The sequence below is a fragment of the Streptomyces armeniacus genome (genome assembly GCF_003355155.1).
Classification (GTDB): Bacteria; Actinomycetota; Actinomycetes; order Streptomycetales; family Streptomycetaceae; genus Streptomyces; species Streptomyces armeniacus.
This window is the reverse complement of record NZ_CP031320.1, coordinates 6623861-6680015: the sequence shown is the minus strand read 5'-3', so window position 1 is coordinate 6680015 and position 56155 is coordinate 6623861. Positions and strand designations below refer to the sequence as shown.

General features: G+C 71.0%; 50 protein-coding genes, 2 tRNA genes and 3 pseudogenes (1 of these 55 only partly in view). 18 read left to right on the top strand and 37 right to left on the bottom strand.

Going from position 1 to position 56155, the window contains the following annotated elements; translation table 11 throughout:
* Positions 1–299, top strand: partial view of a hypothetical protein gene (locus DVA86_RS29170; RefSeq protein ID WP_208882796.1) — the 3' portion only. It extends 49 nt beyond the left edge of the window; the window shows 299 of its 348 coding nt (coding positions 50–348); its start codon lies off the left edge, out of view; the stop codon is at positions 297–299.
* A gap of 879 nt (positions 300–1178) precedes the next feature.
* Here DVA86_RS29170 and DVA86_RS35035 read toward each other — a convergent pair.
* The 9 genes from DVA86_RS35035 to DVA86_RS29125 all read right to left on the bottom strand — a co-directional run bounded on the left by DVA86_RS35035 (position 1179) and on the right by DVA86_RS29125 (position 9257).
* Positions 1179–2300, bottom strand: coding sequence for a proline racemase family protein (locus DVA86_RS35035; RefSeq protein WP_222623380.1), 1122 nt, complete (start codon positions 2298–2300; stop codon positions 1179–1181).
* A 1-nt stretch (position 2301) separates the two neighbouring features.
* On the bottom strand, positions 2302–3228 hold the full coding sequence (locus DVA86_RS29155) for a dihydrodipicolinate synthase family protein (protein ID WP_208882794.1): 927 nt from the start codon (positions 3226–3228) through the stop codon (positions 2302–2304).
* The gene (locus tag DVA86_RS36175; protein WP_342776381.1) at positions 3225–4277 is read right to left on the bottom strand and encodes a (2Fe-2S)-binding protein; all 1053 of its coding nucleotides are present in this window, start codon (positions 4275–4277) and stop codon (positions 3225–3227) included. Before DVA86_RS36175 ends, DVA86_RS29155 begins: the two co-directional genes overlap by 4 nt.
* Positions 4274–4972 (bottom strand): FAD-dependent oxidoreductase, encoded by a 699-nt coding sequence (locus tag DVA86_RS36170; protein WP_342776380.1) that lies wholly within the window; start codon positions 4970–4972, stop codon positions 4274–4276. The genes DVA86_RS36175 and DVA86_RS36170 overlap by 4 nt, the downstream gene beginning before the upstream one ends.
* Positions 4969–5253 carry a (2Fe-2S)-binding protein gene (locus DVA86_RS29145; RefSeq protein WP_208882793.1) on the bottom strand — a complete coding sequence of 95 codons (285 nt, stop codon included), beginning with the start codon at positions 5251–5253 and terminating at the stop codon, positions 4969–4971. The genes DVA86_RS36170 and DVA86_RS29145 overlap by 4 nt, the downstream gene beginning before the upstream one ends.
* Complete coding sequence (locus DVA86_RS29140) at positions 5253–6437, bottom strand: NAD(P)/FAD-dependent oxidoreductase (protein ID WP_245997319.1); 1185 nt, start codon at positions 6435–6437, stop codon at positions 5253–5255. The genes DVA86_RS29145 and DVA86_RS29140 overlap by 1 nt, the downstream gene beginning before the upstream one ends.
* 72 nt (positions 6438–6509) lie before the next feature.
* Positions 6510–7148, bottom strand: coding sequence for a helix-turn-helix domain-containing protein (locus DVA86_RS29135; protein WP_208882791.1), 639 nt, complete (start codon positions 7146–7148; stop codon positions 6510–6512).
* A gap of 607 nt (positions 7149–7755) precedes the next feature.
* Entirely contained in the window at positions 7756–8280 is a 525-nt protein-coding gene (locus DVA86_RS29130) for a hypothetical protein (protein ID WP_208882790.1), read from the bottom strand.
* A gap of 110 nt (positions 8281–8390) precedes the next feature.
* Positions 8391–9257 (bottom strand): putative RNA methyltransferase, encoded by an 867-nt coding sequence (locus DVA86_RS29125; RefSeq protein ID WP_208882788.1) that lies wholly within the window; start codon positions 9255–9257, stop codon positions 8391–8393.
* 348 nt (positions 9258–9605) lie between these two features.
* On the opposite strand from DVA86_RS29125, the gene DVA86_RS29120 reads away from it, so the two are divergent.
* Positions 9606–10517 carry a MerR family transcriptional regulator gene (locus tag DVA86_RS29120; protein WP_208882786.1) on the top strand — a complete coding sequence of 304 codons (912 nt, stop codon included), beginning with the start codon at positions 9606–9608 and terminating at the stop codon, positions 10515–10517.
* An 8-nt stretch (positions 10518–10525) separates the two neighbouring features.
* Here DVA86_RS29120 and DVA86_RS36345 read toward each other — a convergent pair.
* The 5 genes and pseudogenes from DVA86_RS36345 to DVA86_RS29100 form a co-directional block, all read right to left on the bottom strand.
* A pseudogene (locus DVA86_RS36345) lies at positions 10526–10657 on the bottom strand (IS481 family transposase); the annotation flags it as partial.
* A pseudogene (locus DVA86_RS29115) lies at positions 10632–10862 on the bottom strand (ATP-binding protein); the annotation flags it as partial. The pseudogenes DVA86_RS29115 and DVA86_RS36345, both read right to left, overlap by 26 nt.
* A complete protein-coding gene (locus tag DVA86_RS29110) occupies positions 10843–11256 on the bottom strand; it encodes a DUF742 domain-containing protein (protein WP_208882784.1) in 414 nt (137 codons plus the stop codon). The gene DVA86_RS29110 and the pseudogene DVA86_RS29115, both read right to left, overlap by 20 nt.
* 64 nt (positions 11257–11320) lie before the next feature.
* Positions 11321–11734, bottom strand: a complete 414-nt coding sequence (locus tag DVA86_RS29105; RefSeq protein WP_208885319.1) for a roadblock/LC7 domain-containing protein — start codon at positions 11732–11734, stop codon at positions 11321–11323.
* Between the two features lie 9 nt (positions 11735–11743).
* On the bottom strand, positions 11744–15391 hold the full coding sequence (locus tag DVA86_RS29100) for a sensor histidine kinase (RefSeq protein WP_208882782.1): 3648 nt from the start codon (positions 15389–15391) through the stop codon (positions 11744–11746).
* A 551-nt stretch (positions 15392–15942) separates the two neighbouring features.
* Here DVA86_RS29100 and DVA86_RS29095 point away from each other — a divergent pair.
* Positions 15943–16137 carry a hypothetical protein gene (locus DVA86_RS29095; protein WP_208882780.1) on the top strand — a complete coding sequence of 65 codons (195 nt, stop codon included), beginning with the start codon at positions 15943–15945 and terminating at the stop codon, positions 16135–16137.
* A gap of 118 nt (positions 16138–16255) precedes the next feature.
* Here the strand turns inward: DVA86_RS29095 and DVA86_RS29090 are convergent, their stop codons facing one another.
* The 3 genes from DVA86_RS29090 to cimA form a co-directional block, all read right to left on the bottom strand.
* On the bottom strand, positions 16256–16459 hold the full coding sequence (locus DVA86_RS29090; protein WP_208882778.1) for an acyl-CoA carboxylase subunit epsilon: 204 nt from the start codon (positions 16457–16459) through the stop codon (positions 16256–16258).
* A gap of 125 nt (positions 16460–16584) precedes the next feature.
* Entirely contained in the window at positions 16585–18150 is a 1566-nt protein-coding gene (locus tag DVA86_RS29085; protein WP_208882776.1) for an acyl-CoA carboxylase subunit beta, read from the bottom strand.
* Positions 18151–18479: 329 nt separating this feature from the next.
* Positions 18480–20084, bottom strand: coding sequence for a citramalate synthase (gene cimA / locus DVA86_RS29080; RefSeq protein ID WP_208882774.1), 1605 nt, complete (start codon positions 20082–20084; stop codon positions 18480–18482).
* A 493-nt stretch (positions 20085–20577) separates the two neighbouring features.
* On the opposite strand from cimA, the gene DVA86_RS29075 reads away from it, so the two are divergent.
* The 4 genes from DVA86_RS29075 (at position 20578) to DVA86_RS29060 (ending at position 24070) form a co-directional block, all read left to right on the top strand.
* The gene (locus tag DVA86_RS29075; RefSeq protein ID WP_208882772.1) at positions 20578–20922 is read left to right on the top strand and encodes a hypothetical protein; all 345 of its coding nucleotides are present in this window, start codon (positions 20578–20580) and stop codon (positions 20920–20922) included.
* Between the two features lie 237 nt (positions 20923–21159).
* The gene (locus DVA86_RS29070) at positions 21160–21678 is read left to right on the top strand and encodes a hypothetical protein (protein ID WP_208882770.1); all 519 of its coding nucleotides are present in this window, start codon (positions 21160–21162) and stop codon (positions 21676–21678) included.
* Between the two features lie 6 nt (positions 21679–21684).
* Positions 21685–23493 carry an alpha/beta hydrolase gene (locus DVA86_RS29065; protein ID WP_208882768.1) on the top strand — a complete coding sequence of 603 codons (1809 nt, stop codon included), beginning with the start codon at positions 21685–21687 and terminating at the stop codon, positions 23491–23493.
* 88 nt (positions 23494–23581) lie between these two features.
* Entirely contained in the window at positions 23582–24070 is a 489-nt protein-coding gene (locus DVA86_RS29060; RefSeq protein ID WP_208882766.1) for a hypothetical protein, read from the top strand.
* Positions 24071–24140: 70 nt separating this feature from the next.
* On the opposite strand, the gene DVA86_RS29055 is transcribed toward DVA86_RS29060, so the two are convergent.
* Both DVA86_RS29055 and DVA86_RS29050 read right to left on the bottom strand, forming a co-directional pair.
* Positions 24141–25244, bottom strand: coding sequence for a branched-chain amino acid aminotransferase (locus tag DVA86_RS29055; RefSeq protein WP_208882765.1), 1104 nt, complete (start codon positions 25242–25244; stop codon positions 24141–24143).
* 260 nt (positions 25245–25504) lie between these two features.
* Positions 25505–26542 (bottom strand): 3-isopropylmalate dehydrogenase, encoded by a 1038-nt coding sequence (locus DVA86_RS29050; protein WP_208882763.1) that lies wholly within the window; start codon positions 26540–26542, stop codon positions 25505–25507.
* Between the two features lie 141 nt (positions 26543–26683).
* Between DVA86_RS29050 and DVA86_RS29045 the strand changes: the two genes are divergently transcribed.
* Positions 26684–28309 (top strand): purple acid phosphatase family protein, encoded by a 1626-nt coding sequence (locus tag DVA86_RS29045; protein WP_208882762.1) that lies wholly within the window; start codon positions 26684–26686, stop codon positions 28307–28309.
* 45 nt (positions 28310–28354) lie between these two features.
* Here the strand turns inward: DVA86_RS29045 and DVA86_RS29040 are convergent, their stop codons facing one another.
* From DVA86_RS29040 to DVA86_RS29025, 4 genes are all read right to left on the bottom strand, one after another.
* Positions 28355–28504, bottom strand: a complete 150-nt coding sequence (locus DVA86_RS29040) for a hypothetical protein (protein WP_208882759.1) — start codon at positions 28502–28504, stop codon at positions 28355–28357.
* A 250-nt stretch (positions 28505–28754) separates the two neighbouring features.
* Positions 28755–29531, bottom strand: coding sequence for an HAD family hydrolase (locus DVA86_RS29035; RefSeq protein ID WP_208882757.1), 777 nt, complete (start codon positions 29529–29531; stop codon positions 28755–28757).
* A 135-nt stretch (positions 29532–29666) separates the two neighbouring features.
* A complete protein-coding gene (gene pruA / locus DVA86_RS29030) occupies positions 29667–31298 on the bottom strand; it encodes an L-glutamate gamma-semialdehyde dehydrogenase (protein WP_208882755.1) in 1632 nt (543 codons plus the stop codon).
* A 117-nt stretch (positions 31299–31415) separates the two neighbouring features.
* Positions 31416–32342, bottom strand: a complete 927-nt coding sequence (locus tag DVA86_RS29025) for a proline dehydrogenase family protein (protein WP_208882754.1) — start codon at positions 32340–32342, stop codon at positions 31416–31418.
* A 209-nt stretch (positions 32343–32551) separates the two neighbouring features.
* Between DVA86_RS29025 and DVA86_RS29020 the strand changes: the two genes are divergently transcribed.
* Positions 32552–33265 carry a hypothetical protein gene (locus tag DVA86_RS29020; RefSeq protein WP_425470941.1) on the top strand — a complete coding sequence of 238 codons (714 nt, stop codon included), beginning with the start codon at positions 32552–32554 and terminating at the stop codon, positions 33263–33265.
* A 324-nt stretch (positions 33266–33589) separates the two neighbouring features.
* Here the strand turns inward: DVA86_RS29020 and DVA86_RS29015 are convergent, their stop codons facing one another.
* From DVA86_RS29015 to DVA86_RS29005, 3 genes are read right to left on the bottom strand one after another with little or no spacing between them, the layout of a single operon-like run.
* A complete protein-coding gene (locus DVA86_RS29015) occupies positions 33590–34459 on the bottom strand; it encodes an ABC transporter ATP-binding protein (RefSeq protein WP_208882752.1) in 870 nt (289 codons plus the stop codon).
* On the bottom strand, positions 34456–35301 hold the full coding sequence (locus DVA86_RS29010; protein WP_208882750.1) for a zf-HC2 domain-containing protein: 846 nt from the start codon (positions 35299–35301) through the stop codon (positions 34456–34458). Before DVA86_RS29010 ends, DVA86_RS29015 begins: the two co-directional genes overlap by 4 nt.
* A complete protein-coding gene (locus DVA86_RS29005; RefSeq protein WP_425471003.1) occupies positions 35298–35849 on the bottom strand; it encodes an RNA polymerase sigma factor in 552 nt (183 codons plus the stop codon). Before DVA86_RS29005 ends, DVA86_RS29010 begins: the two co-directional genes overlap by 4 nt.
* Before the next feature lie 211 nt (positions 35850–36060).
* On the opposite strand from DVA86_RS29005, the gene DVA86_RS29000 reads away from it, so the two are divergent.
* Both DVA86_RS29000 and DVA86_RS28995 read left to right on the top strand, forming a co-directional pair.
* On the top strand, positions 36061–36540 hold the full coding sequence (locus DVA86_RS29000) for a hypothetical protein (protein WP_208882747.1): 480 nt from the start codon (positions 36061–36063) through the stop codon (positions 36538–36540).
* Between the two features lie 5 nt (positions 36541–36545).
* Complete coding sequence (locus tag DVA86_RS28995; protein ID WP_208882745.1) at positions 36546–39074, top strand: tetratricopeptide repeat protein; 2529 nt, start codon at positions 36546–36548, stop codon at positions 39072–39074.
* A 169-nt stretch (positions 39075–39243) separates the two neighbouring features.
* Here DVA86_RS28995 and DVA86_RS28990 read toward each other — a convergent pair whose 3' ends face one another.
* The 4 genes from DVA86_RS28990 to DVA86_RS28975 are packed head-to-tail and all read right to left on the bottom strand — an operon-like array spanning position 39244 to position 42906.
* Complete coding sequence (locus DVA86_RS28990) at positions 39244–40512, bottom strand: ABC transporter permease (RefSeq protein WP_208885318.1); 1269 nt, start codon at positions 40510–40512, stop codon at positions 39244–39246.
* Positions 40512–41258 (bottom strand): ABC transporter ATP-binding protein, encoded by a 747-nt coding sequence (locus DVA86_RS28985; RefSeq protein ID WP_208882744.1) that lies wholly within the window; start codon positions 41256–41258, stop codon positions 40512–40514. Before DVA86_RS28985 ends, DVA86_RS28990 begins: the two co-directional genes overlap by 1 nt.
* On the bottom strand, positions 41255–42334 hold the full coding sequence (locus tag DVA86_RS28980; protein WP_245997317.1) for a peptidoglycan-binding protein: 1080 nt from the start codon (positions 42332–42334) through the stop codon (positions 41255–41257). Before DVA86_RS28980 ends, DVA86_RS28985 begins: the two co-directional genes overlap by 4 nt.
* Positions 42313–42906, bottom strand: a complete 594-nt coding sequence (locus DVA86_RS28975; RefSeq protein ID WP_245997314.1) for a hypothetical protein — start codon at positions 42904–42906, stop codon at positions 42313–42315. The genes DVA86_RS28980 and DVA86_RS28975 overlap by 22 nt, the downstream gene beginning before the upstream one ends.
* A 146-nt stretch (positions 42907–43052) precedes the next feature.
* Here DVA86_RS28975 and DVA86_RS28970 point away from each other — a divergent pair, with 146 nt between their 5' ends.
* From DVA86_RS28970 to DVA86_RS28960, 3 genes are all read left to right on the top strand, one after another.
* Positions 43053–43817, top strand: a complete 765-nt coding sequence (locus DVA86_RS28970) for a response regulator transcription factor (RefSeq protein WP_208882742.1) — start codon at positions 43053–43055, stop codon at positions 43815–43817.
* Positions 43814–45028: a sensor histidine kinase gene (locus DVA86_RS28965; protein WP_208882740.1), complete on the top strand. Its 1215-nt coding sequence runs from the start codon at positions 43814–43816 to the stop codon at positions 45026–45028. The genes DVA86_RS28970 and DVA86_RS28965 overlap by 4 nt, the downstream gene beginning before the upstream one ends.
* A gap of 73 nt (positions 45029–45101) precedes the next feature.
* Positions 45102–45530 carry a hypothetical protein gene (locus DVA86_RS28960; protein WP_208882739.1) on the top strand — a complete coding sequence of 143 codons (429 nt, stop codon included), beginning with the start codon at positions 45102–45104 and terminating at the stop codon, positions 45528–45530.
* Positions 45531–45648: 118 nt separating this feature from the next.
* Here DVA86_RS28960 and DVA86_RS28955 read toward each other — a convergent pair whose 3' ends face one another.
* Positions 45649–46389: a hypothetical protein gene (locus DVA86_RS28955; RefSeq protein ID WP_208882738.1), complete on the bottom strand. Its 741-nt coding sequence runs from the start codon at positions 46387–46389 to the stop codon at positions 45649–45651.
* A 356-nt stretch (positions 46390–46745) separates the two neighbouring features.
* On the opposite strand from DVA86_RS28955, the gene DVA86_RS28950 reads away from it, so the two are divergent.
* Entirely contained in the window at positions 46746–46898 is a 153-nt protein-coding gene (locus tag DVA86_RS28950) for a hypothetical protein (RefSeq protein ID WP_208882736.1), read from the top strand.
* A 260-nt stretch (positions 46899–47158) separates the two neighbouring features.
* Positions 47159–48955 (top strand): ABC transporter ATP-binding protein, encoded by a 1797-nt coding sequence (locus DVA86_RS28945; RefSeq protein ID WP_208885314.1) that lies wholly within the window; start codon positions 47159–47161, stop codon positions 48953–48955.
* Here the strand turns inward: DVA86_RS28945 and DVA86_RS28940 are convergent.
* The 4 genes from DVA86_RS28940 to DVA86_RS28925 form a co-directional block, all read right to left on the bottom strand.
* Positions 48916–49512: a winged helix-turn-helix domain-containing protein gene (locus tag DVA86_RS28940; protein ID WP_208882735.1), complete on the bottom strand. Its 597-nt coding sequence runs from the start codon at positions 49510–49512 to the stop codon at positions 48916–48918. The two genes, DVA86_RS28945 and DVA86_RS28940, sit on opposite strands and share 40 nt — an antisense overlap.
* Before the next feature lie 81 nt (positions 49513–49593).
* On the bottom strand, positions 49594–50274 hold the full coding sequence (locus DVA86_RS28935; RefSeq protein WP_208882734.1) for a response regulator: 681 nt from the start codon (positions 50272–50274) through the stop codon (positions 49594–49596).
* Between the two features lie 116 nt (positions 50275–50390).
* A complete protein-coding gene (locus tag DVA86_RS28930; protein ID WP_208882732.1) occupies positions 50391–51620 on the bottom strand; it encodes a hypothetical protein in 1230 nt (409 codons plus the stop codon).
* Between the two features lie 353 nt (positions 51621–51973).
* A complete protein-coding gene (locus DVA86_RS28925; protein WP_208882730.1) occupies positions 51974–53221 on the bottom strand; it encodes a sensor histidine kinase in 1248 nt (415 codons plus the stop codon).
* Between the two features lie 992 nt (positions 53222–54213).
* On the opposite strand from DVA86_RS28925, the gene DVA86_RS28920 reads away from it, so the two are divergent.
* The gene (locus DVA86_RS28920; protein WP_208882728.1) at positions 54214–54801 is read left to right on the top strand and encodes a hypothetical protein; all 588 of its coding nucleotides are present in this window, start codon (positions 54214–54216) and stop codon (positions 54799–54801) included.
* Between the two features lie 455 nt (positions 54802–55256).
* Positions 55257–55493 (top strand): annotated as a pseudogene (locus DVA86_RS35620) (site-specific integrase); the annotation flags it as partial.
* 100 nt (positions 55494–55593) lie between these two features.
* On the opposite strand, the gene DVA86_RS28915 reads toward DVA86_RS35620, so the two are convergent.
* Together DVA86_RS28915 and DVA86_RS28910 are read right to left on the bottom strand one after the other, a co-directional pair.
* Positions 55594–55666, bottom strand: a tRNA-Arg gene (locus DVA86_RS28915).
* 216 nt (positions 55667–55882) lie between these two features.
* Positions 55883–55973 (bottom strand) — tRNA-Ser (locus DVA86_RS28910).
* Between the last annotated feature and the right edge of the window lie 182 nt (positions 55974–56155).

Genomic DNA, 56155 nt, shown 5'->3' with positions numbered 1-56155 from the left:
CGGTGTTCGTGCTCCCGGCCGGGAGTACACAGGCGCAGCCTGCGCAGGCGGCTGTGTGCAGGGGTGAGACGATCAAGATCGACGGTGGCAAGCTGGAGTACGGGGAGTGTTCGCAAAACGGGATGCGTGAGGTGAAGGGCACGCTGAACGACACCAAGGGCAACGGCCGTTGCGTCTACGCCAAGGTCGTCTTCAAGCCGTCCGGCGAGACCAGGGACTACAAGGACTGCGGCGGCGAGGTCACCAAGATCACGACGGGCTGGGAGAAGGCCTCCGACGCCGAGGTGACCTTGCGCTGAAACGGTCCGGCCCGCGCGGCGGTGGCACCCCGCGGCGGGGATGAAGCCGTACCCGCGGCCGGGGCCCGGAGCGCCGCTCGTGGGCGGCCCGCATCGTCCGCCGGGCCCGGCCCGTACCCGGGCCGGGCCGTCCTCACCCGCCGGACGGGTTCGCCGCGGCGGAAGTTGCGCTGAGTGGCCGGCGGTGAAGGCCGCGAACCCGGCACGGGCATCAGGCCCGGCGCCCGCGTCGGGAAAAAGCGCCCTCGCCGAGAGCGTTCCGAAGTCCCCCGCTCGCTCGCCGGGCGGGCGGTGAGGGTACGGCCGTACGTGTGGCGGAGGGGGTGGAGCAGTGTGCCGCCCCGGGAGTGCCCGTGCCCGGACGGCCGGGCCGCCGGAGACCCTGCGGAGGCGAGGCCGCGCAGCACGCCGGCCCGGCCACGGTGCACCGTAGCGTCCGGCCCGGCCACGGTGACGCACCCAGCGCTTCCCGTACGAGGACCGAGACGGACCGTTCAACCGGAGCCCCGGGCACGGAATGCGGCCCGGGAGTGAGGGAGCCGGCGCCGGTCAGTCCGAGACCGCTGTCCCCCGCGGCCTGAAGCCGCGAGGTGTCGGCAAGCACCACGGCGGGCCGCCGGCGTACGCGCGCAGCGCCTCCTCCGTGATGTACGGGAGCGGTGCGCCCGCTCTCTCCGGGCGGGCCCGGCAGCCGGCGGCGGTGACACGCCCGCGGAACCGGACCCCGCTCCTCGCGCGGTTCACCGACGGCCTGCACGGTCACCGCACACGGGTACCCCGCGAATGTGCGGACACCCGACTCGCGAGGCACGGCCGGCACCGGCCCGGACCCCGCGGCCCCCTCCCGAGGCCCACCAAGGCGCCCGCGACGGATGCGGGTCAGAGGGTGAAGCCGCGGGGGAAAGGGTCCGAGGGGTCCAGCAGGTACTGGCCCATGCCCGTGATCCACGCGCTGCCCGTCACCGTCGGCACCACCGCCGGCACACCCGCCACCTCCGTCTCGGCCACCAGCCTCCCGGTGAACCGCGTGCCCAGCAGCGACTCGTTCACGAAGTCGCGCCCCAGCGGGAGTTCACCGCGGGCGTGGAGCTGCGCCATCCGCGCGCTGGTGCCCGTACCGCACGGGGAGCGGTCGAACCAGCCCGGGTGGATCACCATCGCATTCCGCGCGTCGCTGCCCCCGCCGCGCGCAGCGGCGGCAGCCCCCGGCCTGCCCGCCCCGGCCCCCGACGCGCCCGGCGCGGCCCGGGGGGTGCCCGCCGCCGCGGCCTCCGGTGTGCCCGCAGCAGCGGCGGCCCCGGGTGTGCCGGGGGCGGTGAACTGCACGTGTTTGCAGCCCCCGATGCCCGGGTCGGCCGGATGGACCGGCCGGGTTTGGTCGTTGATCGCGGCCATCACCGCCAGTCCGGCCTGGAGCATGCGGTCCTTCGCCGTCTTCTCGAACGGGATGCCCAGCTCCTCCAGCGGCACCATCGCGTAGAAGTTCCCGCCGTACGCCATGTCGTAGCCCACCCGGCCCCAGCCCGGCACCTCGAGGGCCGCGCCCGTCTCCAGGGCGAACGCGGGCACGTTCTCGATCGTCACCGCCCGCGCCCGCCCCTCCTGGACGGCGACGTCGGCGGTGACCAGCCCCGCCGGGGTGTCCAGGCGTACGCGGGTGACCGGCTCGACGACATCCACCATGCCGGTCTCCACCAGCACCGTGGCCACCCCGATCGTGCCGTGCCCGCACATCGGCAGGCAGCCCGAGACCTCGATGAACAGCACGCCCCAGTCCGCCTCCGGGAGCACCGGTGGCTGAAGGATCGCCCCGCTCATCGCGCCGTGGCCGCGGGGCTCGTTGACCAGCAGTTCGCGCAGGTGGTCGAGGTGGGTGAGGAAGTAGGTGCGGCGCTCGGCCATCGTCGCGCCCGGGATGACGCCGAGGCCGCCGGTGACCACCCGTGTCGGCATGCCTTCGGTGTGGGAGTCGACGGCGGAGAAGTACCGTGCCGCGCGCATCTCACGCCCCCGCCGGGCAGTGCGCGTGGAGGTGGTCCACGGCGCGGCGCATGTCCGCTTCCAGCCGGGCCCGTTCGGCCTCGGGGAGGGGGCCGCGTGGAGGGCGGCACGGGCCGCCGTACCGGCCGACGGTGTCCATGCCGTACTTGATGGCCTGCACGAACTCCGTGCGTGAGTCCCAGCGGAAGGCGGCCACCAGCGGCTCGTACAGTGCCCGCGCTTCCGCCAGGCGGCCCTGGCGGGCCAGGGTGAACAGGCGGGCGGACGCGGCGGGGAACACATTCGGGAACCCCGCGAACCAGCCCGTCGCGCCCATCAACACAGCTTCCAGGGCCACGTCGTCCGCACCCGCCACCACCGTCAGGCCGGGGGCCTGTTCACGGATGTGTAGCACGCGCCGTACATCGCCGGAGAACTCCTTGACCGCGACCACGCCGTCCAGCTGCGCGATCTCGGCGACGGCCTCGGGGGTGAGGTCGACGCGGGTGTCGAAGGGGTTGTTGTAGACCATCACCGGCAGTCCCGCCGCGGCCACTTCCTGGAAGTGGTGGACCACCTCCGCGGTATTCGCCCGGTACATCGTCGGGGGCAAGCACAGCACCCCGTCGGCGCCGTCCTCCGCCGCCCGCTCCGCCCAGGCGCGGGCCTGGTGCGCGCCCGGGCCGTGGACGCCGACGACCACGATGCCGTCCTCCCCCACCGCCTCGATCGCCGTACGCGCGACCGCGCGCCGCTCGCTGGAGGTCAGCGAGGAGTACTCGCCCAGCGACCCGTTCGGCCCCACGCCCCGGCAGCCGTTGTCGACCAGCCACCGGCAGTGCTCCGCGTAGCGGTCCAGATCCACGCGGAGTCCCGCGGGGGCTCCCGCGTCCTGGGCGTAGGGCAGCGCGGTCGCCACGATCACTCCGTCGAGTTTCTCCTGCGTCATTCCTGCTCCTCCTCGGCTGGCCCGGCACACCCGGCTGGCCCGGCGCACTCGGCTGACCCGGCTGGCCCGGCGCGCTCGGCTGACTCGGATACGGGGCGATCCGGCGGCGGCTGCACGGACGGACGGTCCACCGGCGGCGGCTGCACGGGCGGACGGTCCACCGGCGGCGGTTGCCCCTGCCGCGGCTGCGCCTGCGATGGGTCCACCGGCGGCGGGTCCGCCTGCCGCGGCTGCACGGACGGAGGGTGGACAGGCGGTGGGTCCGCCGGCGGTGGTTGCGCCTGCCGCAGCTGTACGGGCGGCGGCTGCGCCTGCCGGGGGTGCGCCTGCGGTGGGTCCGCCTGCGGTGGGTCCGCCTGCCGGGGCTGCACGGGCGGTGGTTGCGCCTGCCGCAGCTGTACGGGGGTTGAGGGCTCGGCCAGTTCGCCCAGCCGCAGCGGCGCCGCCAGCGGGCGGCCCGCGAAAGCCGTGCCGGGGTCGGGGAGTCCGGTCAGTTCCGCGACGCTCCGCCCGCACACCCGGCCCTGGCACAGCCCGAGCCCCGCCCGGCTGACCAGCTTCACCGCCCGTACGCCGGCCGCACCGCGCTCCCGGACCGCCCGGCGCAGCTGGCCGAAGGTCACTTCCTCGCAGCGGCACACCACCGTGTCCTCATCCAGCCAGCCCCGCCAGCCCTCCCGTACCGGATGGGCCCGCTCCAGCGCCGCGGCGAACCGGCGCCCCGCCCGCACCCCCCGCATGGCGCGTACGGGGGCGCGCACCGTAACCCCGGCCGCGCGCGCGGCCGCGGTCCCGGCGACCGTGCCCTCCTTCGCGGCGAGGAGGGCTCCCCCGATGCCGGTCACCTCACCGGCGGCGAACACGCCGGGCACCGAGGTGGCCTGCGCGGCGTCGACGGTGACGAAGCCGCCGGATGTCGCGCAGCCCGCGGACAGCGCGAGTTCCAGCTGCGGGGTGAAGCCGTAGCCGACGCACACCGCGTCCGCCTCGATGCGCCGCCGGGTGCCCGGCAGCAGGTTCCAGTCGTGGTCCAGCCGGGCCACCGTCACCGCCTCCACCCGGTCCCGGCCGTGCGCTGCGATGACCGTGCTGCGCTGCCGGCAGGGGATGCGCCGGCGAGCCAGCAGGGCGGCATGCCGGGCCAGTTCACCCGCCTTCCCGCGGCCCGCCCACACCCCGCCAAATCGGCGAGCCAGCCGCCGGGGACGGCGTTGGCCTCCCACACCCCCGCCACCCGCGCGCCCACCTGTGCCAGTGACGCGGCCACCGGCAGCAGGAACGGGCCGGTGCCGGCCACCACCACCCGCCGGCCCACCGGTACGCCCTGGCCCTTCGCCAGCGCCTGCCCGGCGCCCGCCGTGCACACCCCGGGCAGGTCCCAGCCCGGGAACGGCAGCACACGGTCGTACGCCCCCGTCGCCAGCACCAGCGCCGGGGTGTCCACGGTGCGGCCGTGGCGGCCCGGCCCGTCCGCCGGACCGCAGCGCAGGTGCACCCGGTGGCCCCCGCCGTCGTCGTCGGGGAGGTGCTCCAGCGCCCACACCTCCGCCTCCGGCACATGCTCCACACCCTCCGGCAACGCCAGCCGGGCGCCGGGGTGCAGCGTGTTCTGCCGGTGGTACTGGCCGCCCAGCAGCGGCCCGGAATCGGCCAGCACCACGCCCGCACCCGCCCCGGCGGCGGCGCGCGCCGCCGCCATCCCGGCCGGACCGCCCCCGACCACCACCACCGGGCCGGGGCTCATGAGGGCAGCTCCGCGCCGTGCTGCGTTCGTACCTCGTCCCCCTCGGCCAGCAGCCGCCGGCAGGCGCGGACATCGGGCACGCCGTTGACCACCACCAGGCAGTCGAAACACACCCCGATACCGCAGAAGACCCCCCGCGGGCGGCCCTCGCCCCGCGTCGTACGCCACGACACGCGGCCCTCCGCCAGCAGCAGCCCGGCCACCGTCTGGCCCGGAAAGGCGTGCCGTTCCTCGCCGTCCACGCGTACCCGCAGCAGGCTCCCGTTCCCGTTTCCGTTCATCACGCCTCCTGCATGAGTGCGGGCCGGCCGACCCGGAACGGTTCCGGATCCACCGCGGGCCGTTCGCCCGTGCACAGATCCGCCAGCAGCCGCCCCGTGCCCGCCGCGAGGCCGATCCCCGCCCCCTCGTGCCCGGTGGCGTGCCACAGACCGGGCAGCCGCGGGTCCTCACCGATCACCGGCAGATGGTCCGGGGCGTACGGGCGGAAGCCGCCGTAGGCGCGCATCACCGGCACACCCTCCAGCACCGGGAACAGCCCCAGCGCCTTCCGTGCCAGCACGCCCAGCACCTCCGTGCGCAGCCGGTCGTCGAACCCGACACGTTCCCGGCTGGAACCGATGAGCACCGTCCCCGCCCGCGTCGACTCCACGACCGTGGAGGTCTGCAGGTCGGCGTCACCGCTGGCGACCGCCCCCACGTAGTCCGCGTCGTATACCTTCCGCCGTACGACACCCGCCGGGAGCGGCCCGGTGACCAGCACCATGCCCCGCCGCGGCAGCACCGCCAGCGGTACGCCCGCCGCCGCGGCGAAGCGGCCCGACCACGGACCGCACGCGTTCACCACCACAGGGCACGGGATGACGCCCCGCGCCGTACGCACCCCGCGTACCGCGCCCGCCCCATCCCGCAACACTCCCCGCACCGGCACCCCGGAACACACCTCACCACCCCGGGCACGGACCGCGGCCAGCAGCGCGGTCGCCGCCAGCACCGGCTGCAACTGGGCGTCCTCGGGATAGTGCACCGCCGCCGTCAGATCCCTGGTCAGGTACGGCTCCAACTCCCGCGCCTGCCCGGAGCTCACCGGGTCGGCCCGTACGCCCACGGCGCGCTGTGCATCCGCGAACGCGGCCAGCGGCGCGACCGCCTCCCGCGTGGTGGCGACCACGAGGCCACCCTTGGCCTCCCACTCCGCTTCCGCTCCACACGGGCCGAGTTCCTCACCCAGAGCGGCCAGGAGCCCGGGCCAGCGGCGGCGGGAATCACGGGCCAAGTCCAGTTCCGGGCCGGGGGCCTTGTCGGAGACCAGTACGTTGCCCTCGCCGGCGGCCGTCGTCCCACACGCCACCGGCCCCCGATCCAGCACGTGCACACACAGCCCGGCCGCACTGAGCGCCTCCGCACACGCGGCACCGACCACGCCCGCACCCACCACCACGACATCCGCCGCGCGTGCCGCCACACCCACACACCACCCCACCAGCCGTTCATTTAAATGAACGCTTTTGAGGCTAGGGACCCGCCGCGGACACCGTCAACCCCCCACCCCGTCCCCCGTCTTCCCCTCCGACTCCCCCGCCGCCGCCGCCGCGCACGTCCCGGCGGGCGCCGGCGGCCCCGCGTCGGCCGGATACTCCAGCATCAGCACCGAGGTCACCGGCCCGCCCGCCGTCTCGTAGACGTGCGGCGCCCGCGCCGCGAAACACACGTAATCGCCCGGACCCAGCTCGTACGGCGACTCCGGCGGACCCACCCTCAACCGGCCCGAGGTCACCACCACATGCTCCCGCCCCGGATGCCCGCCGGAATACTGCCTCTCCCCCGGACGGACCCGCTGGTCGTACAGCTCCAGCACCCGGCCGGTCACATCCAGCCGCCGCAGCATCCGCAGATCCACCGCATTGCTGCTGAGCACCTCCAGACCACCGGAGCGCACCAACACCACATCGGGCACGGCCTGTTCGGTCAACAGAGACGACACCGGAACACCCAGCGCGTTCGACAAACTGAACACCGTCTCGATCGTCGGATTCCCCGACCCCGACTCGAGCTGGGACAGCGTGCCCTTCGCGATACCCGACCGCCGCGCCAACTCCGACAGCGTGATACCGGCCCTCTCCCGCAACGCCCGCAGATTCACCGCCAGCACCCGGCCGGCCTGTTCCTGGACCACGCGCCCTCCTCCCGTACGCCAGGAGGCTACCCGCGCAGCCGACACACGACAGACACACCACCGCACCCCGACCACCCACAGAACAACCAGAACACGACGGCACACGGCAATACACAGCGGTGGTGGTACACGGCGGTACACACTCACCGGCACACGTACAACCGGGAACGGTGATACACGGCGGGGCACGCTCACCGGCACGCGTACAACCGGGAACGGTGGTACACGGCGGGGCACGGCGGGACACGCTCACCGGGCACGCGTACAACCGGGAACGGTGGTACACGGCGGGGCACGGCGGGACACGCTCACCGGGCACGCGTACAACCGGGAACGGTGGTACACGGCGGGGCACGGCGGGACACGCTCACCGGGCACGCGCCCAGCAGGCCGCCCCGTGCCTGCCGCACACGACGGTGCACAGCGGGGCGCGCTCACCGGGCACGCGCCCAGCAGGCCGCCCCGTGCCTGCCGCACACGACGGTGCACAGCGGGGCGCGCTCACCGGGCACGCGCCCAGCAGGCCGCCCCGTGCGTGCCGCACACGCCGTACCAGCCGTCCGCGGCACGCGCGCGGCAGACACCCGCCCGCGCTACGCGTACGCGATCAGCAACGCTTCGAACTCGCCGCCTGATACGCCAGCGGCGACCCCGCCGGACGGACCGCGCCCACGGCGGCGGTGCAGTCCCTGACCGTGTCGGTGGGATACGACCAGTACTCCTGGCCGTTGCTGTCCGTCCAGGCCCGGGCACCGAGAACCTCGTCCTGCGAGTAGCTGTAGACCGCGGAGTTGACGTCGTAGTCGCCGTGCTTGTCACGGAAGCCCTGCCACACCCACAGGTAGCCGTAGTTCTCCTGGCACGTGGGCGAATAGAACTGCTTCACCGAGGCGATCGTCTCGCTCCCGCGCTTGACGTAACCGGTGGTGCCGATCTGATACGCATCCGGACAGACCCCGACAGCCTCGGCCTTCAGGCTTCGCGGGTTGCCCTGGGCCGACGGCGCCGTCGATTTCGCCGGGGCGCGCTTGGAGGAATCAGGAACGGGACCGCTGCCGGCCGACGCCGTCGCGGCCGGGACCAGGACGAAGGCACACGCGGCCGCCGCCACCGCGAACTTACGTGAACGCATGAATGGTTCCCCCCCTGCTGTCTGTGTGTGATGTCCTCCGAAAAAAGCCCGGGCCCGAGCGTTCGGCTGCCAGATAAGACACACGAGACCGGCAAATGGTTGTGGTTGCCTCACAACGGCCGGTAAACGGACAAGCGGAATGAGGCGGTCACCCGCACCGGCCCGTCGAGTCCCGCGGCACGGCCCGCCGCCTCCCCCTCCCGCAGATGATGATGCGTCGGCCCCATCGACACCAGATCCGCCACCTCACCAGGCGTCAACGTCACGGCGTACTCCCGCAGCCGAGTCTCCACGTGCCGGAAGAACGCCGACAGAGTGCGGCCGAGCCGTTCCTCCTTGGCCCCGTCGACCGCCAGCATGCCGAACGCATCGCGCAGCTCGGCCATGTGCCGGGACGTCGGCGTCACCACCAGCAACACGCCACCGGGCCGCAGAACACGACGGAACTCCCGCCCGTTACGCGGCGCAAAAACATTCACCAGCAGATCCACCGAGTCCGTACCGACCGGCAACGCCTCCCACACATCCCAGGTCGCGGCAGCGGCCCGGGGATGCACCCGCGCGGCACGGCGCACCGCGTACTTGGAGACGTCCAGACCCAGACCCACGGCCCCGGGCAGGGCCTCGAGCACAGCGGCCAGATAGTAACCGGTGCCCACACCCGCATCCAGAACAGCCGCGCCAGGCCGGCACAACGAGACAGCCCACCCGGCAAGCGCACCGGCAAGCGGCGCGTAATGACCCCCACGCAGAAACGCCTCACGCGCCCCCACCATCACGGCCGTATCCGCACTCGCCGCCCGCACACCCCCGCCCAGCAAACCCACATAACCCTGCCGGGCGATGTCGAACGAGTGCCCCACCGGACACACGAACGCGCTGCCGGACCGAGCAAGACGCGCCCCACACAAAGGACAGCGCAACAGGTCAAGGGCAGTACGAGCAGGGCGCGGAGAGCCGCCGGGAGTAATGTGCATCCCCCACATCATGCCGCGCAGAACGGGCGGGACGTACGGCGCGGGGCAAGGCCCGAACGGCGGTCGCGCTCGTACACGCGCGTGGCCGAACACGCGCGGGTGACCGTACAGCGGGCGTGCGTACGCGTGGCCGTACGACACGCACGCGTGACCATACGACACGAGACGCGGCACACGGCACACGGCACGCGACCGAACAACAGGCGACAGACGGCAGACGGCAGACGGCAGACGACGAGCGGTGCGTGGGCGCACACACACGGGCCGAGTGTTTGGGGTTGCACCTTCCGTAGCGGCATGTGGTCCGGTGGACTTACGTCCCGATCCCTTGAGGAAAGGTCCCTGCTCATGCGTACGTCCTTCATGCCACCCCGCCAGGTCAAGATCGGTGACGCGGCGGCCTTCGCAGGCAGCACGCCACGGGCGATTCGCCATTACCACCAGATCGGCCTGCTCCCCGAGCCTGAGCGGGGCGGCGATGACCGCCGCCGCTACGGGTACGAGGACATGATCCGCCTGCTGTGGATCCGCAAGATGGCCGACGCCGGGATCGCCCTGGACGACATCCGTGACGCCTTCACCACCGGCACGGCTTCCGCCGGTGCGGACAGCGGAGACAGTATCGCGGGCATCCTGGAGCGGTTGGAGGAAACCCTCGCCGAGCAGGAGGCGGAATTGCGGCGGCAGCGGACCGCCGTGCAGCGGATGCGCACCGAAGGGAGCCGGATGGGCCTGCTCTCCGACCTCGTCACCGAACGCCTCAAGAACCTGCCCGAGGGCTCTCTGCGTCAGGCGGACCTGGACAGTCTGCTGGTCACTGAGCGGATCTTCGGCCCGCTCGGCGCGGCCGTCCAGGCCACCCGCTTCGTGGTCCTGGCCACGCATCCCACGCTGCGGGAGGATTCCGACCGCATCGATGACGCCGAGGAGGCACTTGATGACAGTGTCGCCGTCGATGATCCACGAGTGGCTCAAGTGGCCGTCGAGCGGCACGCCTTCGAAAGCGCCCTGCACGCCGTCATCGAGGAGTCCGGCCTGGATAAGGACGACGATGACCTCTTCGACGCCTGGGACGCTTTGCACCCTGCCACCACCGATGACGGCGACGGCGAGGCCGACCTCAACTCTGGCAGGCGGGAGGCTGACTCCATGAGCGTGTTCGAAGCCACCGGCAAGATGCCCTACGACTTCTCCCCAGCCCGCCTGCGCTGTATGGAACTGGCCCTAGAACTCTCCCTCCAAGACTCACCCGCTACCTAAAACACGGCCTAGGTGTATTGACCCGCAGGGTTGTTGACGCGGGTGATGGGCGGGTGTCCGTCGAGTGCGGTGTGGCAGCGGTGGTGGTTGTAGGTGTGGAGGAAGTTTGCCAGGGCTGCGGTTCGCTCGGTGTTCGAGGTCATCGATCCCCGCCGAAGCCGACGTCATCACAGCCTCGGTACGCAGCGGATTGATCTCCGAAACCGCGCCGACGAAGGTCGTCTTACCCACGCCGAACCCACCAGCCACCACGATCTTGGCCGAGGTGGCGGCACGCGGCGTCGGCGCCCCGTACCCCATCTGACTCGTCTGCCCCATCTGAGGGCTAGAGCTTGCGAAGTCCACTGAGCACCCTTTCCAGCAAGGTCACATCGGGGGCGCCGCCCGGTTCGGAGCCGCCGCCAGGCTGGTGAATGGCCACCATGCCGGCCTCGGCCAGGTCGGCGACGAGGATCCTGGCCACGCCCAGCGGAATGGCCAGCAGTGCCGAGACCTCCGCGACCGACTTGACCTCCCGGCACAGGTGGCATATCCGCTGGTGCTCGGGGAGCAGACCCTGCAGATGCATCGGATCGGCGCTGGTGCTCACCAGGGCCTCGATGGCCAGCTGGTAGCGCGGCCGGGTCCGGCCACCGGTCATGGCGTACGGCCGCACCAGCGGTTGGTCGCCTTCACCCCCGTACGACGCTTGATAGTTCGAGGCACCGTACGGGCCGGGCGAGGCGGGCGGCGGGGTCATGGCTCCTCCGGGCGAGGCATGAGGTCTAAGCGGACTGTGGTGCTCATGTGGGGGGAGCTGTCAGTCAGTTGAGGATGCTTCCTTGGAGCTCGGCACGGACATCGGGGGTGAGGACGGTGCCCGCACGGTCGACGAGCAGCGCCATCTCGTACCCGACAAGACCGATATCGGCCTCCGGATGCGCGAGCACCGCCAGCGACGAACCGTCCGAGATGGACATGATGAAGAGGAACCCCCGCTCCATCTCCACCACCGTCTGGTTCACGAGGCCGCCCTCGAAGATCCGGGACGCGCCCGCGGTGAGCGAGGTCAGACCCGACGCGACAGCCGCCAGCTGGTCGGCCCGGTCGCGCGGGAAGCCCTCGGACAACGCAAGGAGCAGCCCGTCGGCGGAGACCACCACCGTGTGCGACACACCCGGGGTGTTGTCCACGAAGTTGGTGATCAACCAGTTCAGGTTCTGCGCCGCCTGGCTCATCGGACTCAACTAACGCTCCTGCTGGTAGGTGGGGCCAATGCCATGGCCGTCAGTGGCCTGTCGGCCCTGCCGGATGCCACGACGGAGATTGGTCAGCCGCCCGCGCACATCATCGGGCGCACGCGAGACCTGTGGACCGGACTGGGCCGTCGACTGCTGCTGCGCGGTGCCCGCCACCAGGTTGGCGCGGGGCACACGGCGCGGCAGACCCGACGTGGTGACACCTCCGGCGGCGGGCTGGCGGAGCTGCTCCGCCTGGCGCCAGCGTTCGTCGTTCGGAGCTGCTCCCCAGTTGGCCCCCGCCGGTTCGCGGGTGCCTCCGGTGCCGGAGCCGCCGCCGTCCTCGGCGCTGCCGCGCGCGGACTGGCGCTGCGGCATCGGAGGCGTGGCGGAGGCCGAGCCGGGACGCGGTGTGGGCGCCTGCGGCTGCTGCGAGTCGTCGCCGCCCTGGTCCTGCTGCTGTGCCGGCTGCGACGAGCGGGTGCCGCGGAACCAGTTCGATTCCATCGACTCGAATATGGGGGTGGGCGTGTCGGCCGAGGCCGGCGGGCCCGCGGGTATGCCGAAGTCCGGGTCGTTCCGGGGGGCTTGGGGCAGCGGGAACTCGCCGGTTCCCTGGGCGTTCTGACCGCTCCCGGCGGGCAGGCCCGGCTGGGCGTACTCGCCGGTGTCCTGCGGGCCCTGGCCCTGACCCTGACCCGGGTGACCGGGGCGGGCGTACTCGCCGCCGGTCTCCGTGTCGTCGTGGCCGCGCGGCGCCTCGTCGGCACTGGCCCAGCTGGGGCGCTGCTCGCCCGTGCCCGTGCCGGACTGGCCGCCCGGAACGCCCGCGGGCGGCGGGCCGTTGAAGTCGGGCCGGTCGAACTGCGCGGTGTCGCCCGGTCCTCCGGACTGCTGCGGCGCCTGCGCCGGCTGCTGCGGGAACGGCGCCTGGGGGAACGGGGGTTGCGGGAACTCACCCGTGTCACCCGGACCGCCGGACTGGGGCTGCTGCGGCACGGGGTACTCACCCGTGTCACCCGGGCCGCCCTGCGGCCGCTGCGGCATCGGGAACTCACCGGTGTCACCGGGACCGCCCTGCGGCCGCGGCGGCAGCTCGCCGGCGGGCCCGCCCCGTACGGGCAGCGCGGTCGGGCGCTGCGGCGACGGGGCGCCGTTGCCGCCGGCGGGCGGGCCGGGCGGCGAGCCCAGCGGGCGCTGCGGGGCCGGAGCGCCGTTGCCGAAGAAGTCGGTGGGAGTGGCGCCGCTGTCGGCGCCGACGGGCGTGCCGCCCCGCGGCCGTACGGGCAGCCCCGTGCCGGGCGCCTGCTGCGGCTCGTCGCCGCCGTCCCCGCCGCTGCCGGGCAGCGCGGGGCGCGAGGAGGCGCCGCCCACCTGGCCGCGCGGGGGCACCGCACCCAGCCGCGTCGTCTGGCCGACGCCGCCGCGCGGCTCGCGCTGGAGCGCGGCGGCCAGCCCGGTGCCCTTGGGGGCGCCGGCACCGCCGGGGGCGCCGGGACCGCCGGGAGCGGCGCCCGGCTTGCCCTTGGCGCCCTGCGCGCCGCCCTGGGCGACGTCGACGGGCAGCATGACGAGCGCGGTCGTGCCGCCGGAGTCGGAGGGCCGCAGCTGTATCCGGATGCCGTGCCGCAGGGACAGGCGGCCGACCACGAAGAGGCCCATGCGGCGGGAGACGGAGACGTCCACCGTCGGCGGGTTCGCCAGCCGCTCGTTGATCGCGGAGAGGTCCTCGGGCGACAGCCCGATGCCGGTGTCGTGGATCTCGACCAGCACCCGCCCGTCGGGCAGGGCGTGACCGGTGACCTTCACCTTCGTCTGGGGCGAGGAGAACGAGGTGGCGTTCTCCAGCAGCTCGGCCAGCAGGTGCACGAGGTCGTTGACGACGCGGCCCGCGACCTCGGTGGTCGGAACGGAGCTCAGCTCGATGCGCTCGTACTGCTCCACCTCGGACGCGGCGGCACGCAGCACGTCGACGAGCGGCACCGGCCGGGTCCAGCGGCGGCCCGGCTCCTCGCCCGCGAGGACGAGGAGGTTCTCGCCGTTCCGGCGCATACGGGTCGCGAGGTGGTCCAGCTTGAACAGCGACGACAGCTGGTCGGGGTCGGCCTCGCGGGACTCCAGCTCGGAGATGAGCGACAGCTGGCGCTGGATGAGGCCCTGGCTGCGGCGGGAGAGGTTGGTGAACATCGCGTTGACGTTCCCCCGCAGCAGCGCCTGCTCACCGGCGAGCCGGACGGCCTCGCGGTGGACGTCGTCGAACGCGGAGGCCACCTTGCCGATCTCGTCCCGGCTGTGCACACCGACGGACTCGACCGAGGTGTCCACGTCCTGCGGCTCGGCCTCGGACATCTGGCGGACCAGCTCGGGCAGCCGCTGCCGGGCGACCTCCTGCGCGGTGTCCTGCAGCCTGCGCAGCGACCGGACCATGGAGCGGGCCACGACGAACGCGCCGACCAGGGAGATGCCGAGGACGAGGAAGATGATGGCGCCGTTGATGATCGCGTCGCGCTGCGCCTCGGAGCGGAGCTTGCGGGCCTGCTGCTCCATCTCGGAGAGCAGCGTGGCCTCGATCTTGCCCATCTCTTCGATCTTGCTCTTGTCCTGGTCGTACCAGTCCATGTACGAGCGCTGCTCGCGCTTGATCCCGTCCGCGGACTTCAGCACCCGGTCGCGGTACGTGTCCGCCGCGGTGATGTTGACGATGCCGCCCTCGAGCGGCTTGAGCAGCTCGGCCGCGCCCTCGCCGTTGATCTGCCCGAACGTCGTGAGCTTGGCGTCCTCACTGGCCATCGCCGTACTCGCGTAGAGCCGGTCGGTCTGGGACAGCTCGGGGCCGTCCTTGCGGGCCAGACCGGCGCTGATGATCGCCCGCTGGACCGACGCGAACTCCTTCGCCGACGAGAACGCCGACAGCGCACGCGTGCTCTGGATCATCTCGCTGTTGCTCGTGGCCTGGGCCATGTCGAGGGAGAGTCCGAGCAGCGACTCGATCAGCCGGCTGTACCGGTCGACGGTCTGCGACGTGTACTCAGGGGTGTCGTACGCGTCCTCGCGGATGTCCTTGATGTTGTTCAGCTGGCGGGTGATGTCGACCACGGTGGTCTGGACACCGGACATCACCTCGTCGTCGGCGTTGATGTCGCCGGTGGCCTCGTTGAACGCCTGGCGGGCCCGGTCCGTGTCCTCACGGCTGGCGACGACCGAGTCGTCCTTCTCGTTGCCCGTGCTGACCAGCGGGCCGGCCGACTTGTCCCGCTCCTCCTGGAGAGCGGCGGCCAGCTCGGTGGCGTGCTCCGTCATCTCGGTGAGGAGCTTCATGTTGTCGAGCTGCTTGACGTCGTCCAGCGAGTCGTTGATGCGCAGGCCACCCAGGGCGGTCGCGGCGACTACGGGCAGCGTGAGCAGGGACACCAGGCGGGTACTGATACGCCAGTTGCGCAGGGCGAGGCGTGACCCCGGGCCGGTCGAGCCCTTGGCCTTCCCTGCACCCTTGCCGTCTCCTTCGCCCTGTGGAGCGCCCGCGGCGCCGCCGGAGTCCGCGGCGGCAGCGGTGGTCCCGCTCCCCTGGGCGCGCTGAGGTGAGGAGGCGCGGTCGGTCGAACCACGCAGCTCCGGGTCCCCCACCGTGCTGCCATCCCTCTTGAAACGTCCCTGCACTAGCGTCGCAACCTCTGGACCAGGCGTCCCGCCGCTTGGGACGGTGGGACGGTATCGAGTCATGGGGGTTCCAGGGCCCCCTGGGCGTTCGTGAGTGACCGGCGCGTCCCCTTTAACCGCCGCGCGGCGCTTCTCTGCGCCCCCTGCGCGCCGGCTGATGTTCCCGCGGCGGTCCGTGGAATTCCAGCACAGTGCCGGATCTCCAACAAGACCTGTGGATAACCCTGTGACATGCGTGACGCTATGGAGACGCCGCGTTACGTGCTGTAGAAATCATTGCCCGCGATACCGGACTTATCCGTACGAGCATCTCGCCCCGTCACACTGCCCCGGTAGCACTCCGAGCACACGGAAGCTTCCCTTCCGTCCTAATTGCCCGATTACCCATAGGGTGGCGACTGTGCCTTATGTCGGCTTTGCTCACAAGTAAGTGAGAAAACTCACACGCGGGGAGTTGCCTAGGTCACATGATCACTGGGAATAGCGCGCCTACTCTTGAGGTTTACACGCTATACGGAAACGACAAGCGACTCGCTGGGGAATCCTTACTCGTGAAGACCACCATGATCATGCGCAACATAGCCAACCCGCAGCGCACCACGCTGGCGCATCTCGAGGACGCAGACGATCTTACCGGGCTCTCCGCCGAATCGGCCGCCCACACCGACGACGACACCGAGGCCCAACTTCCCCCGCAGACCGCGAATCCGCGCCGTACCGTCCTCGTGGACGCCCCCGGCGCCTGAGGCACAGCGAACGACGAAGGGCCCGCACGCATCGCGTACGGGCCCCTTTTCTTGTGTGTGCCGCCGCGCGCCGTGCGCGCCACGCACGCCGTGCGCCGTGCGCCGCGTGGCCCGTGGCTCAGTGCTGCCAGCTGTGCGGTGCGTGGAAGCCCGCCGTACGCTCCAGGCGCCGCCAACCCGCCTTGCTGCGCCCCCTGTTCACACCCGCGTGCGCGGGCGGCGTGGCGGCGCGGGCGAGCAGGATCGCGGTGACGGCGGCCAGTTCCTCGGGGCTGGCCTGCCCCTTCTCCACCCGTACGAGGTGCGGTGCCGGAGCGCTCATTTCGGATTCCCCGTTCGTTGTGCGGTCAGTTGGTGCCGGTCGTGCGTGTGGTGCGGTGTGCAGGTGCCCGTTGGTACGTGCCCGTTGTGTACGTACTCGGCGTACGTGCTCGCTGTGCGCGCTCGTCACTGCGGCGGGTTGCCGTGCTTGCGGGACGGCAGGTCCGCGTGCTTGGTGGCGAGCATGGCCAGCGCGGAGATGAGCGCCTGCCGGGTCTCGGCCGGATCGATGACGTCCTCCACCAGCCCGCGTTCGGCGGCGTAGTAGGGGTGCATCAGCTCGGCCTTGTACTCCTTGACCATGTGCGTCCGCATCGCCTCGGGGTCGTCGGCCGCCGCGATCTGCCTGCGGAAGATGACGTTCGCCGCGCCCTCGGCGCCCATCACGGCGATCTCGTTCGTCGGCCACGCGAAGGTGACGTCGGCGCCGATGGACTGCGAGTCCATGACGATGTATGCGCCCCCGTACGCCTTCCGCAGCACCAGCGAGATGCGCGGCACCGTCGCGTTGCAGTACGCGTACAGCAGCTTCGCGCCGTGCCGGATGATCCCGCCGTGCTCCTGGTCGACGCCCGGCAGGAAGCCCGGCACGTCCAGCAGCGTCAGGATCGGGATGTTGAACGCGTCGCACATCTGCACAAAACGCGCGGCCTTCTCGGATGCCTCGATGTCCAGCACGCCGGCCAGCGACTGCGGCTGGCTGGCGACGAAGCCCACGACCTGGCCGTCCATCCGGGCCAGCGCGCACACGATGTTGGTGGCCCAGCGTTCGTGGACCTCGAGCATCTCGCCGTCGTCGACGATCTCCTCGATGACCTTGTGCATGTCGTACGGCTGGTTGCCGTCCACCGGCACCAGGTCGAGCAGCGAGTCGTTGGTGCGGTCCGCGGGGTCGGCGGTGGGCGCCACCGGCGGGTTCTCGCGGTTGTTGGCGGGCAGCAGCGACAGCAGGTACCGCACCTCCTCGAGGCACGACTCCTCGTCGTCGTAGGCGAAGTGCGCCACTCCGGAGGTCCCGGCGTGCACGTCGGCGCCGCCGAGCCCGTTCTGCGTCACCTCGGCGCCGGTCACCGCCTGCACGACGTCCGGCCCGGTGATGAACATCTGGGAGGTCTCCCGGACCATGAACACGAAGTCGGTCAGCGCCGGCGAGTACGCCGCGCCGCCCGCGCACGGGCCGAGCATCACGGAAATCTGCGGGATGACGCCGGACGCGCGGGTGTTGCGCTGGAAGATCCCGCCGTAGCCGGCGAGGGCGGCGACGCCCTCCTGAATACGCGCGCCCGCACCGTCGTTGAGCGAGATGAGGGGTGCGCCGGCCGCGATGGCCATGTCCATGATCTTGTGGATCTTCGCCGCGTGCGCCTCCCCCAGGGCGCCGCCGAAGATGCGGAAGTCGTGCGCGTAGACGAACACCGTCCGCCCGTGCACCTTGCCCCAGCCGGTCACCACGCCGTCGGTGTACGGCCGCTTCTCCTCCAGCCCGAAGCCGGTGGCGCGGTGCCGCCGCAGCCCGCCGACCTCACGGAAGGTCCCCTCGTCCAGAAGCACGTCGATCCGCTCCCGGACCGACAGCTTCCCCTTGGCGTGCTGCGCCTCGGTGGCCTTCTCACTCGGCCCGCGACGGGCCTGCGCACGGATGGCGTGCAGCTCGGCCACACGGCCGCGGGAGTCCTGAGACAGATCGGTCATGTATAGACCCTACGAAACGGCCGGGCGCCCTGCCCTCGTCAGATCCGAACAGTCTCCGCGCCGGTTTCATGGCTGCGCTGGACAGAACCGCACCCTTTTGGAGGGTCCATGCAGGGAACTCTCCCACCTCGGGGGCCCGGGGCTGTTGGGTCTCCACAGCGTAAACACCACGGGCAACAGGTTCCTGCAACGGCAGGTTCCTGCAAACGACGCCGTCCCCGCCGCCCCTCTGCCGTACGGGCCGGAGCCGGGGCACGCGGGCACAGTACCGCTCGGCCGCGCGAGGCCGTACGGCACACCCGGTGCCGTACGGCCTTCCGCGTACGCCGCTACTCCCCCGGCGTCAGCCCGGCCCGCAGCAGCCCGAAGGTGTAGGCGTCGTCCAGCGCCTGCCACGAGGCGGCGATCACGTTGTCCGCGACGCCCACCGTGGACCACTCCGTGCTGCCGTCGCTGGTGGAGATCAGCACCCGGGTCGTGGACTCCGTACCGTGCTTGCCCTCCAGGATGCGCACCTTGTAGTCGACGAGCTCCATCCGGGCCAACTCCGGGAAGACCGGCTCGAGTCCGACCCGCAGCGCCCGGTCCAGCGCGTTGACCGGGCCGTTCCCCTCGCCGGTGGCGACGGCCCGCTCGCCCTTCGCCCAGAGCCGTACGGTCGCCTCGTTCGCGTGCGTGCCGTCCGGCCGGTCCTCGACGATCGCCCGCCACGACTCCATCCGGAAGAACCGCGGCGCGCCGCCGCCGTGCACCTCGTCGCGGAGCAGCAGTTCGAAGGAGGCGTCGGCCGCCTCGTACGAATAGCCGCGCAGCTCCTGCCTCTTGACCCGCTCGACGATGCGGCCGACGAGCTCGCGGTCGCCGGTCAGGTCGTAGCCGAGCTCCTTGCCCTTGAGCTCGACGGAGGCGCGGCCTGCCATGTCGGAGACGAGCATCCGCATGGAGTTGCCGACCTGTTCGGGGTCGATGTGCTGGTACAGGTCGGGATCGACCTTGATGGCGGAGGCGTGCAGTCCGGCCTTGTGCGCGAAGGCGGAGGTGCCGACGTACGGCTCGTGGGTGGAGGGGGTGAGGTTGACGACCTCGGCGATGGCGTGCGAGATGCGGGTCATCTCGGCCAGCGCGCCCTCGGGGACCACCTTGCGGCCGTACTTGAGCTGGAGGGCGGCGACCACGGGAAAGAGGTTCGCGTTGCCGACGCGCTCGCCGTAGCCGTTCGCCGTGCACTGGACGTGGGTGGCGCCCGCGTCGACGGCCGCGAGCGTGTTGGCGACGGCGCAGCCGGTGTCGTCCTGCGCGTGGATGCCGAGCCGGGCACCGGTGTCACCGGCGACGGTCCGTACGACGGCCTGCACCTGGGCGGGCAGCATGCCGCCGTTGGTGTCGCAGAGGACGACGACCTCCGCGCCCGCCTCGTGCGCGGTGCGGACGACGTCCTTGGCGTAGCCGGGGTTGGCCTGGTAGCCGTCGAAGAAGTGCTCGCAGTCGACGAACACCCTGCGGCCGCGCTCCCGCAGATACGCGACGGTGTCGCGCACCATCAGGAGGTTCTCCTCCAGGGTGGTGCGCAGGGCGAGCTCGACGTGTCGGTCATGGGACTTCGCGACGATCGTCACCACGGGCGCCCCGGCGTCGGCGAGCGCGACGACCTGCGGGTCGTCGGCAGCCCGTACGCCCGCCTTGCGGGTCGCGCCGAACGCGACGAGCTGGGCACTGCGGAAATCGATCTCGGACCGCGCACGCTGGAAGAACTCGGTGTCACGGGGGTTGGCACCGGGCCAGCCGCCCTCGATGTAACCGACGCCGAAGGCGTCCAGGTGGCGGGCGATGGTCAGCTTGTCGGCGACGCTGAGATTGATGCCTTCACGCTGGGCGCCGTCGCGCAGTGTGGTGTCGAAGACATGGAAGTCGTCGCTGGGGACGTCCTTCGTCATGGTGGTCTGGCTCCTGTCGGGTGAGCGGAAGTCCGGACGACTCGTCCACGCCCGGAAGACTCGGCTCCACTTATCCCCATCATCCTGCGCGCTCCCGCTCTCCGGTTCGGTGGCCCCGAAAAACGAAAAAACCCCTCGCGGGTGCGAGAGGTCTGCGCGCGGGTCTGGGACACGGTGTCCACTGCCGCTTCGGTTGAATACGGATCAGCGGCCACTGAGGACCGGCGCGCTGTCACCAATAATCATGGCGAACGAGAGCACGCGGGCAGTCTGCCACGCCGCCCCGCGCCGCGCGGAACCGTCTCACGATGCGGAAAGGCACATCTCGGCACGTACGGCCCCGGCGGCCCGCCCGCGCCCGTACGCACCGCTCGGGCGCGGGTGGGACCTTCTCCGTACGCCTCCCAAGGGCCGGGCGCACCGGGCGATTTGAGTACCCGGCTGAGTAGCTTGACGGATCCCCGGCGAGTCCGCGTGTGGCGGACTGGGAGACATGACTGACGTCCTGCCCCTCCAGCACAGCGAAGCCGGTCCCCGGCAATGGCGTCGTCGGGCCCGTATCGGCCTGGCGACGCTCCTCCCGATGACCTTGGTCGTCTGGCTGCCCGTCCTCAGCTCGGAGCGCTTCGCCCGCTGCCTCACGTACGGCGAGGGCTGCGCGCCCGCCGTTCTGGGCGACGTGGCGTGGTGGGCATTCTGGGGCAGCGCCGCCATCGGCGTGACCGCTTCGGTGCTGAACCCTGCGGCCGAGCGGGCGAGAAGGCTGTGGCTGCCGCTGGTCTGCCTACAGCTCGCACTGCAAGGCATCACCGGCGTGGCAATAATCGCCATGGCATGACCTGCTCTCCGACAGAGCGGATGTGTCGCACACGCGCCGAACTCACGCCGAACAGTGGGCACATGTCCATGCCCACTCCCCCCGGCCCCCGGTTCCGTTTGGGGATCTGAGTACACGTACTCAGGTCATGCGTACGTCACGTATGCAGACTACTGCTGACTGTGATGACGTCGATGCCGCGGATACGTGATCGACGCATGGATGTCGGCGACCGGACGCAGAGGGAGGAATGAGGGCATGGGGGAAGGACCGCGCTCGGCGATCTTAGATTTCGTCGAGCCCGCAAAGGGCGGTGGCGAGGAGGCGGCCGGGGTTGACGGCACGAGCGTTCGCACATCCCTGGCTTCCGCCGGCAATGGAGGCGATGGCGGACCTTGGGGCAGCATGAAATCCGACAAGACGCTGTGGACCGGGGCATCGGATGGTGTCGGATCGCTGCAAGGGACTTTGAAGAAGGGGACTGCGAAGCTCACAGAGCACCAGGCGGGCCTGGGGGCGAGCGACAGAACCGTCACCGGGTTCCTGACCGGCTCGGCGCAGATGACCGTCTACGAGTCCTGGGAACGCTATCTGGACCTCATCAGCCGTGAGTGCGGGGAGCTCAAAGGGAAGTTGGAGAAGGCCGGCGACGACCACTACAAGAATGAGGAGGCCATCAAGCACGCGTTCGAGCAACAGCAGACCAAGCCGGTCGAGTCCGATCCAGGCGGAGGCGGCCATCCGTCCACGGGTGGTCACCCGTATCAGGGACGGTGACCCGCGATGGTCAGCTACAGCACGCTCCGGGACGTCAAACCGTCCGAGTTCGAGCAGGCGGCCGACGGCTACCACGCGGTGAGCACAGCGGCCCGCGCGGCCAAGGACCGCCTCGCCGACCAGATCGTGGCCAAGGCGCTCCCCAACCCGAGTCCGTCCGGGGACGAAGCGGCCGAGGGGCTGGTCGGCGAGGGCGCGATGGCCGCTCGTGGGCGGCTCACGCGGCTGGCCAGGAGCTTCCACTATACGCAAGTGGAATGCGGCCTGATCAGCGCGGCGCTGAACGGCTTCGCCGCGGAGCTAAGGGCGGCGAAGAAGAAGCTCACCACCGCGGAGCAAGAAGCGAAGAGCGCGGGCTTCACGGTGGACGAGGAGAACGGCAACGTCAGTTGGACAGCGTCGAAGGACGAGCCGTTCCCCGGCCGCAACAGCGTGGCTGCGGGGCAAGAGGACCCCTGGAAGCCAATAGATCCGAACCGGGTGAAGGCGCAAGGGCTGGCCGACCGCATCGGTGATGCCCTTACCGCCGCCGCTGAGGCTGACCAGAGATGGGCGCCAGAGCTGAGACGCCTCAAAGCTCAGAACGACCTCACCGTCAGCGACAAGGACTGGGCGAACGTATACGGCGATCAGCGTGCCATGCAAAAGGCCGCCGGGGTCTACCTGGACAAGAGCGGCATCCCCAAGGGTAAGAGCGCTGAGGAGAACGCGGCATGGTGGAAGGGCCTCAACGCGCAAGAGAAGGCCGACTACACCTCCCTCTACCCCTCTTCTGTCGGTGCACTGGACGGTCTTCCTTCCGAAGTTCGCGATGAAGCAAATAGGGCAGTCCTCGCGGAGAAGAAGGGTCATTACCAGACGCAGCTCGATGCGATCCCCCCGAAACCGCCTCTATACGCCCATCCCGGAGGGTCGCAGCACAGGAACTGGCGCGAGCACGCCGAAAAGGCCCGCGACTGGGAGCAGCAGTACGGGTCAAGGGTGGCCGACTTGGAAGGGGAAGTCAAAGAAATCGAGGGGCTGGAAGAGCGATTCGCCAGAACGGGAAGGGAAGGGCTTCCCGAAGCCTACCTACTGGGCTTCGACGATACAGGAAGAGGCCAAGCGATCATCGCCAATGGCAACCCTGACACCGCCGACCACACCGCAGTATATGTACCGGGCACAGGAGCAAGGCTTTCAGAAATACAAAATGGAATGGATCGCTCTGACGCACTATGGGCAGAAAGCTCAAAACTTGCCCCAGATGCACAAGTATCCACAATCACCTGGTATGGCTACGATGCCCCACAGAATCCCGTAAAGGATTCGACCTTCAGTCATTACGCAAATGACGCCGCGCCCGATCTCAATAGATTTACGGATGGGCTGACCTCGTCCCATGAATCCGAGTCCCGCAGCCACACGACAATTGTGGGCCACAGCTACGGCACGACCTTGGTCGGCTCTGCGGCCAGACTCGACGACCTCAACGCCGATGACGTGGTGTTCGCAGGGAGCCCGGGGGCCCAGGTCGGTCGCGCGGAAGACATGGACGTCCCACAGGGCCACGTCTGGAATCAGGAAGCAAAAGGTGATCTAGTTCCAGAAATCGGTCAACCATTTCATGGACATAAGGAAGCGGACTGGGAGACTGGCCGGGACTACATCATCCCGAGCGACGAAGAATTTGGGGCAACCCAGATGCGAACCGACACACAAGGGCATAGCGACTACTGGAAGTACCGGGACGACGCCCCTGGGGCATCCGAGAGCCTCCTAAATCAGTCACGGGTGATCGTAGGAAACTACGACGAGGTGACTGTCGATGAATAACCGACTTGTGGGTCGTGCGCGCCGGTGGCCCCTCGCCCTATTCGCAACTATCGCTTTCTGCAGCTTCGGCTCTCTGGGATGTGACACGGTGAGTGATACAGCACCAGTCGACTCGGATTCGCACGAACCGAAACGACTCACGATGGAGCCGGATAAAGCACGCTCGAAGACGAAACAGATCTCCAGTCAACTGCTCGACCTCACGGACCTAAAGGGGAAAGTAACGCCTACCGGGCCGCTCCTCACAACTTCAGGTCAGCGAGAAGGAAACTACTATATTCGACACTCATGGTCGGCGTGGAACGTTACAGAGGACCAATTGAAAGCTGCCATGAAAAGGCTGCACGATAAGCTTCCCGAACACGGGTGGCAAATTGACAAGTACGCACGCGCCAAATCTAAGGCACAGCAGTTGCAGCTCGAAGCGTTTCACAAGAAAGACAAATATTTGGTCGAGGTGGAACTACTTCTCCGCGACGCGAGCAACACGACCGGCTCCAAAGAGGACATCCTGTCCTTCGCTGTTTCCTCCCCCACGTATTCCGCACCCACAGGTGTCGATCTGCGTAGCGAATGACCTGGAAGCCCGACCGGGCGGTTCGTACGCCAGAGGCGGAACGAACCGCCCGGCCGGTGGGGAGGGGCCGTCAGGTCAGGCGGTGCATCCAGGCGTGGGGGTCCGGGGACTGGCCCGTCTGGACGGACAGGAGCGCCTCCCGGAGGCGCGTCGTGACCGGGCCCGGCCGGCCGTCGCCCACCGTCCACTCCGCCCGGGCCGACTTGACGTGGCCGACCGGCGTGATCACCGCCGCCGTGCCGCACGCGAAGACCTCGGTGATGCTGCCGTCCGCGTTGCCGGCCTGCCACTCGTCCGTGGAGATACGGGCTTCCTCCGTGCCGTAGCCCAGGTCCTCCGCGATGGTCAGCAGCGAGTCGCGCGTGATGCCCGGGAGGAGGGTGCCGGTGAGCTTCGGGGTGACGATCGTGGTGGTGCCGCCCGAGTTGCGGACGAGGTAGAGGTTCATGCCGCCCATCTCCTCGATGTAGCGGCGCTCCAGCGCGTCCAGCCACACGACCTGGTCGCAGCCCTGGTCGGCGGCCTCGGCCTGGGCGACGAGCGACGCGGCGTAGTTGCCGCCGGTCTTCGCCTCGCCCATACCGCCGGGCGCCGCGCGCACGTACTCCTGCGAGAGCCAGACCGAGACGGGCTTGACGCCGCGCGGGAAGTAGCCGGAGGCGGGTGAGGCGATGACCATGAAGAGGTACTCGTTGGCCGGCCGGACGCCCAGCCCGACCTCCGTGGCGAACATGAAGGGCCGGAGGTAGAGGGAGTGTTCGTCCTTGCCCGGCACCCAGTCCCGGTCGGTCTTGACCAGCAGGTCGCACGCCTCGATGAAGGTCTCGACGGGCAGCTCCGGCATGGCGAGGCGGCGGGCCGAGCGCTGGAAGCGGCGGGCGTTGGCGTCCGGCCGGAAGGTGGCGACGGAGCCGTCGGGCTGCCGGTACGCCTTCAGCCCTTCGAAGATCGTCTGCGAGTAGTGCAGGGTCATGTTGGCCGGATCGATCTGGAGCGGCGCGTACGGCTGGAGCTGGGCGTCGTGCCAGCCGCGGCCCTCGGTCCACTTGACCGTGACCATGTGGTCCGTGAAGTGGCGGCCGAATCCCGGGTCGGCCAGCATCGCCTCGCGCTCCGTGGCGGCCACCGGCTGGGCCGAGGGCTTGAGGTCGAAGTCGATTCGGGGCGTCGTCATGAGAGCGCGTCCTTCGCTGAGTGTCGTGGCGGACCGCGCCCTTCGCCCTGCGTTACTAGGACGTCCGAGCTTCCCCTCGCACTACGGCCCGCGTTCGATTATCGCGCGTATGGGACCGAGAGACGGACACGGGGCGGTCCTGAATAGATGGTGACACCCAACCGCTCGGTTGCCCAGCGGCCGGGTGGCTGGGACCCGGCCGGTGGGCCACTGCCGCGCGGCGCCCCGAGGGGACGCCGGCGGGTGGACGTACGGCGGGCCTAGCTGGCTACTCGTACGGCGATGGCGTCACCGATCTCGTCGGTCGTACGAGCACCGGAACGGCCCGCCAGATCGGCGGAAACGGCGTCCTCGATACGGGCGGCCTCCGGCTCGTGGCCGAGGTGCCGCAGCAGCAGCGCGACGGAGAGGATGGTCGCGGTGGGGTCGGCCTTGCCGGTGCCCGCGATGTCCGGTGCGGAGCCGTGCACCGGCTCGAACATCGAGGGGAACGCGCCCGTGGGGTTGATGTTCCCGGACGCGGCGAGGCCGATGCCGCCGGAGACGGCGGCGGCGAGGTCGGTGAGGATGTCGCCGAAGAGGTTGTCGGTGACGATCACGTCGAAGCGCGCCGGGTCGGTGACGAAGAAGATCGTCGCGGCGTCGACGTGCAGATAGTCCGTGCTGACCTCGGGGTACTCCTGGCCGACCTGGTCGAAGAGGTTCTTCCACAGGTGGCCGGCGTGCACGAGCACGTTGTTCTTGTGCACGAGGGTGAGCTTCTTGCGGGGGCGCGCCTGCGCCCGCTCGTACGCGTCGCGCACGACCCGCTCCACGCCGTACGCCGTGTTGAGGCTGACCTCGGTGGCGACCTCGGCGGGGGTGCCGGTGCGGAGACTGCCGCCGTTGCCGACGTACGGGCCCTCGGTGCCCTCGCGGACGACGACGAAGTCGATGTCCGGACGGCCCTCCAGAGGCGTAGCCGTATTGGGGAACAGCTTCGAGGGCCGCAGGTTGACGTAGTGGTCGAAGGCGAAGCGCAGCTTCAGCAGCAGACCGCGCTCGAGCACGCCGGACGGCACGGACGGGTCGCCGATCGCGCCGAGCAGGATCGCGTCGTGGCTCTTGAGCTGCTCCAGCTCGGCCTCGGGCAGGGTCTCGCCGGTCTCGTGCCAGCGGCGGGCCCCGAGGTCGTACTGCCGTGACTCCAGCTTCACGTCCTGCGGGAGGACGGCGCTGAGGACCTTGAGGCCCTGTGTCACGACCTCCTGGCCGATGCCGTCACCGGGGATCACTGCGAGATTGATGCTGCGCGCCATGCACGGGAGCGTACTCGCTGTCCCATGAGTTGACACACACCCGTCCATATTCCGGACGAACGGTCTGCCAGCCGGGTGCGGTTCACCGCGCGTACGTGCCCAGGATGCACGGCAGTTGCCGATCGCTGCCAGCTTTCTCCCATGGAGACACCGCGAATGGGGATTCCGGAGCGGCTGGCGGCGCGGATGAGCATGCCGGAGCAGCACGAGTACCTGCGGGCGCGGCTGGCAGGCCGTACGTCCGGCGTGTCGCGCCGCGGCCTGCTGCGCGGCGGCGGCCTCGCCGTCACGGGGGCCGCCGGCGCCGGGCTGCTCGGCTGCACCTCGGACGCGGCGGACGGCGGCGGGCCGTCCGCGACACCGGCGGCGCCGTCGCCCGTACGGGTGGACGGCTCGCTCGTGGCACCCTTCGGGCGCCATCTGGCGTTCGGCGACGACCCCAAGACGCAGATGCGGGTGTCCTGGCAGGTGCCCTTCGCCGTACGGAAGCCGTACATCCGGATCGGCGGCGAGCCGTGGGAGCTGAGCCGGAAGATCGAGGCGGAGGTACGCGAGCTGCGGACGCCCGCGCTGTCCCGGAAGCTGCCCGCGGTGGAGCAGTTCTATCTGCACGCCGCGCTGGACGGGCTCCGCCCCGGCACCACGTACTACTACGGCGTCGGCCACGACGGCTTCGACCCGACGGCCCCGGACCGGCTCGCGACGCTCGGCTCGTTCACCACGGCGCCGGCGGAGCCCGGCGATCCGTTCGTGTTCACGGCCTTCGGCGACCAGGGCGTGAGCTACCAGGCCCTGGCCAACGACCAGTTGCTGCTCGGCCAGAACCCGTCCTTCCATCTGCACGCGGGCGACATCTGCTACGCGGACGAGACGGGCCACGGCGAGCGGGACGACACGTACGACGCCCGCGTGTGGGACCAGTTCCTCGCGCAGACCGAGTCGGTCGCGGCGCGCGTGCCGTGGATGGTGACCACCGGGAACCACGACATGGAGGCGTGGTACTCCCCCAACGGCTACGGGGGCCAGTCCGCCCGCTGGTCCCTGCCCGCGACCGGCCCGGACGCGAAGAACGCGCCGGGCGTGTACGCGTTCCGCTACGGCAACGTCGGCGTCGTCGCCCTCGACGCGAACGACGTGTCGTACGAGATCCCCGCCAACAGGGGCTACACGGACGGCGCCCAGACCCGCTGGCTCGGCGCGCGGCTGCGCGAGCTGCGCGCGGCGGGCGACATCGATTTCGTCGTGGTCTTCTTCCACCACTGCGCCTACTCGACGAGCACGCACGCCTCCGACGGCGGCGTACGCGAGGAGTGGGTACCGCTCTTCGACCGGCACCAGGTCGATCTGGTGATCAACGGGCACAACCACGTTTACGAGCGCACCGATCCCGTACGCGGCGACAAGCCGACCCGCGCACTGCCCGTCGGCGGCTCCACGGAGCCGGCGCGGGACGGCACGGTGTACGTGACGGCGGGCGGCGGCGGCAAGAAGCTGTACGACTTCCCCGTACCGGACAGCTACGAGGGCCACGAGGACGAGCGCGATCACGTGCCGACGTTCCACTGGACCGGGCCGGACGAGCAGGAGGGGGACCGGGTGGAGTGGTCGCGGGTGCGCTACACGGGCTTCTCGTTCCTGGCCGTCGAGTCACGGCCGGGGACGGCGGGGCGCGCGCCGAAGCTCGAGGTCACGGCGCTGGCGGAGACGGGCCGGCGCATCGACCGCTTCACGGTCGAGCGCCGGCGGCGTCAGCGCTCGGAGGGCTGACGGGACGTCAGGGCCGAGCGGGGTCGGTACGGAGAGACCGGCCGGTCAGTGGCCCGTGGCTCCGCCGTTGTCCCGGCGGTCGAGGGCGCGCTGGAGGGCGGCGGCGGCGTTGCGGCGGTCGGCGTTACGCCCGTCGGCGGACTGGCCGTTGCGGGGGGCGTTGTGCCGCGTACGGCGGCGAGCGGTCTCGTCCATGGTCAGCAGCTCCTTCGGGGCACAGTGCGAGAAGCGGGGGATTCAACGCGCCGGAAGGGGCGGGGGCTCCGGCGCCGCAGGGGTCACCTGCGCGTCGCACCGTGCCGCGTCCGCCAGTCGCCCGATGGAGCGAGACGTTCGGCTTCTACCAAGGTAAGAGCGATGAGCCCTGATGTCTCGTTTTTACTTGGCCTTCCTACTATCTGAGACGGCACCCCCGCCCACCTGCGGTTTCCCTCTGTGACAGCGGTCACTGACGGCCGGTGCCGGCCTCGTACGCCCGCAGCAGCCGCGGCAGCTCCGCCAGCCCCGTGATCCGCCGCAGGCCGTCGCCACCACCAGCCGGGTGGCTCCCACCTGCCGGGTCGCCACCACCAGCCGCGTCGCCCGCGCGCGCCCGTTCCCCCGCGCCCGAACGGTCCAGCCAGATGCCCAGCAGCCCGGCGGCCTCCGCGCCGCGCGCGTCCAGGTCGGGGTGGTCGCCGACGTACGCGACCTGCTCCGGGGGCAGCCCCAGTGCGGCGCACGTGGCGTGGAAGGCGGCGGCGTCGGGCTTGGCGCAGCCCAGTTCGTCCGCGCAGCGGAGCACCTCGAAGCGGTCCCGGATGCCGAGCCGGGTCAGTTTGCGGTCCTGGTTCCGCACGGCGGAGTTGGAGAGGATGCCGTGCCGGTACGCGGGCGTCAGCGCGTCCAGGGCGGGCACGGCGTCCGCGAACAGCGTCCATGCCTCCTCGTACAGCGCGACGTACCGCCCGAACCACTCGTCCGCCGCCGCGTCCGTCAGCGGCTCGCCGAGGAACTGCCGTGCGCGCTCCCGGCGGTGGTCCGGGAAGCTCAGCTCTCGGCTCAGGAAGCGCGCGAACTGCTCGTCCATCACCACCTGCCAGCGTTCCAGCGCCGCCTCGGGCGACGGGTGGCGCGCCAGCAGCCCTTCGGCCTCGATGTGCCGCAGCGCTCCGGTGCGGTCGGAGCCCGCGTAGTCGAAGAGCGTGTCGTCGACGTCCCACAGCACGGCACGGATCGGCATGTGCCGGAACGTAGCAGCCCGCGGCCGTGCCCGGCACGTACGCACGGAGGCCCGGCGCCCGCCGGCGAGGGCGGGGACCGGGCCTCCGTACGGGAGGGCGCGCGTACGGGAAGGCGCGCGGCGCCCGTACGGGCGTCAGCCCATGTGCGGGTAGCGGTAGTCGGTCGGGGCCACCTGCGTCTCCTTGATGGCGCGCGGCGACATCCAGCGGAGCAGGTTGAACTTCGAGCCCGCCTTGTCGTTCGTGCCGGACGCACGCGCCCCGCCGAACGGCTGCTGCCCGACGATCGAGCCGGTGGGCCGGTCGTTCAGGTAGAAGTTGCCCGCCGCGAACCGCAGCTTCTCCGACACGTCCGTCAGCACCTGCCGGTCACGGGCGATGACGGCGCCGGTCAGCGCGTACGCCGAGGCCGACTCCATCTGCTCCACCATCGCGTCGAACTCCCCGTCCTCGTACACCAGGACGGCGATGATCGGGCCGAAGTACTCCTTCTTGAAGACCTCGCTCTCGGCGTCCGAGCAGCTGATCACCGTGGGCCGTACGAACCAGCCGACCGAGTCGTCGTACGTGCCGCCTGCGACGATCTCGCACGTCGGGTCGGACTTGGCGAAGTCGATCGCGGCCTTGCTCTTCGCGAACGCGCGGTCGTCGATGACGGCGCCGATGAAGTGCGACAGGTCGCTGACGTCGCCCATCGCGAGCCCGTCGACCTCCGCGGCCAGCTCCTCCTTCAGCCCGCCTTCCCACAGCGAGCGCGGGATGTACGCGCGGGAGGCGGCGGAGCACTTCTGGCCCTGGTACTCGAAGGCGCCGCGCGTGATCGCGGTCTTCAGGAGGGCCGGGTCGGCGGTCGGGTGCGCGACGATGAAGTCCTTGCCGCCGGTCTCGCCGACCAGCCGCGGGTACGACTTGTAGCGCGCGATGTTCTCGCCGACCGTCCGCCACAGGTGCTGGAACGTGGCCGTCGAGCCGGTGAAGTGCACGCCGGCCAGGTCCGGGTGCGGCAGCGCGACCTCGGAGACGTCCTTGCCGTCCCCGGTCACGAGGTTGATCACGCCCTTGGGCAGGCCCGCCTCCTCCAGCAGCTCCATCAGCAGCACGGCCGCGTGGGTCTGGGTGGGCGACGGCTTCCACACGACCGTGTTGCCCATGAGGGCGGGGGCGGTCGGCAGGTTGCCGGCGATGGCGGTGAAGTTGAACGGCGTGATCGCGTAGACGAAGCCCTCCAGCGGCCGGTGGTCCAGCCGGTTCCAGACGCCCTTGGGCTGGATGAGGGGCTGCTCGGCCATGAGCTCGCGGCCGAAGTGGACGTTGAACCGCCAGAAGTCGATCAGCTCACAGGGCGCGTCGATCTCGGCCTGCTGCGCGGTCTTCGACTGGCCGAGCATCGTGGAGGCGGCGATCGTCTCGCGCCACGGCCCGGACAGCAGTTCGGCGGCCTTCAGGATGACGGCGGCGCGGTCGTCGTACGAGAGCGCGCGCCAGGCGGGTGCGGCGGCCAGCGCGGCGTCGACCGCGTCCTGCGCGTCCTGGCGGGTGGCGGTGCCGTACGTGCCGAGAACGGCCTTGTGGTTGTGCGGCTGCACGACGTCGACGCGCTCGCCGCCGCCCATGCGCTTCTCGCCGTTGATCGTCATCGGCAGGTCAACGGGGTGCTCGGCGAGCTCCTTGAGCTTCGCCTCCAGGCGTGCGCGCTCGGCGCTGCCGGGGGCGTAGGTGTGCACCGGCTCGTTGTACGGGGCGGGGACCTGGGTCACAGCGTCCATGGCGGCCGTGTCTCCTTCGCGGGTCGGGATTTCGGGGAGTTGTCTTCGCCGGGGAGTTGTCTTCGCCGGGGTGGTGACGGCCGGGGTGCCGGCCGGCTGTCTGCATGATGGGCGAGCTCAGCCACGGGTGGCCAGCGAACGCAGGAAGAATGCGGTGTTGGCCGGCCGCTCCGCGAGACGGCGCATGAAGTAGCCGTACCAGTCGGTCCCGTACGGGACGTATACCCGCATACGGTGCCCTTCCGCCACCAGCCGCCGCTGCTCGGCGTCGCGGATGCCGTACAGCATCTGGAACTCGTACTCGTCCTGCTTCCGCCCGGCGCGCCGCGCCAGCTCCTGTGCGATGGCGACGATCCGCGGGTCGTGCGAGCCGACCATCGGGTAGCCCTTGCCCGCCATGAGGATCCGCAGACAGCGCACGTACGAGCGGTCGACGTCGCGCTTGCTCCGGAAGGCGACATCGGCGGGCTCGTCGTACGCGCCCTTCACCAGTCGCACCCGTGATCCTTCCCCGGCCAGTGCGTGGCAGTCCTCCTCGGTGCGGAAGAGGTACGACTGCACGACGGCGCCGGTCTCCGGAAAGCGTTTCCGCAGCTCGGCGAGGATGGCGAGGGTGGAGTCGACCGTGGTGTGGTCCTCCATGTCCAGGGTCACCGTGGTGCCCGCGGCGGCGGCGCGCTCGACCACCGGGAGGATATTCGCGTACGCGATGTCGTGCCCGTTCGGGAGGGCCTGCCCGAACGCCGACAGCTTCACGGACATCTCCGCGCGCGGGCCGAGCCCCTCCGCCGCCAGCGCGTCGGTCAGGTCGAGGTACGCGTCCCGGTTCCGCACCGCCTCCGTACGGTCGGTGATGTGCTCCCCCAGATGGTCGAGGGTGACGTCCAGACCCCGGTCGGTCAGCGACCGTACGGTGTGCAGCGACTGGTCGAGCCGTTCACCCGCGACGAAGCGGTCGACGACCGGCCGGGTGACGGGCGCGCCCGAGACGAGGCGACGGATCGCGTCGCTGCGCGCGGCGGCGAGGAGCACGGGACCCAGCACGGGGCACCTCCAGCTGAAATGTGTCTGACGGCGGGGTGAGCCTCCGTGAAACCTAAGGATCGCGCGGTCGCGCTGCCATCGACAGCTGTCACGCATCCGTGTGCCGGATCTCAGACAGTTGTACGAGAATGGGCCGTGACGGCGGGGGCGGCTGCGAGCGGAGAGCCGGCGGGGGCGACGCTGGGAGCAAGGGCGAGGGCGAGGAGCGTATGCGCGAGGACTACCAGTCGCTGATCGACGAGATCTCGGCCCTGCTCGGGACCCCGGCGACGCTGGAGAACCGGGACTTCGGGCTGATCGCCTTCGGCGCCCACGAGGGGCGCGGGGACGGGACCGAGCCAGCGCTCGACCCGGTGCGTACGCGGTCGATCCTGCACCGGCGCTCGACGGCGGCGGTCCGCGCCTGGTTCGAGAGCTTCGGCATCACGCGCGCGACCCGGCCCGTACGCATCCCGCCCGACCCGTCCGCGGGCGTCGTCACCGGCCGGATCTGCCTGCCCGTACGGCACGGGGGCGTGGTGTACGGCTACGTATGGCTGCTCGACGAGGGCACGCTCGACCTTACCGACCCGCGGCTGGCGCAGGCACAGGCGACGGCCGTGCGGATCGGCGGCCTCCTGGCCGCCGAGACGCGGTCGGGCGCGGAGGCGGGCGAGCTGCTGCGGTCGCTGCTGAGCGGCGCCGCCGGGGCCGCCGGGGACCGCGCCGGGGACCGTGTGGAGGCGGCGGCCCGGCTGCGTGCGGCACTGGGGCAGGCGGCGGGCGGACCGCTGGCAATGGTGGCGGTGACGCCGTGGCACGCCGGTACGGAGGACGGCGCGGGGGCGGCGGCCGACGCTGACGCCGACGGCGGCGGAGCAGGGCCGGGGCCGGGGCGTACGGGGGTGGGGCCGGGGCCAGGCCCCGGACCCTGTGCCGTATGATGCGCCGGACGTGGCGGGGAGGGGTGAGGGGTGGAGATCGGGGGGAGGGCGCGTCGCGGGAGCGGGCGGTGTGTATAAGGGACGGGGCGCCGGGGGGCGGGCCCGGCTCGGGGCGGTCCAGTACGGCGGTGCCGCCGCCTGCCGTACCGCCGCCGCCCGCGGAGCCGCCGTCCGCCGGGCCGCCGCCCGCCGCGCCTGAACCGCCGCGCGCCGAACCGGAACCTGAATCGGGCCCCGTACCGGACCCCGCGCCCCGGCCTGCGGCCTTCCCGGGGCCGGTCTTGCCGCTCATGCCGCTTGTGCCGCTCATGCCGGTCTGTCCGCTCATGCCGCCACCTCCGTGAGACCGCCGAGGGCCAGCAAGTAGCCGTCCTCCAGCGTCGGTTCGACCAGTTCCCCGTCCCCCGGCGGCTCGCCCAGGTTCCGGAACTCCCCCGTCCCCGTACGCCACCCCGCGAGCGCCCCCGGTTCGCGCTCCGCGCTGGACCACACGCGGCCGCGCGCCTGCGCGGTGAGTTCGCCCGGCGTGCCGTCGAACCGCACCCGGCCCTTGTCCATGACCACCACCCGGCGGCACAGCATCGCCACGTCCTCCGTCTGGTGCGTGGAAAGCAGCACCGTACGGTGCTCGCCCGCCTGCGCGATCAGCTCCCGGAACCGCATCCGCTGCTCCGGGTCCAGCCCCACCGTCGGCTCGTCCAGCGCCAGGAACCCCGGGTCGTCGACGAGCGCCGCCGCCAGCGCCACCCGCTGCCGCATGCCGCCGGACAGCGCCCGGATGCGTTTGCCGCGTACGTCCGCGAGGCCGACCGACTCCAGCGTCCGGCGCACCTCCGCGTGCCGCGCGGCGCGGTCGGTCAGCTCCTTCAGGATCGCCACGTAGTCGACGAACTCGAAGGCCGTGAAGCCCGGGTGGAAACCGGGGTTCTGCGGCAGGTAGCCGAGCGTGCGGCGGGCCTGCGCACGACCGCGCACCGTTCCCGGGTCGTGCCCCAGGATGCTCAGCGCGCCCCGGTCCGGCGGGGTCGCGGTGGCCAGGATGCGCAGCAGAGTGGTCTTGCCCGCGCCGTTCGGGCCGAGCAGCCCCGTCACGCCGTGGGACAGCCGCAGGGACACGTCGTCCAGGGCGCGCGTCCCCCGGTAACTGAGAGACAGTCCGGAAGCCGAAACCGTCGTCGGTGCAGCAGCGTTCATGACAGCCTCCTGGCTGCGAATCGGAAGGACGGGTCAAGGTGCCGGGCGCTGTCGAAGCGGTCCCGTACGGCCACCAGCGCGGCGGTCGCGCCCAGCGCCGCGGCCCCGGTGGCCAGTTGGCCGGCGGCGGTGAACGGGAACGGCGCGCCCTGGGCCACCAGCCGGCTCAGCAGCAGCACCGCCACCCAGCCGCCGCCCGCCAGCGCGGGCGCCGCCACCGGCCCCAGCCGCGGCATCAGCGCCAGCCCCAGCGCCGTCAGCCCCAGCGCGGGCAGCAGCCAGCCCGCCGTCACCACGGCGAACGACGGCATCCCCAGGCTCGCCAGCACCGCCGCCGGCACCGTCGTCGCCAGCACCGCCGCACCCCGTACGAGCACCAGCCGGAACGTGTGCATCGGCGCCGCCACCGACACCTCGTACATCGGGTCCAGCCCCGGCCCGAACGACAGGACCATCCCCGTCAGCGGCAGCAGCGGCGCCGTCGCGAGCAGCAGCAGCGGCGTCGCCGTACGGCCCACCACCACCCCGAGCGCCAGGATCACCAGCACCGACAGCAGCCACGAGCGGCGCAGCAGCGGCGTCGCGGCCAGCAGCCGCGCCGTGTGGTCCGGCACCCCGGCCCGTACGAGCAGCGCCTCGGAACGCGCCGGCCGCGGCGCGTCCAGCTCCGCGTCCAGCCGCGCCCAGCCGGCGTCCAGCCCGGCCGGGTCCACGTACGCGCCGAGCGCCGTACGGCAGTCTCCGCACCCCTGCAGATGCGTGTCGGCGGACCACAGCCGCGGCGGCGCCAACTCCCCGTCCGCGTACGCCCGCAGATCGTTCTCGGGCACGTGCCACGTCATGCGAGCTCCTGCCGCAGTTGCTTACGGGCCCGCATGGCCCGCGTCTTGACGGTGCCCGGCGGGATGCCGAGCAGGACGGCGGCCTCGCGGGTGGTCAGGCCGTCGATGACGGTCGCCTGCAGCACCGCCCGCAGCTCGGGCGACAGCCGCTCCAGCGAACCGGCCAGATCGCCGTGCTCGACCCGCGCCAGCACCCGCTCCTCCGCGGACACCTCGTCGCGGTGCCGCAACCGCCCCAGCGCCTGCCGTACGCGCCCCCGCGCCCCGTCCCCCCGCAACGCGTCCACCAGCCGCCGCGACCCGATCCGCCACAGCCACCCGGCCACGTCACCGTCACGGCGGTAGCGCGCCTTGCCGTGCCACACGGCGAGGAACGTCTCCTGCACCACGTCGTCGACGAGCGCCCGGTCGGCACACCGCGCACGCAGCCGCGTCACCAGCCACGGCGCGTACCGCCGGTACAGCTCCTCGAACGCGCGCCGGTCCCCGTCGACGGCGTCCCGCACCAGCTCGCCGTCGCCACGTCTCCCGGGCCCTCCCCGGCTCAAGTCGTCCACACCCCCTCATCGGCCGCCGGCCCCGTACCGGTTCACGAAGCCTGCACCTCGTTCGCGGGCCGGGGGCGCGTGGGGTGCGCCAGGAGTGGGAGCCGGAGGACCCGATCAGGGTCTGGACGCTGCTGGAGCGGGAACTACCGCTCCCTTCCCGCTCGTCCATCCTTGGTGACAGTCCCATTACGGAAGGTGAAGGTGGTGCGGAGTGGACCCGGTATCGGTAGGGCTGCTGGCGGCGCTGGCCGGCGGGGCCGGCGGGGAGCTCGGGCGGCAGGCCTGGGCGGGGTTAACGGCTCTGGTGCGGCGCCCGTTCCGCCGCGACGCCGGTGAAGAGGCACCGGCGGTCAGTTCCGGGGAGGCGGAGCTGGCGCGGCTGGAAGAGGATCCGGCCGACCAGCGGCAAGCGCAGGCGCTGAGCATCGCACTCGCGGTGCGGGCCGCGCTGGATACGGACTTCCGCACCGGTCTTGAAGCCTGGCAGGAGCAGGCCAAGCTGGTGAGCACCGGCGACGGCACGGTGCACAACACCATCAGCGGCGGTACCCAGCACGGGCCGGTGCTGCAGGGCCGGGACTTCTCCGGCCTGTCCTTCACCACCCCGCCCCCTGCGCCCTCCGCACCGGCCGCGCAGCCGACGGCCGATACCGACGACGGCGACAGCACCCTCCCACCGGCGCGGAGTTGACCGGCATGGGGCAGACAGAGGCAGCCCGCGAGGGCGCAGCGGATGGCCGGGTCGACAACACGATCAGCGGCGGGATCTTCTTCCACGCGGTCATCCAGGGCCGGGACATCACCGTGCAGCTGCCGCCGCGGATCACCCCGGCCCTGTCCGGCCTGCCCGCCCCCTCCGCCGCCTTCACCGGCCGCGACCAGGACGTCGACCGGCTGCTGAACGACCTGGCCCCGGACGAAAGCCGCGGGGGCGCCGGGCAGACAGCGCTGGTGACTGCCGTGTCCGGCCTGGCCGGCATCGGCAAGACCGAACTGGCCGTCCAGACCGCCGCCCGGGCCCGCAAGAAGCGGGGCCTGTTCCCCGGCGGGGTGCTCTTCACCGACCTGTCCGGCTACGACCCCGAGCGCCGCCTGTCTCCCGAGCGGGCCCTGGAAGGCCTGCTGCGCGCACTGGGCATGCCCGGCGATCACATACCCGACGGTCTGCAGGACCGGCAGCGGCTGTACCGCAGCGTGCTGGCGGCCTACGCCGAACGCCGCCAGCGGATCCTGGTGGTCGTCGACAACGCCTTCACCACCGAGCAGGCCCGCCCGCTGCTGCCCACCGACGGTGTGACCGCCGCCCTGGTCACCTCCCGCCAGACCCTCGACGGACTCGACGCCCGCCTCCACGACCTCGACGTCCTTGAGGAACCGGCCTCCATCGCCCTGCTCGACCAGGCACTACGCCACGCCCGTGGAGACGGCGACACCCGCATTGCCGACGATCCCGAAGCGGCCACGACGATTGCCCGTCTGTGTGCGGGCCTGCCGCTGGCCCTGCGTATCGCCGCCGCCCTCCTGGCTGCCGCGCCCGCCCGTCCCGCGGCCTCCCTGGCCACTGCCCTTCAGGCCGAGCACACCCGCGTGGACAAGCTGAGCCGCCCCGACCGGGCCGTACGTGCCGCCTTCGACCTGTCCTACCGACTCCTCGACAGTGATCACGCCCGGCTGTTCCGGCTGCTGCCCCTCAACCCCGGCCCCGACCTGTCCACCGAAGCCGCCGCCCACCTTGCCGGCACCGCCACGGACCGGGCCGAAGAGCTGCTGCAACACCTGACCGACTCGCACCTGGTCGAGCCCGGGCAGGTCTGGGGCCGCTGGCGGATGCACGACCTGGTCCGGCTCTTCGCGGACGAGGCCGGCCACACCCGCGCCACGGACGACGGCCGGGACGCGGCGGTGGCGCGCCTGCTCGACCACTACCTCACTGCCGCTCAGGCCGCCGACATCCACCTGCAGACAACACCGGGCTTGCCCCTCCCGGACGACTTCACCGACCGCGATCAGGCACTGGAGTGGCTGGATACCGAACAGAGCAATCTCGTCGCCGCCGCCACGGCCGCCCCTGCACACCACGCCGCCGCAACAGGTCTCGCACTGGCTCTTGGCACGTTCTTCGACCTGCGCCGCTACGCCAACGACTGGATCAACCTCTGTACTGCCGCCGTTGCCAGCTGCCGTGAGGCCGGAGACCGTCACAACGAGAAAGCAGCGCTCGACGGCCTGGGGCGGGCCCTCACCCGGGCAGGCAGGTTCCAAGAAGCGGCCGACACCTTCACTGCGGTTCTCGATCTCTGCCGTGAGGCCGGAGACCGCCACGCGGAAGCCATGACGTTGAGCAATCTCGGACAGGCTCTGGCTTCCCTGGAGAAATTCGTGGAGGCCGTCACCGTCCTCACCGATGCGGCGACTCTCTTCGGGGAGTTGGGAGACAGCCTGGGCGGGGCCCGGGTGCTGGGCATCCTGGGCTCCATCCAGATCGAGCTGGGCGGAGCCGAGCAGGCCGTCGGCAACTTGACCGAGGCTGTCGCTCACTGGAGGGAGGTGGGCGATCGTCACGCAGAGAGCGTCACGCTGGACACACTCGGACTGGCCCTGGTCGGCGCACGCAAGTTTGGGGAGGGAGTCAAAGCTCACACTGACGCCGTTGCCCTCTTCCGTGAATTCGGTGACCCCCATGGGGAGGCACATGCGCTCAACAACCTCGGGGGCGCACTGATCCGGATGCGTAGATTCGACGAGTCCGCCGACGCCGTGCTCGGCGCTGCTCGCCTCTCCAAGGAGATCGGATACCCAGAATGCGAGGCCATGGCGCTGGCCAACTTCGGGGAAATACTGCTTCAGAAGCGGAGCTTCGGCGATGCTGTCACTCCACTCACCACCGCTGTCAGCCTCTTCCGGGAAACCGGTAACCGCCGCAGTGCGGCCTCTACGCTGAATCTCCTCGGCCAAGCCCTCGCCGAAGAAGGCAGATTCGACGAGGCTGCCGACGTTGGTGCCCAGGACGCGCAGCTCTGCCGGGAGCTGGGCGACCGCCACGGCGAAGGCATCGCTTGGAAGAACGTCGGGCTCAGTCTGTGTCAGGTACCCAGACTCGAAGAGGCTGTTGAGGCTCTTTCCACCGCTGCTGCCATCTTTCGAGAGACAGGCGACCGGCGCCGCGAAGCCGAAGTACGAGACCGAGCGGCGCTGGCCCGCGCCTCAAGCCGGCGGACCGACTGACGTCCCCGGCTGATTGGGTGCGCCACACGGCGCCGTACGGCGTAGCCCCGCGGCGCGGTGTGTGTGCCCACCCCTCCTCGGGCACACACCGCGCCGGTCTGCCGCCCTCGGGAGGGCGCCCCCAGGAGGCGCCCCCGAGGGGCGCCCCGGGAAGCCCCCGGGGGGCCCGTCACGCCGCGTGCAGGGCCAGCGTCGGGGAGAGGCGGGCCGCGCGGACCGCGGGGTAGAGGCCCGCCAGGGTGCCGATGACCAGCGTGGCTCCGAAGCCGCCGCCGACCGCCCACAGCGGTACGACCCACGGCAGCCCGTCGAGGTGTGCGAACACCCCCGTCGCCGCCGCCCCGAGGGCGACGCCGGCCACGCCGCCGAGGCCGGAGAGCAGCAGTGACTCCGTCACGAACTGGATGCGGATCTGCCCCCGTGCCGCGCCCAGCGAGCGCCGCAGCCCGATCTCGTAGCGTCTCTCCAGCACCGAGATGATCATGGTGTTGGCGACGCCGACGCCGCCCACCAGGAGCGCGATGCCGCCGAGTCCGAGCAGCAGGCTGCTGAACGCGCCCTCCGTCGCCGCCCGTGCCTGAAGCTTCGCGGAGGGGTCGGTGACCTTGATGTTCTGCGGGTTCTCCGGGTCGACCGTGGCCGCGAGGAGGTCGCGTACGTCGCTTACGGAGTCGTCCGTGGAGCGCTCGTACACCGAGGTGGGGTGGCCGTCGAAGGAGAGGAGCCGTTCGGCGGCGGACCAGCCGACGAGGGCGGACCGTTCGAGCTCCGGGGCCAGCGGCAGCGGGTCGAGGATGCCGACGACGGTGAAGTACCGGTCGCCGAGCCACACCTGCTGCCCCGCCTTGCCGATCCCGAGCCGCTGCGCGGAGACGTGGCCGAGGACGACGGACGGGTAGCGGCCGTTGGCCTCGTTGAGCCAGGTGCCGCTGGCCGTCTTTCCGCGTACGACCTTCAGCAGCCCCTGCGTCGCGGCCTGTACGGCGATGCCGCCGCTCTCGTCCTCCGGGATCTTCTCGTTGCGGCGTACGGTCGCGTCGACCGAGCCGGTCGCGCCCGCCTGTTCGACCCCGTCGACACGGCTGACCATGCCGACGGCGTTACGGGACAGCTTGACGTCCTCGCCGGAGAACATCGACTCGCCCGGCGACACCACCAGCATGTTGGTGCCGAGCCGGTCGAGCCGCCGCATCAGCTGCTCCTGGCTGGAGGCGGACACGCCCACCACCGAGATCATGGTGGCGATGCCGATGGCGATGCCCAGCGCGGAGAGGACGACGCGCAACGGGCGGCTGCGCAGACCGCCGGAGCCGACGTGCAGGACGTCGCGCGGGCTGAGCCGGGCGGGGGAGAGCCTGCGGCCGGGCGAACGGGAGGACTTGCGGCCCGCGAACACGCGGCGCCCCGCGATACGGGGACCCTCGTTGCGGCGCCCCATCACGCGCCCGCCCACGCGTCGTCCGGCACAGGCGCAACCGCCCGTACCCCACCCCGTACGGGCCCCGTCACGGGCCCCGTCACGTCCCCGACCACCGCGCCGTCCCGCAGCCGTACGCGCCGCGGCAGCTGGTCCGCGACCTCCGCGTCGTGCGTGATGACCGCGATCGTCGCGCCCGACTCGCTCAGGTCGTGCAGGATCGCCATGACGGACTCGCCGGACGCGGAGTCGAGCGCGCCGGTCGGCTCGTCCGCGAGCAGCAGTTCGGGTTCGCCGACGACGGCCCGTGCGATGGCGACGCGCTGCTTCTGCCCGCCGGACAGTTCGTGCGGCCGGTGCCGTGCGCGGTCGGCGAGGCCGACGCGTTCGAGCGCCTCGGCGGCGCGCCGGCGCCGTACGGCCCGTGGCAGGTCGGAGTACAGCAGCCCCTCCGCCACGTTGTCCTGCGCGCTGACGCCCGGCACCAGGTGGAACGCCTGGAAGACGAAGCCCACGTGCCGGGCCCGCAGCGCGGACAGTTCGCGGTCGGACAGCGCCGCCACATCGAACCCGGCGATCTCGACCGACCCGGACGTGGGCCGGTCGAGCGTGCCGACGATGTGCAGCAGCGTGGACTTCCCCGAGCCCGACGGCCCGACGATGCCCACCAACTCGCCCTCCTCGATACCGAGATCGACGTCGCGCAGCGCCGTGACGCCGCCCGCGTACTCCTTCGTGACCCCCGTGAGGCCGACGACCCGCGTCATAGTTCCGGCACCCCGACCTTCGTGCCCTCGCTCAGCCCGCCGCCGCCGACCTCGACGCGGCCCTGGGCGAAGAGGCCCGGTTCGACCCGTACGTCGCGAGCCTTGCCGTGCTCCACGACCTGTACGCCGAAGCCGCCGCCGGGCAATGCCAGCAGCGCCTCGACGGGCACGGTCAGCACGTCCTTGCGGGTCTCGCCGCGCAACTCCACCGTCACGGGCGCCTTGTCGAGCGCGTCCGCCTTCTCCGGTTCGTCCAGCGAGACGGTGACGCTGATCTTGGGCGAGTCGTCCTCGGGGTTCTCGCCGTCCGGCTTGGCGGAAGTGCCGACCGTACGGATCTCGCCGGCCGCCGAACTGCCGTCCGGCAGCGTGACGGTGACCTTGTCGCCCTTCTTCGCGGAGCCGCTCTCGCTGACGTCGAGCTTCATGGTGACGACGCGTTCGGAGCCGGTCGTGGTCAGCACGGGCTGGCCGGGCGCCGCCTGGTCGCCGACGGAGCGGGCCGCGCTCTCGACGCGTACGGCGTCCGGCGCGAACGCGACGTGCTCCGGGCCGACGGTGCCGGTCTCCTTGTCGCCGTTGGCCTCCTGCCAGCGCTCGACGGCGTCGGCGGTGAGGTCCGTGTACTCGTCGTCGACGGTGAAGCCGGTGTAGCCGAGGGCGGCGAGGTTCTTCTCGAACTGCCGTACGTCGTCGCCCTCGACGCCGTCCTTCAGCGTCCGGTACATGGGCTGGGAGCCGTACATCAGCCGTACGGAGCGGCCGTTGACGGCGTACAGCTCACCGTTCCGCTTGATCACCGAACCGGCCTTGGGCGCCCAGGTCAGGGTGCCCGCGGCGGCGGCGTTGATCTTCCGCTCGCCCGCGTGGCCGATGGTGCCGTCCGCCTGCACGCTCTCGCTCAGGTCACCCCGTTCGACGGCGGCGGTGTCCGGGGGCAGGCCGCTGTCGCGGGTGGTGCCGCCGCCGTCGGAGGAGTTGAGGGTGGCGAACGCGGTGGTGCCGCCCGCCACGGCCAGCACCGTCAGCACGGCGGCCAGTACGGTGCCGCGCTTCACCGGAATTCGCCCCCGCACGCCTTGTTGGCCTTCTCGAACTTCTTCTTCTCGGCCGCCGTCTTCGGCGCCGGCATGGCGCGGGCCGCGCCCTCCTCGAACTTGGGGTCGGGCATGTTCCAGCCGTTCTCACGCATGCACTTGGCGAACTTGATCGCCTTGTCCTTGTCGGCCTGCGACGGCTCGCCGCCGGGGCCGCCGTTCGGCGCCTTGTCCTTGCACGCCTTGAACGCCTTCTCCATCGTCGCCTTGTTGCCGCCGTCGACGGTGACGGCCTCCTTCTTCTTGCCCGGCTTGGGCTCGGAGATGTCCATGCCGTTGTCGCGGAGGCACTTGCGATAGGCCACTGCCTTGTCCTCGTCGGTCTTGCCGGTGTCCGAGGCCGCGGCGTCGTCCTTGCCGTCGGACCCGTCGCCGTCGGAACACGCCGTACCGGCCAGGACCAGCACGACCACACAGGCCGCGACGGCGGCGGCGCGGCGCCTCGTACCCGGGCGGTGCCCCGTGACCGGGCCCCGGCGCGGGCTCTCCGGCTCGGCACGCTCGGCATGCTCGGCATGCTTCAAGGCCGTCTCCGCTGTTGACTTCTGCACGGCGGTCTCCTCGTCCTGTCACTCGTCCTGTGACGGTGGGGTGCGGTGAACGCGAACGCCGTGACCGTCCCGCAGAGCCGCCTTTCGTTTCTCTCAGCAAATCCGTTTACGCCGACGAAACCCCCCGCTCCGGTACACAGGTGCCCATGCGCGTACTGCTGGTGGAGGACGAGGAGTTCCTGGCCGAGATGATCGCCGAGGGGCTGCGGCGCGACGCCGTCGCCGTGGACGTGGCGTACGACGGCCAGGCCGCCCTGCGCAAGCTCCAGTTCGGCGCGTACGACGTCCTCGTCCTCGACCGCGACCTGCCGCTGGTGCACGGCGACGAGGTGTGCCGCCGGGTCGTACGGCAGCGGCTGCTCACCCGCATCCTGATGCTGACCGCGGCCGGCGACGTACGGGACCGGGTGGCCGGCCTGGGCCTGGGCGCCGACGACTACCTCAGCAAGCCGTTCGCGTACGACGAGCTGCTGGCCCGCGTCCTCGCCCTCGGGCGGCGCGCGCAGCCGGCGCTGCCGCCCGTACTGGAGCGGGCCGGGCTGGTGCTGGACACCGCACGGCGCCAGGTCAGCCGGGACGGCCGCTATCTCGCGCTGTCGCGCAAGGAGTTCGCCGTGCTGGAGTCGCTGCTGCGGGCGGAGGGCGCGGTGGTCAGCGGTGAGGATCTGATCGAGCAGGTGTGGGAGGAGGACACCAGCTACCGCACGAACGCCGTACGCGTCACGCTCTCCAAGCTCCGCGCGAAGCTCGGCGACCCGCCGGTCATCGAGACGGTGCCGGGCTCGGGGTACCGGCTCGTGGCGGGCCCGGGGCCGCGTACGGGCACCGAGCCCCGTACGGGCAGCGAACCTCGTACGGACGCGGAAATCCGTACGGACGCGGCACCCCGTACGGACGGAGCCCCCCGGTGAACAGCGAACGCGCCCGCCTCACCGCCCTCTACACCGGCCTGCTCGTCCTCGCCGGCACCCTGCTCACGGGTCTCGTCTACGTCCTCCTGCGGCAGAGCCTCGACGCGCGCATCGGGAACGCGGTCCGCGCCGTGCCGGGCACGGCGTACAACCCGGACTGGGGCCGGACTGGAGACCGTACGGAGGGCAGTACGGACGTCGCCCCCGCACAGCCGCTGCCCACCAACCCGTCGGACACGGCCGAGATGGCGGTGGCCAAGGTGAGCGACGTCGCCGGCGAGGCCGCGCTGAACCGGCTGCTGGCCGTCTCCGGCGTCTCCCTCGCCGTCTTCGCGCTCGTCTCCGCCGCGCTGGCCTGGTGGATGGCGGGCCGCGTCCTGCGCCCCGTCGGCGTCATCACGGCCAGGGCCCGGCAGCTGTCGGGCGCCAACCTGCACGAACGGCTCGCCCTCAAGTCACGCGGCGGCGAACTCAAGGAACTCGCCGACACCTTCGACCAGATGCTCGACCGCATCGAGCACCTCGTCGCGGCCCGCCAGCGCTTCGCGGCCAACGCCGCACACGAACTCCGCACCTCGCTCGCCGTCCAGCGCGCCGCCGCCGAGATCGGCCTCGCGGACGATCCGCCGCCGGAGAAGGTCGCCCGTATGCGGCGCAAACTGATCGAGAACGCCGACGGCAGCGAGCGCCTCATCGAGGCCCTCCTGCTGCTCGCCGTCTCCGACCGGCAGTTGCAGCGCCGCGAGAAGGTCGCCCTGCACGACATCGCCGACCGCTGCGCGGACGACCTGCGCGACGAAGCGGCACGGCGCTCGCTCACGCTGCACGTGGACGCGGCGGAGCCGCTGTACGTGGAGGGCGACCCGGTCCTCCTCCAGCACACCGTCCACAACCTCGCCTCCAACGGCCTCCGCTACAACCACCCCGGCGGCACCGTCCGCGTACGCGTCGACACGTACGGCCTGGAGGTCGCCAACACGGGCCCGGTGGTGCCGTTCGGGGACGTGCCGCTGCTGTTCGAGCCGTTCCGCCGCGCCGAGGAACGCGGCCACCGCCGCGACCCGTCGGACGGCGGCGCGGGTCTGGGCCTCTCGATCGTCGCGTCGATAGCCCGCGCCCACAACGCGACCACGCACGCCACGGCAAACCCGGAAGGCGGCCTCACCATCCGCGTACGCTTCCCGCCCGCGGCAGCACACGGCGGCCCCTGAACCGGCCTCTGTCGCGAACGGAGTTCGCCGGGGCGGCTTCACGCCGCGCCGCGACGGCCGACAGAATGGCGCGATGATCCGTACCCCCCACACGACGGCGCTGGCCTGCGCCTGCGCCGTGGCCGCCGCCCTGCTGTCCGGCTGCACTTCGGACAGCGACCCCGCCCCGGACCGCCCCTCCGCCTCCGATTCCGAAACCCCCGGCCCGACCGCCACCTCGACCACCGCGCCCGACAAGGCGGTCCGGCTCGCGGACCGCTACCGGGAGTCGGGCGGGGCGAAGGACGTGTACGCGATCCTGCGCGGCTCCGGGCCCGGCGGCGCCGAGCAGCTGACGGTGTGGACGCGCGACAAGAACGAGGACGCCGAGGTGTTCGACGCTCTCAAGGACTCGATCACCGGCTTCCTGCACGAGCAGGGTGACCCGCCGGAAGAGGACTACGTGCTGGACGTGTTCGGCCCGGACGGCTCACTGCTGCACCGCCTCGACGCCCGCGTGTGACCCCCGCGTACGGAAAGCCCGTACAGCACCCCGGCCGCCGTACGGTCCGCCGGCCTGACCCCCTGTACCGGCGGGCCAGGCTGCCGACCGCCTCGGGTCCGCCCCGGGCCCGAGGCGGCTACGCGTTCGCGAGCCGGACCACCGCGCGGCCGGACTCCGGGTCGCGTTCCAGCACCACGTACCGGCCGAGGGTGGCGAGGGCGACGAGGCAGGCGCTCATCTCCAGGCCCTCCTCCACGATCGTGCCGAGCATGAGCGCGGTGCTGTAGTCGTTCGAGTGCGCCCAGCCGTTGAACGCCTCGGTCAGCAGTGCACCGCCCAGATACACCGCCAGCGCGGCCAGCAGCCCGAACCGCAGGTCGCGCGGGAGCTTACGGGCCCACAGCACGGCGCACACGGTGCCCGCCACCGCGAGGACCGCGCCGGGCAGGACCCAGGCGTGCGTGGGGAGCGAGACCCCGGCCCACTCCTTCCACGACTTGCCGACCTCGCCGAGGCGTTCGTGCAGCGAGGCCGACTCGTCCATGCTGAGCAGCGCCGTCGCGGCGGCGAGGGCCAGCCACGACAGCCGGCCGGGGCGCGCGCCGCGCCCGCTGAGCAGCGCGGCGGTCAGTGCCGTGCCCGCGACGGCCAGCAGGAGTGTGCTGTTCCACCACGTCGGCAGGTTGGCCTCGACGTCGACGTTCACGAAGCGGCGGATGGTCGGGATCGCGTCGTAGCGGTTGTAGCCGCGCGTGGCGAGGTCGGTGACGAGCAGGGCCGCGGTGGCACCCGCGGCGAGCCGCAGGACGACGCGGCGGGCCGGTGGTCTCGCGAGCTCACCCCCGGCAGGTCGGTTGGGGGGTTGAGGATCGGTCATGCATGCGGAGGCTAGCGGTTCGATCAGCGGACGAACTGCCCGGGGTACCCCGTATGGTGCCCTTCCGTCAGACCCCCCGCGAGCGCGCGTACGCGATGAACCGGACTAGGCGCCTCCGCATAAGTGCCGGATAAAACTCCCCGTTACAGATGAGAAACGCTCTCATTCTCAATTAAGCGAGACCTCATCGGAAAAGGTATCGGCGGCACGTGCCGCTCGCCTAACGTCTTCTGTGTCGCCATCGAAAGCACAGCACGGAGGCGTACGGGAATGCGTTACGCATTCATCTCCCGGGCCACGCCCGGGAATTCCGGAAAACCGAAGAACGCGAGCAACACCGAGAGAGGGAGAACACCATGAGCGCCCGTAAGACCATCGCCATCACCAAGACGCGCAGGGGCATCGCCATCGGCAAGCCGGGCAAGGGCGGCCACGCCCGGCCGGCGGAGCCCGCCCGCCCGGCGCAGCCCGGCTGCTGGAAGCCGGCCCGCCCCATCGGCGGCTGCTGACATCCACACCTACCGGAGGCGGGCCCAGTGGGGGGCCCGCCTCCGGGCGCGCGCGGGCACGGGATTCAGGGACGGCACGGAAGAGGAGTGGCGCGGTGTCTCCGTACGAGGACGAGCCGACGGTACGGCTGCGGGCTTTCACACCCGTACCGAAATTTCCCGTGCCGCCCAATCCCGCACCGGAATTCGCGGGCGGGGAAAAGAAGGACGGCTCCTCGGCCAGCGCGTCCGCACGCCACGCGTTCCGTGCTTTCTGGCCGATGACCGAGGGCGACCGGCTCTGGCTGGTGCTGATCTGCCTGTGCGTCGTGGTCGCCGCCCTCGCGGAGACCGGCGCCGTCCTCCTCTTCGGCCAACTGGCCGACAACGCCCTGCAGAAGGGGTCGGTCAGCGCGTTCTGGGGACCGGCCGCGCAGTGGCTGGGAATGGCGGTCTTCGGCGCCCTCGTCGGCTACGCCGGGAACTCCGCCGCGGTATGGGTCGCCGAACGGTTCGTGATGCGGCTGCGGGCCCGCGTCTTCGGCCACGTACAGGCGCTGCCGCCGCACTTCTTCCAGCGCCACCGCCAGGGCGACCTCGTGGAACGCCTCACCGGCGACGTCGAGGCCATCGAGCAGATGGTCGTCTCCGGGGTCGTCCAGACCGTGTCGGCGCTGTTCAGCACGGTCTTCTTCTTCGGCGCCGCGCTCTTCCTGCGCTGGGACCTGGCCCTCGCCACGTTCGTGCTTGCGCCGCTGTTCTGGCTGGCCGCCCGGCAGTTCGCCACCCGTATCAAGACCGCGGCCCGGCAGGAGCGCGTCGCCGACGGGGCGATCACCTCCGTCGTCGAGGAGTCGCTGGGCAACATAGTGCTGACCCAGGCGTACAACCGGCAGCGCGACGAGGAGCAGCGGCTGAGCACCGAGGCCGGCGCCTGGATGCGCGCGTCCGTACGCGGGAACCGGCTGAGCGAGATGTACGAGCAGCTGGTCGAGGTCATGGAGACCGTGTGCGTTCTGGCCATCATCGGGCTCGGCGCGTGGGAGATCTCCGCTGGCCGGATGACGCTCGGGCAGCTGCTGTCCTTCGCCGCGTTCCTCGGCTATCTCTTCCCGCCGATACGGCAGTTGGGCCAGCTCGGGCTCGTCGTCACCGCCGCCACCGCGGGAGCCGAGCGGCTGCTGGAGATCCTCGCCGCGAAGCCCGCCGTCACCGACCCGCCGGGCGCCGGGCGCCCGCCCCACGGGATACGCGGCGTGGTGGAGTTCGACCGGGTCTCGTTCCGCTACCCCGGCCCCGACGGGAGCTCGGACGAAGCGGTGCGCGCCCCCGGTCTCGACCGCGCGCCCGGCCCCGGCCCCAGCCCCGACCGCGCCCCGTACGCCCTCCGCGACGTCTCCTTCACCGCGCGCCCCGGGGAGCTGATCCTGCTCACCGGGCCCAGCGGCGCCGGCAAGTCGACCGTCTCCAAGCTCCTGCCCCGCTTCTACGACCCGGCCGCCGGCGACATCCGGCTCGACGGGATACGGCTGGACGCCCTCCCGCTGGAGTTCCTGCGCGAGCGCGTCACGCTCCTCCCCCAGGAGACGCTCGTCCTGCACGGCACCATCCGCGAGAACATCGCCTGCGGACGGCCGGGCGGGACCGCGACCGACGACGAGATCCGCCGGGCCGCCCGCGACGCCGCCGCCCACGACTTCATCGCCGCGCTCCCCGACGGCTACGCCACCCATATCGCCCCGGGCACCGCCCAGTTGTCCGGCGGCCAGCTCCAGCGCATCGCCATCGCCCGTGCCCTGCTGCGCGACTCCCCCGTACTGGTCCTGGACGAGCCGACGGCAGGCCTCGACGCCGTCGCCGCCCGCCAGGTGATCGCGCCGCTGCGGCACCTGATGCACGGGCGTACGACGCTGCTCATCACGCACGATCTGCACGTGGCCCCGGACGCGGACCGCATCCTCGTACTCGACGGGGGCCGCCTGGTGGAGTCGGGCCGCCACGCGGAACTGCTGGCGCGGGGCGGCACGTACGCGCGGCTCTACGGCGACGGCGCGGGCCGCCGGTTGGCCGTCCCGTGAGGCGCCGGGCGGGGCGCCGCGTGAGGCGCCTCACGGGGCGCCGCCGCCTGAGAGAGGGGCAGCCGCCGCAGGCGGTACCCGACCCGCGGCACCGTCTCCACCACCACCGGCTTCCCGAGCTTGGCCCGCAGTCTGCTGACGGTGATCCGTACGGCGTTGCTCCGGGCGCCCACTTCCCCGTTCCACACACGGGCCACCAGCTCCTCGCCGCTGACCACCGCACCGTCGGCCCGCATCAGCACCTCGAGCACGCCGAACTCCCGGGCGGACAGCAGCACCGGCCGCCCCTCGCGGCTGGCACGGCGGCGCGGCGCGTCCAGTACGAGTCCGGCGTACTCCAGAACGGACGGGCGGGGCGGGTGCGTTGGGTGCGGCGGCCGGGACGGGCGCGGCACGGCGCCGTCGTCACCGACGACCGCCACGGCGTACCCGGCGCGCCGCAGCTCACCGGCCAGCCGCTCGGCGGCCGACTCCCCGCGCCGTACAGGACCGCTCCCGTCGCCGCGGCCCCCGTGATCCCCGTCGCCCGCTGTGTCATCCACGATCAGCACACGCATGGTGCCTGTGTACCGGCAGGGGGGCTTTCGTCGCTGTTTCGCACGACGCCAACCGGCCCGCCGCGGTGACCGGTTGCGGCCTCAGCCGCGCATCTCCATGACACCGGTCCGGTAGGCGAAGACGACCGCCTGCACGCGGTCGCGCAGCTCCAGCTTCGACAGAATGCGGGAGACGTACGTCTTCACCGTCTCATGGCTGATCACCAACTGCTCCGCGATCTCCGCGTTGGACATCCCCGTAGCGATCAGCCGCAGCACCTCGGTCTCGCGCAGCGTCAGTGCGGCGTGCTCCCGCTCGTCCGGCGGCACGGGGCCGCCGGGGCGTATGCGCTCGCCGAAGCGGCCGATCAGGCTGCGGGTCACCGCCGGTGCGAGCAGCGAGTCGCCGGTGGCGACCGTACGCACGGCGTCGACCAGCTCCGCCGGCCGCGCGTTCTTGAGCAGGAACCCGCTGGCCCCGGCGCGCAGGGCCGCGTACACGTACTCGTCGACGTTGAACGTCGTCACCACGAGCACCTTGACCGGGTCGGCGACGTCGGGCCCGGCGAGCAGCCTGGTCGCATCGATGCCGTCCATGCCGGGCATCCGTATGTCCATCACCACGACGTCGGGGCGCAGCCGCCCGGCCTTCTCGACCGCCTCGCCTCCGTCCTCGGCCTCGCCGACCACTTCGACGTCGGGCTCCGAGCCGAGAATGGTGACGTAACCGGCCCGCACGAGCTGCTGGTCCTCACAGATCAGCACACGTATCGGCTCACTCACACCGCACCTCCGACCGAATTCGGGGCCCGCCGGTGAATCCGTCTCCCGTAGCCAGGACGGCCGTCCGCCCTACTGCGCTCCGTTAACCACGCGGGCATCCGATCCGCCCCCGTCCCTCAGGACTTCTTCTGAAGCTCACGGAACTGCCCGATCCATGTGGTGTTCCGCCCGGGCAGACCGTCCTTTCCGTCCCGCACGGTGTACGGACAGAACAGGCTGTTGAGCATCCAGGGCTTCTTCTCGGCGGTCATCTCCACCGTCATCGCCTCGTCCTGGCTCACGCCGTAACCCGCCAGTGCGAGCCGCTCGGTCTTGCGGAACATCTCGACCTGCTCCCGCAGATAGTTCCGCTGCTTGCGGAGCCAGGGAGTCATGGCGAAGAAGTCGCTCCACTGCTCCTGCGTGAAGCGCTCCTGTGTGGCCTCGCGGAGCACCTCCCACACCTGCATGCCCTTGGTCTCCGGGTACTTCTCCGCGAAACCGGCGGCCACCGGGTCCGCCATGTGCTCCTGCCAGTACAGGACGAGCGAGAACTCGGTGGCCAGGAACTTCTGTTCAGGACGCATGCGGGGGAGTACGTAGTCGATGTACTCCTGGGCGCCGGCCAGCGACGACACGTGCGGGTGGATGTCCACTCCGTCGATGCCCTTGGTCTTCTTCACGAAGTCCATCCAGCGCTGTGTGGCGGCCGTCTTCCCGTCCTCCCAGTCGATGTGGTTGAGCGCCCCCATGTAGAGCCTGGTCCCGGTCGCGGAGTGCTTGTCGCGGTACGCGACGACGTGCCGGGCGAGCTTCTCGTAGAACTTGTTGAGGCGGCGGTCGCGGTCTTCCTCGCGGGTCTCGAGGAACGGTTCGTTGCCGATCACCAGGATGTCGATTTTGTTCATGACGGCCGGCAGCACCTTGTCGAGGCGGGCGAACGCCGTTTTCCAGGCTTCGCTGCCCGGCGTCGGAATGGCTTCCCCCTTGTACTGGAACTTCAGCGACAGCGACGTGCCGAGTCCGCGCTCCTTGGCGTCGAGGAGCATTTTGATCTGCGGCTTCCCGGGTATGGAGTCCTTGTCCGCGTCGTCCATGGGGAAGAAACCGCGCAGCCAGGTCGCCGAGACGTCCTCGAGTTCGGCGAAGGTCACCTTGGACGGGTCGCCGTTGAAGTTCGCGCCGAGGACGGCGTCCGCAAGGCGGGGGCCTTCCTCGCGCTTCCCGGATTCCCCGCGCCCGGACTGACTGCCCACCTCCCCCGGCTTGTTCCCTCCGGCGTCCTTCCCACCCGATCCGGAGTCGTCGCTCTGACACCCCGCGGCACCCAGTACGGCCAGCCCGGCGGCCCCGGACACACCGAGCATCCGCCGACGGGACAACGCGCCCTGCCTGGCGGTTCCTGTGCCTTCAGCGCTTTCAGTGCCATCAGTGCTTTCGGCGCTTTCGGCGCTTTCGGTCGAGTGCCTGCCGACGCTGTCCCCCATGAGAGATTTCCCTTCTTTCGCGCCCTGTTTCACCGTTCACGTTCGTGATGTGCGGTCGGAGAGCCACCGGGAGTGGCCTGCCCGGCGCAGCGAGCACTGCTCGGTCGCGCCCGGACTGAGGTGGTCAACCTTTTCGTCAAGGACGCGGAAAAAATGGCGCTGGTTCCCGGCCCCGGCTCGTGGTCCGAGCGAGCCGGCACAACTGCGTACGACTACAAGGCCGTTGGCGCCGGTCAGTCGCTCCCGGAGGGCACGCGGGCGTGGACGACGAAGCCGCCGTCCGGCCGGGCGCCCGCGAGCAGCTCGCCGCCCAGCACGCTCACCCGTTCCCGTAGCCCGTCCAGGCCGCGTCCCCCGCCGCGCGGCCCTGCCGGCCCGCCGGGCCCGCCTGGCTGCCCTTCCGGCCCGTCCGCCACCGCGGCGTCCGGCCCGTCGGTGGTCACCTCGATGTCGGTCTCCTCGAGGCCGTAACGGACCCGCACGGCGGTCTTCCGACCGGGCGCGTACTTGAGCGCGTTGGTCAGCGACTCCTGCACCACCCGGTACGCGGCGAGTTCAACGCCTCCGGAGGCCGGACGCCGTTCGCCCCGCTCGGTCAGCTCGGTCAGCTCGGTCAGCTCCACGGGCTGGCCGGCCGCGCGCGTCTCCTCGACCAGATCGGTCAGACGAGCCGGGACCGACGCGTCTCCGGAGCCGTCGCCGGACGCGTCCAACACACCCAGCAGATGCTGCAGATCGTCCAGGGCGCGGCGGCCGGAATCGCCGATCGTGGTGAGGCCCTCGGCCGCGCGATCGGGCGCCTCGGCCAGCACGACATGCGCCGCGTCGGCCTGCACCACCATCGCGGTGACGTGGTGCGTCACCACGTCGTGCAACTCCCGCGCGATCCGGGCGCGTTCCTGTTCCCTCGCCGCCGCCGCGCCGAGCCGACGCCGTACGGCCTCCCTGGCCTGCCGCACCCGCACCCACGCGCCCGCACCCCAGCACAGGGCGAGCACCACGTAGATCGTGACGAAGTCCGACAGCCGCTGAGGCGAGCCCTTGGCGTGCAGCCCGACGGCGAACAGGACGTACGCACCCGTCGCGGAAGCGGCCGCCACCACGAGCGGACGACCCGCGATCCGAGAACCCGCGCTGTACAGGGCGACGTACAGCCCCACGGTCGCGAACGTCTCCGGACAGCCGAGCAGTTCATGCGCGGCGTACGCGCTCCCCACGACGGCCAGGCAGACCCCGGGCCACCGGCGCCGCACGGCCAGCGGCACCCACAGGGCCACCATGACGAGCACTCCCACGGCGTCGAGCGGCCGCTGCGGCAGATCACCGAACTCGGCGCCGATATGGGCCGTACCCGGCGCGAACACCACCGGGGCGAGCACCGCGGTGAACACGGCGTCGTGCACCAGCACGCCCCGCGCACGCCACCGGACGACCACGGGACGGACAGCCCGCACCAGCGACGCAGCCGCAGCCTCGAACATGCCGCGACGCTAGTCCTCACCCCTCTCCGCCCAGTCTCCGCTGCGCAGGGCCCCCGGCCGTCCAGGGCACATGCGAAGGGCCCCTCGCTATGCAGGCGGAAATCGTCGTGCTCGGGCTGATGACACGAGCACCCTTTGCCGTGACCGCCACGGGGCTCGTCACCGCCCTCACGCTCACGGCCTGCGGTAGCTCCGAGAGCCCGGACGACGGCGGTTCCGGCGACAGGAAACAGGAGAGCGGAGCGACTACCTGACCAGCGCCCACGGTGCCCCAGGGGAACAGTGAGCTGTCTGTCTGGCACGCGTTGTTGACCATGACTTACCGTCTTGGCTGGCACGCATTCGGTGGGTACTGGCTGACTTGCGAGAGCGGTACCCGGTTGAGCGACTGTCAGGTTCCTGGACTCCCTCTGAGTCCCCGCTCGTTCTGGCACGGCTGTGGCACGCGGACCGACCCTCCCGTTCCGAACGACGAGTGGGGCAGTTGCTGAGACCTGCTTGGCAGATCGGGCGAGTACCTGGAGACGCTAGCGAGGGCTTGCACCGACGTAGGTGTGTAGATGGGGAATCGATTCCTCGGCGCCATGCCCGCGGCGCTGCCAGTGCCACCCCGATGATACCCGTACACGGGAGCAGATACGTGCCGCCTTCGGGGGCCCACAAGGTGGTATCTGCCCCTCCGATGGCATGCACTGCGGCAACCTGTACTCAGACGCGGGCGAGCAAGCGGCCTATTGTGACGGCTGGTTGGCTGAGGAAGGCGAGCAAATGTCCACGGAGAAACTGTAGTCCACAGACACGAGACTTCCGTGGGCGGTCGTCGGGACTGCTGCTCGTGTTGCTGTACAGCGGCCCCTATGGACCGCGTGCTGCCCGCGTGCCTCCTCCAACGTGCCCTTCCGCGCCCTCGATGCGCTCTTCCCCAGCACATCGGCCCCATCGCATGGTTTCAGTCATGGCCTGGCCGGCTCAGCGGTGGAGAGGGAGGGCGCATGGGCTCAGTGAGTCAATGGGCGAACGACATCTTCGGCGAACTTGCGCGAGAGCTGACAGACATCATTCCGGCCTGCCTCCTGCGTGCTCACGACCGCGCACGTGATGGTCATGAGGGGGTCCACACCCAGACGCTTGAGGCATACGGGCATGGCCTGTACGCCGCACAGTACGAAGAGCTAGCGCGGGGCCTCGATCCGTATGGAGAGCCGCTGAGCCTGCGTGGTCGTACCGTCATGTTGGTGAAGGGACGTGTGCTCTATCCCTTGCGCTACGCCAAGCGAGATGTACCTGTGACGACCGCCCGTCTGCGCAACGCTTTTGGGCTTCGTGCAGAGCTGATCCGGCAGCTTGGACCTGAACCAATGCAACAGGAGCTCGACCTGGGACTGGAGGGGCCGCAAGAGTCCAAGACTCTTCCGGAGCTCCTGACACAGCCTGGGGTGCAGGGGCTCGTCCTTTTGGCCTATGCCTGTTCAAAGGAACAGGGAGTGATGCGTGCGGAGTGGGGTATAGCCGAACTTCCCCGTGGCGGTCGGGACCTTCTCTGGCACGACCATCACCCCCTCTTGTCGAGGCAAAAGTAGTCATGTGGCATGAGCTTGGGAATCCCCGTGCCATGAAGCCCAGCAGGTGCCTTCCTCGCGTAGCGACTCGGGAGCCGACGTCGGTAGGTTGGAAAGTTGCGAACAATCCTTCGACGGAAGGAAGTTGAGATGTCAGCACCATGTCGGGATTGCGGCGCCGACACCGAAAGGTGCCGCGCCTGCGACGGAACCGGTGAGGGACTCTTGATTGGAGATTGCGGAAGGTGCGAGGGCACGGGTCTGCTGTGCAGGCGGGACCCGAAGCACCACGTCTGACTTGCACCTCCATGTCCGGCACGACCCCAGCCATCGATAGCGCCGCCCGCGCTCTAGGTGGTGCTCAGGGGCCGCGTCCCAGCGCAGTCATCAAACGGGCAGTCCTCGCCTATTCGGACGATTCCCCCCGTTACCCGCTACCTCAAGGCGTTCCGCACGCGCGAGGCTCAGTCCGTGGCCGGAGGGCGGCCGGTGATCTCTGGCAGAACACGCACGGGCTGGCCTTCACGACGAAGTACGGCACGCCGATCGAGCCGGGCAACCTGTCCCGCATGTTCGCGCTGCGGGCCCGCCGAGCCGGACTCCGCGTGATCCCGGTGCGGAACACCCGGCACGCGTGCAGCTCGCTCCTGGTCGCGCTCGGGGTCCACCCGAAGGTGGCACAGCACATCCTCCGGCACTCTGGGATCGCCATGGACGGTACGGCTGCCGATGGCTGAGCCGGTTGCTGTACTTCGCTGCTGTACGGCACGAAAGAGCCCCGCTCCGAGAATCGGAGCGGGGCTCTCACCTGTGCGCGCTCGGCAGGATTCGAACCTGCAACCTTCTGATCCGTAGTCAGATGCTCTATCCGTTAAGCTACGAGCGCCTGCGTGCGGTGCGGGAACAACATTACATGACCCTTGGCCGCAGGTGAAATCCATTAGCCATATGCTGTCTGACCTGCGCAGATGCCCTTCTCGGGGCCGCACGCGGCAGTATCCCGCGCGGTCACGCGCGAGCGCGAACAGGCGCGGAAGCGGACATGGAACGGCGGAAGCCCCAGCCGGGTCGGCCGGGGCTTCGGGTGATCCTTGGGATCAAGCGGAGGCTGAGGGATTTGAACCCTCGATGGGGGGTTATCCCCAAACCGCATTAGCAGTGCGGCGCCATAGACCAGACTAGGCGAAGCCTCCAGGCACACTCGTGCTGCCGTGAAGTGTGCGTCCAGATGATGGCACAGCACCGTGGGCTGTCACCAATCGCCCCCTACGTTACTAGGCCGCCGGACAGCCCGGCAAAGCCTTTGCCCGGAGAGCTCGGGAGCACCCGCGCAAGCACCCGCCGAAGCGCCCCGCGCGCACCGCACCCGTGCCGC

Bases quoted from the DNA above. Each gene is read 5' to 3' on its own strand.
- DVA86_RS35035 (WP_222623380.1), bottom strand. From the start codon at position 2,300: ATGCGCGCGGCACGGTACTTCTCCGCCGTCGACTCCCACACCGAAGGC.
- DVA86_RS29155 (WP_208882794.1), bottom strand. From the start codon at position 3,228: ATGACGCAGGAGAAACTCGACGGAGTGATCGTGGCGACCGCGCTGCCC.
- DVA86_RS36170 (WP_342776380.1), bottom strand. From the start codon at position 4,972: ATGAGCCCCGGCCCGGTGGTGGTGGTCGGGGGCGGTCCGGCCGGGATG.
- DVA86_RS29145 (WP_208882793.1), bottom strand. From the start codon at position 5,253: ATGAACGGAAACGGGAACGGGAGCCTGCTGCGGGTACGCGTGGACGGC.
- DVA86_RS29130 (WP_208882790.1), bottom strand. From the start codon at position 8,280: ATGCGTTCACGTAAGTTCGCGGTGGCGGCGGCCGCGTGTGCCTTCGTC.
- DVA86_RS29125 (WP_208882788.1), bottom strand. From the start codon at position 9,257: ATGCACATTACTCCCGGCGGCTCTCCGCGCCCTGCTCGTACTGCCCTT.
- DVA86_RS29120 (WP_208882786.1), top strand. From the start codon at position 9,606: ATGCGTACGTCCTTCATGCCACCCCGCCAGGTCAAGATCGGTGACGCG.
- DVA86_RS29110 (WP_208882784.1), bottom strand. From the start codon at position 11,256: ATGACCCCGCCGCCCGCCTCGCCCGGCCCGTACGGTGCCTCGAACTAT.
- DVA86_RS29105 (WP_208885319.1), bottom strand. From the start codon at position 11,734: ATGAGCCAGGCGGCGCAGAACCTGAACTGGTTGATCACCAACTTCGTG.
- DVA86_RS29090 (WP_208882778.1), bottom strand. From the start codon at position 16,459: ATGAGCGCTCCGGCACCGCACCTCGTACGGGTGGAGAAGGGGCAGGCC.
- DVA86_RS29085 (WP_208882776.1), bottom strand. From the start codon at position 18,150: ATGACCGATCTGTCTCAGGACTCCCGCGGCCGTGTGGCCGAGCTGCAC.
- cimA (WP_208882774.1), bottom strand. From the start codon at position 20,084: ATGACGAAGGACGTCCCCAGCGACGACTTCCATGTCTTCGACACCACA.
- DVA86_RS29075 (WP_208882772.1), top strand. From the start codon at position 20,578: ATGACTGACGTCCTGCCCCTCCAGCACAGCGAAGCCGGTCCCCGGCAA.
- DVA86_RS29070 (WP_208882770.1), top strand. From the start codon at position 21,160: ATGGGGGAAGGACCGCGCTCGGCGATCTTAGATTTCGTCGAGCCCGCA.
- DVA86_RS29065 (WP_208882768.1), top strand. From the start codon at position 21,685: ATGGTCAGCTACAGCACGCTCCGGGACGTCAAACCGTCCGAGTTCGAG.
- DVA86_RS29055 (WP_208882765.1), bottom strand. From the start codon at position 25,244: ATGACGACGCCCCGAATCGACTTCGACCTCAAGCCCTCGGCCCAGCCG.
- DVA86_RS29050 (WP_208882763.1), bottom strand. From the start codon at position 26,542: ATGGCGCGCAGCATCAATCTCGCAGTGATCCCCGGTGACGGCATCGGC.
- DVA86_RS29045 (WP_208882762.1), top strand. From the start codon at position 26,684: ATGGAGACACCGCGAATGGGGATTCCGGAGCGGCTGGCGGCGCGGATG.
- DVA86_RS29040 (WP_208882759.1), bottom strand. From the start codon at position 28,504: ATGGACGAGACCGCTCGCCGCCGTACGCGGCACAACGCCCCCCGCAAC.
- DVA86_RS29035 (WP_208882757.1), bottom strand. From the start codon at position 29,531: ATGCCGATCCGTGCCGTGCTGTGGGACGTCGACGACACGCTCTTCGAC.
- pruA (WP_208882755.1), bottom strand. From the start codon at position 31,298: ATGGACGCTGTGACCCAGGTCCCCGCCCCGTACAACGAGCCGGTGCAC.
- DVA86_RS29020 (WP_425470941.1), top strand. From the start codon at position 32,552: ATGCGCGAGGACTACCAGTCGCTGATCGACGAGATCTCGGCCCTGCTC.
- DVA86_RS29015 (WP_208882752.1), bottom strand. From the start codon at position 34,459: ATGAACGCTGCTGCACCGACGACGGTTTCGGCTTCCGGACTGTCTCTC.
- DVA86_RS29010 (WP_208882750.1), bottom strand. From the start codon at position 35,301: ATGACGTGGCACGTGCCCGAGAACGATCTGCGGGCGTACGCGGACGGG.
- DVA86_RS28995 (WP_208882745.1), top strand. From the start codon at position 36,546: ATGGGGCAGACAGAGGCAGCCCGCGAGGGCGCAGCGGATGGCCGGGTC.
- DVA86_RS28990 (WP_208885318.1), bottom strand. From the start codon at position 40,512: ATGGGGCGCCGCAACGAGGGTCCCCGTATCGCGGGGCGCCGCGTGTTC.
- DVA86_RS28985 (WP_208882744.1), bottom strand. From the start codon at position 41,258: ATGACGCGGGTCGTCGGCCTCACGGGGGTCACGAAGGAGTACGCGGGC.
- DVA86_RS28970 (WP_208882742.1), top strand. From the start codon at position 43,053: ATGCGCGTACTGCTGGTGGAGGACGAGGAGTTCCTGGCCGAGATGATC.
- DVA86_RS28960 (WP_208882739.1), top strand. From the start codon at position 45,102: ATGATCCGTACCCCCCACACGACGGCGCTGGCCTGCGCCTGCGCCGTG.
- DVA86_RS28955 (WP_208882738.1), bottom strand. From the start codon at position 46,389: ATGACCGATCCTCAACCCCCCAACCGACCTGCCGGGGGTGAGCTCGCG.
- DVA86_RS28950 (WP_208882736.1), top strand. From the start codon at position 46,746: ATGAGCGCCCGTAAGACCATCGCCATCACCAAGACGCGCAGGGGCATC.
- DVA86_RS28945 (WP_208885314.1), top strand. From the start codon at position 47,159: ATGACCGAGGGCGACCGGCTCTGGCTGGTGCTGATCTGCCTGTGCGTC.
- DVA86_RS28940 (WP_208882735.1), bottom strand. From the start codon at position 49,512: ATGCGTGTGCTGATCGTGGATGACACAGCGGGCGACGGGGATCACGGG.
- DVA86_RS28930 (WP_208882732.1), bottom strand. From the start codon at position 51,620: ATGCTCGGTGTGTCCGGGGCCGCCGGGCTGGCCGTACTGGGTGCCGCG.
- DVA86_RS28925 (WP_208882730.1), bottom strand. From the start codon at position 53,221: ATGTTCGAGGCTGCGGCTGCGTCGCTGGTGCGGGCTGTCCGTCCCGTG.
- DVA86_RS28920 (WP_208882728.1), top strand. From the start codon at position 54,214: ATGGGCTCAGTGAGTCAATGGGCGAACGACATCTTCGGCGAACTTGCG.